A 53,676-nucleotide genomic window follows, 5' to 3' on the forward strand; every position below is an offset into this window, starting at 1 on the left:
GAGATGGTGATGCCGGGCGACAACGTGGAGCTTTTGATCGAGTTGATCACGCCGATCGCGATGGAGAAAGAGCTTCGTTTCGCGATTCGTGAGGGCGGCCGTACGGTGGGCGCCGGCGTGGTGACCGAGATTATTGAATAATCACATAAACGGGACTCTGTTCAAGAGGCTTACGTGCAGGGACAGAAGATTCGCATAAGACTGAAGTCTTTCGACCACGCGTTGATCGACCGGTCGACAGAGGACATAGTCAAGACGGCTATGGAGACGGGCGCACAGGTGGTTGGGCCGATTCCGCTGCCCACCAAGCGCAGTGTTTTCACGGTGAACCGCTCTCCGCATGTCGACAAGAAGAGCCGTGAGCAGTTCGAGCTCAAGACGCACAAGCGCCTGATCGAGATCTACAACAGCAAGCCTCAGACCATCGACGCGTTGACCAAGCTCGATCTGCCCGCCGGGGTGGACATCGAGATCAAGGTCTGACGCGCACGCGATGGACGGCAGGCTCGCGCGGGGGTCAATCGCCGCAGGCGGCGGACGCCGCCCCGTGTCGAGAGACAAACTGAGGACTTTATAATCCTCGAGAGGTAATGGATGCTTGGATTAATCGGAAAGAAAATGGGCATGACCCGGATATTCAGCCCCGAAGGGCTGGCTGTGCCGGTGACCGTGATCCAGGCCGGGCCCTGCAAGGTGACCCAGGTCAAGACCGGCGCCAAGGAAGGTTACGAGGCGATCCAGGTCGGCTTCGGAGCGCGTAAGGAGAAGAACCTTACTCGCGCGGTCAAGGGACATCTGGCCAAGGTGCCGGGATTCTTCCCGGTGCGGCTGGGCGAGTTCCGCCTGGACGACGCCGGAGAGTACACGGTGGGCCAGGACCTGGATGTGACGATTTTCGAGGCCGGCGAGATAGTGGACGTGATCGGTGTGATGAAGGGCCGCGGTTTTCAGGGCGTCATCCGGCGTCACGGACACAGCGGCGGCAGCGAGACCCACGGCAACACCGCACACCGCGTTCCGGGTTCGGTCGGCTCGTCCGCCGATCCGTCGCGCACCTGGAAGAACCTGAAGCTTCCGGGCCAGTACGGCAACACCCGTCAGACCCAGAAAAACCTTCAGGTGGTAAAAGTGGATGTCGAGCGTGGCATCCTGTTCATCAAGGGAGCGGTCCCGGGTCCGGCCAACGGCCTGGTGACAATCAGAAAGCAAAAGTAATGCAGGCTCCGCCGCGAAATGTGCCCGCGGCACTGAGCGTAACAGACTGAGGAAACCATGACGCAGGCAGGATTGTACAGGCAGAACGGAGAAAAAGCGGGTGAGGTGGGACTGCCCGAAAGCTATTTCGGGGCACAGATCAAAGAGGGTCCCGTCTACTATGCGGTGAACGCCCTGCTGACCAACCAGCGTCAGGGTGATGCATCGACCAAGACCCGCGGCCAGGTGAATTTCAGCACCAAGAAACCCTGGCGTCAGAAAGGCACCGGACGTGCGCGCGCCGGTATGCGCAGCAGCCCGGTGTGGCGTCACGGCGGCACGGTGTTCGGCCCTCACCCCAAGGAGTACGACGTGCGCGTGCCGAAGAAGGTGCGTCGCGCCGCCCTGGTCAGCGCTCTTAGCGCCAAGGCCCAGGAACAGGCCTCAGTGGTGGTGATCGAGAGCATCGAAATGGCCGCGCCCAAGACCCGCGAGGTGGCGGATTTCCTGAAGAAAGTGGACGCCTGCGGAAAGCGTGTGCTGTTCATGCTCGAGGCGGTAAACCCGATGTTCTGGAAATCGGCGCGTAACCTGGAACGGGTTGCGGTGAAGCCGTTCTCGGAGTGCAGCGCCTATGACGTCCTGCTGGCCGAGAAACTGGTGATAGAGCGAAGCGTACTCGATCAACTGGAGCAGAAGTGAAGATGGATGCATACCAGATAGTGCAGCGCCCGCTGCTGACAGAAAAGAGTGACCGTCTGCGCGAGGGCAGCCGGCAGTACTGCTTCCAGGTTGATCCGAGCGCCAACAAGCTCGAGATCAAACAGGCGGTGGAGGAACTGTTCAAGGTCAAGGTGGAAAAGGTGCGCGTCTACAACCTTGAAGGCAAGACCAAACGCATGGGCCGTCACGAGGGCCGTCGCGCCAACTGGAAGAAGGCGTTCGTGACACTCAAAGGCGAGGCAGTAATCGACCTGTTCGAAGGTGTATAAGGTTAAGGTTAAATCAAACCTGTGGACGTAAAATGGCTCTGAAGAAGCTCAAACCGGTTACGGCAGGCACTCGGTTCCGTCAGATCAGCGCTTTCGACCTGATCACCGAGACAAAACCCGAGCGCTCGCTGGTGGAAAACCTGCCCGAAAAGGGCGGGCGCAATCATCATGGTCACGTGACCATGCGCTATCGCGGCGGTGGCCACAAGCGCCAGTACCGCCGTATCGATTTCAAGCGCAACAAGCCGGGGATCAAGGCCCGCGTGGCCACGATCGAGTACGACCCGAACCGCTCGTCGTTCATCTGCCTGGTCAATTACGTTGACGGGGAGAAGCGCTACATCCTGCACTGCCAGGGTCTGAGCGTAGGCGACTGGGTCGAGTCCGGCCCCGGCGCCGACATCCGTCCGGGCAACGCCCTGGCGCTGGCCGACATCCCGCTGGGCACCATGGTGCACAACGTGGAGATGAAGCCGGGCAAGGGCGGGCAGATCGCGCGCAGCGCCGGAAGCGCTGTGCAGATCGCGGCCAAGGAGGGACGGTATGTCCACCTGAAGATGCCCTCGGGCGAGATGCGTCTGATCCCGCGTGAGTGCATGGCCACGGTGGGCGTGGTGGGTAACTCGGAGCACGAGGGCATCTCCTACGGCAAAGCCGGGGCCAAGCGCTGGATCGGTGTACGCCCGCACGTGCGCGGCGTGGCCAAGAACCCGGTCGACCACCCGATGGGCGGCGGCGAGGGTAAGAGTTCCGGCGGCCGCCACCCCTGCACTCCGTGGGGCAAGCCGACCAAGGGATACAAGACCCGTAAGAAGAAGAACCAGTCGGACAAATACATTATCAAGCGTAGAGGCTAACCCGTAACAGGGATGATGAGGCAGCATGTCCAGATCGATTAAAAAAGGTCCTTTTATCGAGGACTCCCTGCTCAAGAAAGTCCTGACGCTCAACAGCGCCGGGGAAAAGAAGGTGATCAAGACCTGGTCCCGTCGCTCGACCATCAGCCCGGAATTCGTCGGGCACACGGTGGCCGTGCACAACGGGAACAAGTTCATCCCGGTCTACGTCACCGAGAACATGGTCGGCCACAAGCTGGGCGAGTTCTCGCCGACCAGATTCTTCCGCGGCCACGGCGGCAAGCTGGCCGAGCGCAGTTCGGCTCGCAAGTAAGCCGCAGGCGGACGCAGGCGGAGTAAAACGGCAGCAACGAAGTTTCGGCCGCAGCGCGCCGTGAGTGATCACGCGCAGGCGGAAGGTTCCAACCCAATCTGTACGAGATGATGATGATTGCTCAAGCTAAAGCCAAGTATGTCCGTATTTCCTCGCGCAAGGTCCAGCTCGTGGTCGATCTGATCCGCGGGAAGAATATCGAGGAAGCGTTCACCATTCTCCGCTATACGAACAAGGCGGCCTCCCTGCCTGTGCGCAAGCTGGTCCAGTCGGCGTACTCCAACGCGGTCAACCAGCTCGGAAGCATGGACCTGGACACCAGGAGCATCGTCATCCGGGAGATTCGGGTGGACCAGGGACCGACAATGAAACGCTGGCTGCCGCGGGCGATGGGCCGCGCTACACCGATGTTGAAAAGGACGAGCCACATAAGCGTGGCCCTGGATGTCCCGGAGCCTGCACCCGCGCGTTGATTCGACTCGAATCGGGGCCAGTGAACACGGCGGCCGGAAAACTATAAGGCAATAAGGAGTCTCAAGTGGGTCAGAAGACACATCCCGTTGGATTCAGACTCGGCATAGTCAAGGGCTGGGAATCGGTCTGGTTTTCGGAACGCGATTTCTCGCGCCTGCTCAAGGAAGACGAGCTGATCCGTAAATACGTGCACAACCGGCTGTCCCACGCCGCGATCAGCAAAGTGGTCATCGAGCGCACGCCGCAGAAAATGACGGTGGTCATCCACACGGCGCGTCCCGGCGTGGTGATCGGCCGCAAGGGTCAGGAAGTGGACAAGCTGCGCGATGAGCTGGCGCACCTGTCGAAGGATGAGATCTTCATCAAGATCGAGGAGATCAAGAATCCCGAACTCGACAGCCAGCTCGTGTCGGACGGAGTCGCGTTCCAGCTCAGCCAGCGGGTGAGTTTCCGCCGGGCGATGAAGAAAGCGGTGACCTCGGCCATGCGGATGAACGCTCAGGGGATCAAGATCAAGTGCGGCGGCCGTCTGGGCGGCGCCGAGATCGCGCGCTCCGAGGGCTATCACGAGGGCCGGGTGCCGCTGCACACGCTGCGTGCCGATATCGATTACGCGACGAGCACGGCGCACACCACTTTCGGCACGATCGGGGTGAAAGTCTGGATCTGCAAGGGCGAAGTGATTCAGCCGCGGCGCAAGGGCGCCGAACGCAAGCCCGAAGCTGCGACGCGTTCCTGAGCCGTCACGGTACGGAAAGCGCCCTTTACGGAGCAACAGAAAAGTCAAAGCAATGCCGGTGAGAAGCGCCGGCCTGAATTCGAGGAGTAACAATGCTTGCCCCCAAGAGAATCAAGTACAGGAAACAGCAGCGCGGCCGGATGAACGGGGCCGCCTGGCGCGGCTCCTCGGTGAGCTTCGGCGAGTACGGGCTCCAGGCGCTTGAGCCGGCCTGGATCACGAACCGCCAGATCGAGGCGGCCCGTGTGGCGATGACCCGTCACATCAAAAGGGGCGGGAAAGTCTGGATCAGGATTTTCCCGGACAAGCCGATCACCAAGAAACCCGCCGAAACCCGCATGGGTAAGGGCAAAGGCGCCCCGGAGGGCTGGGTGGCCGTGGTCAAAAGCGGCCGGATCATGTTCGAGATCGGCGGAATCGAGAAAGAGCTAGCGCTGGAAGCCTTGCGCCTGGCCTCGCATAAGCTGCCCATCCGGACCAAGGTCATCTTCCGGGAGACTGTCACGGAGGAGGGGGCGGAAGAATGAAAGCCCACGAAATCAGGGAAATGAACGAGGACGAAATCCGTCAGCGCCTGAGCGACCTGAAAGAGGAATATTTCCGTCTCTCTTTCCGTCACTCGGTGCACAAGATCGACAACCCGCTGCAGCTTCAGCGCATGCGCCGGGATATCGCCCGCTGCCTGACAGTGCTCAAGCAGAAAGAGGCTGCCGCGGGCGAAGTCGCCGGGGCCTGAGACCTAACCGAACAAACAGCCGGTTGGCATTCTGGAGATTAAAATGGAAAGAAGCTTTCGTAAAACCCGTGTCGGCACTGTGGTCAGCGACAAGATGGAAAAGACGGTGATCGTCCGCATCCAGCGTCAGATCAAGCACCCGATCTACGGCAAGGCAATGTGGCGCTCCAAGAAGTTCCAGGCCCACGACGAGGACAATCGCTGCAAGATCGGCGACCAGGTCCGGATCATGGAGACGCGCCCGATCAGCAAGAACAAGTGCTGGCGTGTGATCGAGGTAATCTCCAGCGTGGTGGAATGATCTAAAGGCTTCCGGAGTGTACGGCCGGAACCGGGATAGCGATTCCTCAAACCGTGGACAGGTGAAAGAAAATGATACAGCAGGAGACAATTCTCAGGATAGCGGACAACTCGGGGGCCAAGAAAGCGCTCTGCATCCGGGTGCTGGGTGGAACCCGCCGCCGCTACGCCCGGCTGGGCGATATCATCATCGTCGCGGTCAAGGATGCTCTGCCCAACGGCAACATGCGCAAGGGCGACGTGGCCAAGGCGGTGGTTGTGCGCTGCGCCAAGGAAACCCGTCGCAAGGACGGCAGCTACATCCGGTTCGACGAGAACGCGGCCGTGATCATCGACGACAAGAAAGAGCCGCGGGCGACCCGTATTTTTGGCCCGGTGGCCCGTGAGCTGCGTGAGAAGCAGTTCATGAAGATCGTCTCACTTGCCCCGGAAGTGCTTTAATCACACGGATACGAAGGTGCCTCAAGATGCATATCGTGAAAAATGACAAGGTGATAGTGATCGCGGGCAACAGCCGGGGCCGCACGGGCGAAGTGCTCAAGGTGTTCCCCGACAAGGAGCGCGCGATAGTTAAGGGTCTCAACATGGTCAAGCGCCACCAGCGCCCGACCCAGAAGAACCCGCAGGGTGGGATCGTGGAGAAGGAAGCTCCGATCCACGTGAGCAACCTGATGCTGCTGGATGACAAGAGCGGCAAGGGTGTACGGATTCGCAGCAGCAAACTCAACGATGAGAAGGGCAGCAAGGTCAGGATCAGCGCAAAAAGCGGTGAGGTCATCCCGAAAAAAACCGGGGCCTGAAAATAAGCCGTCCGCTGCGGTCCGGATTCTCGCCGTCTAATAAGGAACAATTTTTAACCGGTAGGTACACAGGCGATGGCCAGACTCAAAGAGAAATACTACAAAGTGATACAGCCGAAACTGAAAGATGAGTTCGGCATCAAGAACATCCTCGATGTGCCGCGTCTCGAAAAGATCGTGATCAATTGCGGCATGGGCTCGGCGATCCAGAACCCCAAGGAACTGGAAACCGCCCAGCAGGAGCTGCGTCAGATCACCGGTCAGCACGCCGTGATCACTCGGGCCAAGAAATCGATTTCCAATTTCAAGCTGCGTGGCGGCATGAAAATCGGCTGCCGGGTCACCCTGCGCGGTGAACGGATGTGGGAATTCGTCGACCGGCTGATTTCGGTTGCCATCCCGCGCATCCGTGATTTCCGCGGTATTCCCAACAAGAGCTTCGACGGTCGGGGCAACTACACACTGGGCGTCAAGGAGCAGGTGATCTTCCCGGAAATCGATTTCGACAAGATCGAGAAGCTGCACGGAATGGATATCACTTTTGTGACGACTACGGAAAAGGACGACCGGGCTTTCGCTCTGCTGCGCGAGCTGGGAATGCCATTCCGCACCGCACAGCAACGGACCGCCTGAGGCGGCTGATACAGGAACCTCAGCCAGAAAAAGAGGGTGACGAAGTGGCCAGAAAAGCCTTGATCGAAAAATGCAACGGCAAGCCAAAATTCAAGGTGCGCCAGTACAACCGCTGCAAGCGCTGCGGCCGTCCACGGGCTTACTATCGTAAGTTCGGGCTGTGCCGTATCTGCCTGCGGCAGCTCGCCCTTCAGGGTAAAATCCCGGGCGTGCGCAAGGCGAGCTGGTGAGTTGGGCGCCATAAAACAACGAATATGATTGAGCCGGCCGCGGTGCAGCGATTACCGCGCCACCGGCGGAAGAAAACGAAAAATACATCGCAGAGAGAGCAAAGATGACGATGACTGACCCCATTTCCGATATGCTGACCCGCATCCGCAACGGGTACAAGGCTAAGCATATCCGGGTGGACGTTCCCTCGTCGAACCTGAAACGGGAGATCGCCCGAATCCTGATGCGGGAAAACATGATCCGCAACTGGCGCGAGGTTCCCGGCAACTACCAGGGCATTATCAGGATCTACCTGAAATATGGCCCCGGGGATGTGCCGGCGATGATCGGTTCGCGGCGGGTGAGCAAGCCGGGGCTGCGAATCTATCGCGCCTCCGAACAGCTCAAGCGTATCCGCAACGGCCTGGGATTGTCCATTATTTCCACCTCCAAGGGTGTGATCACCGACCGCGAGGCGCGCAAGCTTCACGTGGGCGGCGAGGTGCTGGCCGAGGTCTGGTAAGGCCCGGTGTGAGAGTTATTAATTCGATCTCAGGAATCTGAGGTAAATACGGGAGGACCTCGTGTCCCGCATAGGAAAACTTCCAATTGCTCTGCCCAAAGGGGTCAAAGTCAGCCACGACAAGGAACTGCTCGTGGTCGAGGGGCCCAAGGGCAAAAATGAAGAGCGCATTCACCGCAACATGATCCTCGACATCAGTGAGGATCAGATTTTGGTGCGGCGGCCGGATGACAGCAAGCTGAACTGCTCCCTGCACGGGCTGACCCGCACGCTGGTGTTCAACGCGATAACCGGCGTGACCACAGGGTTCACCAAGCGTCTGGCCATCGAAGGCGTGGGCTACAAGGCCACGTTGAGCACCAAGAACAAGGGCGCCCTGACCCTCGACCTGGGTTTCTCACACCAGATCGAGGTTGTGCCGCCCGCGGGCGTTTCGTTCGAGGTCCCGGCTCCGACCGCGATCGTGGTCAACGGGATCAACAAGCAGGTGGTCGGCGAAGTGGCGGCCAAGATTCGCGGCTACCGTCCGCCGGAGCCCTACAAGGGCAAGGGCGTACGTTATGAAGGTGAGCAGATCCTGCGCAAGGCCGGAAAGGCTGGCAGCAAGTAAGCGCGTAATCTGACCGTCGACCGGGGAGGGCGCAGCCCGCACCCCGGTCCGCGGAACTAAACTATCCTCAAGTGGTGCGGGAATAAAGCGATGAAGGCTTTCGACAGAGAAACAGCCCGACTGAAGAGACACACGCGGATCCGGAAAAACATCGCCGGATGCCCCGAGCGTCCCCGCCTGGTGGTGCACCGCTCGCTCAAGAACATCGAGGGCCAGATCATCGATGACAAGAGTGGGGTGACCCTTCTGGGCCTGTCCTCCCTGGCCAAGGAAATCGAGGCCGGCGGGAAGAAGAAGACCGAAATCAGCAAACTGGTCGGCCTGACCCTGGCGCGCAAAGCGCTGGAAAAGGGTATCACGCGGGTGGTTTTCGACCGCGGCGGCTACCTGTATCACGGCCGGATCAAGGCGTTTGCCGAGGGAGCCCGCGAGGGTGGCCTGGAGTTCTGACAGCGAAATAATATCTGTATCCTGAAATTCCTGGCAAGGAGTTGAGGAATTGGATTTCAACAAAGAAAAAAGTGAGCTGATCGAGAACGTCATCACGATCAACCGCTGCGCCAAAGTTGTAAAGGGCGGACGCCGTTTCAGCTTCAGCGCTCTGGTGGCGGTCGGTGATGGCAAGTCGAAGGTCGGCCTGGGTATGGGCAAGGCCAACGAGGTGAGCGACGCAATCCGCAAGGGTGTGGAGATCGCCAAGAAGAACATGGTGGAAGTGCCCGTGCTCCGCGGTACGGTACCGCACGAGGTTGTCGGCGAGTTCGGCGCCGGCCGTGTGTTGCTCAAGCCCGCCGCTCCCGGGGCCGGTGTGATTGCCGGCAGCAGCGTGCGAGCGGTGCTCGAGTGCGCCGGCATCCAGAACATCCTGTCCAAGTCGCTGGGTTCGAACAACCCGCATAACATGGCCAAGGCCACCCTGGCCGGGTTGAACAAGATGATGACCCTCGACAGTGTCGCCCGCCTGCGCGGCGTGACACGTGAGGAAATCGCCAAGGGAGACCGTGTCGTGGTGGAGGCGACCTGTGACTAAGAAACTGAAAATCACCCAGATAAAAAGCGGAATCGGCGCCCCGCCAAAGCAGCGCGCCACTCTGGAGGCGCTCAACCTGTCGCGTCACCAGACCAGCGTGGTCCACGGCGACACCCCGCAGATTCGTGGCATGGTGTTCAAGGTGCGCCACCTGGTCGAGGTCGAGGAAACTGACTGAGGCGGCCTTAAGCTGACAGCGGTCCTCAGAACAAGATAAAAACTCTCAGAATGGAACGGTCCGATGAAGTTGTCTGAATTGAAAAGACCCGAGGGGGCGAACAAAGAGCGCAAGCGTGTCGGACGCGGGCGCGGCACCGGTCATGGCAATACGGCCGGCAAAGGCCACAAGGGGCAGAAAGCCCGCAGCGGCGGCAAGGTGTCGTCGTGGTTCGAAGGCGGACAGATGCCCTTGCAGCGCCGCATCCCGAAACGCGGGTTCCACAACCCCTTCCGTACCGCCTATCAGGTCGTGAATCTGGCGGACATCAGCCGTCTGGGACAGCGGGAAAGTCTGACCCCGGATGATATGGTCGAACTGGGACTGATTGTCCGGAACAAGGGTCCGGTCAAGGTCCTGGCCAAGGGCGAACTGGCTTTCGCTGTCACCGTTTCCGCCAACGCTTTCAGCGCCAAAGCCCGTGAAGCGATTGAGGCTGCCGGCGGTAAGGTGGAGGTGCTTTAATGCCGGCACAGGGGCTGCAGAACATTTTCAATGTTCCCGAACTTAAAAGGAAGCTCGGTTTCACCCTGCTGATGGTGATCATCTACCGTATCGGCGGGCATCTCACCACTCCCGGAATCAATGTCGGCCGGTTGATGGAGTGGTTCGGGAGTCAGCAGAACACCCTGTTCGGCCTGATGGACATGTTTGCCGGCGGAGCGCTCCAGCGCGCCACGGTGTTTGCGTTGGGCATCATGCCCTATATCAGTTCCTCGATCATTTTCCAGCTCCTGCCCCCGGTGTTTCCGCATTTCGAGAAACTGATGAAGGAGGGCGAGGAGGGGCGCAAGAAGATCAACCAGTACACGCGCTACGGCACCGTGGTGCTCAGTTTCATCCAGGCGGTCGGTATCGCCACGTTCCTGCAGCAGCTTGGCGCGGTCAGCATGACCAACCTGTGGCTGTTCCGGGTGACCACGGTGGTGACCCTGACCACGGGTGCGGTGTTTGTGATGTGGCTGGGTGAGATGATCACCGAGCGGGGGATCGGCAACGGCATGAGCCTGCTGATCTTCTTCGGCATTGTGGACCGTTTCCCTGGCGCCATCTTCCAGTCGATCGAGATGCTGCGCAACGACGTGATCGGGATCATCCCGATGCTGCTGCTGATCGTGGTGATGGTCGCGGTGGTGGCGGGCGTGATTGTGATGACCCTGGGCGCGCGCAAGATTCCGATCCAGATTCCCAAGCGCATGGTCGGACGCAAGGTTATGGGCGGCCAGCAGACACACCTGCCGCTCCGTATCAACAGCGCGGGCGTGATGCCGATAATCTTCGCCCAGTCGATCATCGTGGTTCCGGCCACGCTGGGCCAGCTTCTGGCCCCGGGCAGTTTCCTGGAGGACATCGCCGCCTGGTTTCAGCCGCGCACGAACTCGTACGTGATCATGTACTCGCTGATGATCCTGTTCTTCACCTATTTCTACACCGCGGTGATTTTCAACCCGGTGGACTTGGCCGAGAATTTCAAGCGCCAGGGCGGCTTTATCCCCGGCATCCGTCCGGGCGCCAAGACCGCAGAATACATCGACCGGGTGCTGACCCGCATCACGCTGCCGGGCGCTGTTTTTCTGGCGTTCATCGCGGTGATGCCGATGTACCTTACGCGCTGGCTTAACGTGCCGTTCTATTTCGGCGGCACCAGCCTTCTGATCGTGGTCGGTGTGGCGCTGGACACCATCCAGCAGATGGAGAGTCATCTGCTGATCCGTCACTACGATGGCTTCATGAAGAAGGGCAAACTGCCCAGCCGTCGTTTAATGTGACCTTGGGGGTGCCGGCGGATGGTATTTCTGAAAACCCGCTTTGAGATCGAAAAGATACGTGAGGCGGGAAAGATAGTGGCCGAGGTGCTGGCCCGGGTGGAGAAAGAGATCCGGCCCGGAATCTCGACCCTGGAGCTGGATGAGCTGGCCGAAAGGATAATCCTGGCCCATCCGGACAGCCGGCCCGCTTTCAAGGGCTACGGCGGGTTCCCCGGCACGCTCTGCGTGTCGCTGAACAACGAGGTTGTGCACGGCATCCCCAAGCGGGACCGTATCCTGGCCGAGAGCGATGTGGTCAGCGTGGATGTGGGGGCGTTCCACCGCGGCTATTATGCCGACGCCGCCGCCACGTTCGTGGTCGGGCCGGCGGATGAGCGCCGCGCCAGGCTGATCGACAGCTGCCGTCGCGCTTTGGAGGCGGGGATCGCCCAGGCGGTGATGAACAACCGGGTGGGGGACATCGGGGCGGCGGTGCAGAAAGTGGTGGAGGCCGATAACTATTCGGTGGTGCGGGACCTGGTGGGGCATGGGATCGGCCAAAGCCTGCATGAGGACCCGCAGGTGCCCAACTACGGGCGGCCGAAAAGCGGCTATCCACTGAAAGAAGGGCTGGTGGTTGCCATCGAGCCGATGGTTAACGAGGGGACATACGATGTGCGGACCCTCAGTGACAACTGGACGGTTGTCACGGCCGACGGCAAGTTGAGCGCGCACATAGAGCACACGGTCGCCGTGGGGCCGAATGGCCCGGAGATACTTACCCGGGCCTGAGCGCAGCGCGCCGGCTCAACCCAAATGCAAGGATCGTTATGCCGAAGGAAGATGCAATCCAGGTGACCGGTACGGTGATCGAACCGCTGCCAAACGCGATGTTCCGGGTGGAGCTCGAAAACAAGCACGAGGTCCTGGCTCACATAAGCGGCAAGATGCGGATGAATTTCATCCGGATTCTTCCCGGCGACAAGGTGGCCCTGGAACTTAGCCCGTATGACCTGAGCCGCGGCCGGATTACTTATCGGTACAAATGATATAATTACCAGGACAGCGGAGTCGAGATGAAAGTACGAAGTTCAGTAAAAAAAATATGCGAATATTGCAAGATCATTCGCCGGCGGGGGGTGGTGCGCATAATCTGCAAGAACCCCAAGCACAAGCAACGTCAGGGCTGATAACCCCTAACGCCAAATCCAAGCTGGAGACAGTATATGGCTCGAATAGCAGGAGTGGACCTCCCGAGAACCAAGCGAGTTGAGATCGGCCTGACTTATATTTTCGGCATCGGGAGATCCTCGGCCCGTGATATCCTGGAGAAGGCCGGAATCAACCCCGATACGAAAGTGGCGGATCTGACCGACAACGAGGCGGCCCGTCTGCGCAGCGTCATCGAGCGCGACTACAAGGTCGAGGGTGCGCTTCGCACGGAAATCTCGATGAGCATCAAGCGGCTGATGGACATCGGCTGCTACCGCGGTCTGCGCCACCGTCGCAATTTGCCGGTGCGCGGGCAGCGCACGCACACGAACGCCCGCACCCACAAGGGTCCGCGCAAGGCGATCGCAGGCAAGAAGAAGGCCAAGGCCAAGAAATAACAAGCAGCCTGCGCCGCAGGGCGGATCTGGTGACATGCATCCGCGGTCGGCGCAATCTTCAAACTTACAGGAGTATCAATGGCCAGTCCGTCCAAGAAGGGATCGAAGGTTAAAAAGAAGGTCAAGAAGGTGGAGGCCGAAGGAGTGGCCCACATCAAGGCCAGCTTCAACAACACCATCGTTACCATCACGGATCTGAACGGTAACACGGTGAGTTGGGCCAGTGCGGGCAAGGTCGGCTTCAAGGGATCGAAAAAGAGCACCCCGTTCGCCGCTCAGACCGTGGCGGAAAATGCCGCGCGGGAAGTCATCAACCTGGGGATGAAGCGGGTGCACGTGAAAGTCCAGGGCCCTGGCAGCGGACGCGAGTCGGCGATCCAGGCGATCCAGGCGGCTGGACTCACTATCAAGTCGATCCGGGATTGCACTCCGATTCCGCACAATGGATGCCGGCCGCCCAAGCGCAGGCGTGTATAATATATCAGTGATTTTGGAGGAGTGTAAATGGCGCGTTATCTGGATGCCAATTGTAAACTCTGCCGTCGGGAAGGGACCAAGCTCTTCCTGAAAGGTGAGCGCTGCTTCACCGAAAAATGCGCGGTGGAGCGTCGTGCCTTTGCGCCGGGGCAGCACGGCCGCAATGCCGGCCGCCGTCGCAAAACCAGCGACTATAACATGCAGCTCAGGGAGAAGCAGAAAGTCAAGCGGATTTACGGTCTGCTGGAGAAGCAGTTCCGCAACTATTTCGTCAAGGCCTCGCGCAAGAGCGGCGTCACCGGCGAAAACCTGCTTCAGCTTCTCGAGACCCGTCTGGACAACGTGGTCTTCCGTCTGGGGCTGGCCCCCAGCCTGAAAAGCGCCCGTCAGCTCGTTCGCCACAGCCACATCCTGGTCAACGGCAAGCCGGTGGATATACCCAGCTATCAGGTTGTTCCGGGTGAGGAAATTTCGGTGCGGGAGAAAAGCCGCCAGTTGGGCCTGATCCTCTCGACCATCGAGCGTCGCGGCAAGCAGGAACTGGTCAACTGGCTGAGCGTGGACTACAAGTCACAGACCGGCCGCATGCTGGAGCTGCCGGGCCGGGCCGACATACCGATCGCCGCGCAGGAACAGTTGATCGTCGAGTTGTACTCGAAGTAAGCGCAGAGTGCGCCGGGGCCGACAGCCAGGCACGCGCAGTGCATCGCAAGCGGCCCGGCCGGGAGGCTGTCGCCTGAACGCCGGGACTGCCGCGGGCAGCCGCCGAGAGCGTGGCGGAACCACAAGGGCCGAACGCTGCGCAGCAGCAAAGAGGTACTGTTTACCCGGGATTAATTTCCCCCTTAGGCTTGATAATTCAAGCGGGAGATATACGGGTCATGAATCTAAAGAATCTGGTTTTGCCGTCCAGAATAGAAAAGAACACCCGGAATTATTCTGAAACCTTCGGCGAGTTCAGTGTATACCCGCTGGAACGCGGTTTCGGGATCACCCTGGGCAACGCGCTGCGGCGTGTGCTGGTCTCCTCGCTCGAGGGCGCGGCGATCTGGGGTGTGCGGGTGGAGAGCGTGCTGCACGAGCTGTCCAGCATCCCCGGAATCGTCGAGGACATGCCGGAGATAATCATCAACCTCAAGCGCGTAGTGCTCAAGCGCCGGGATGAGGAAGCGGTCGAGGGAGTCTGCAAGCTCGAGGTCAACGATGCGGACGAGGTCACAGCCGCGAAAATACAAACCCCTCCGGGCTTCGAGGTGGTGAACAAGGACCTGTACCTGTTCAGCCTGAAGGAAAAGAAAACCGTGCGCATGGAGTTGATGATCAAGTGCGGCCGCGGCTATCATCCCTCCAACACGCACGAGGTGCCGGGCGATGATCCGCAGTTCATTCCCATCGACTCGCTGTTTTCTCCGGTGGTCAAGGTCTCGTTCGACGTTGAGGAGCAGCGCGTGGGCCAGCGCACCGATTATGACAAGCTGGTCGTGCGGGTTAACACCAACGGCTCGATCACCCCGGAGCGGGCGATGATCAACGCCGCCGAGCTGCTGATCAAGCACTTCGAGTTCCTCAAGACGTTCAGCGAGCCGGAGGAGGCCAAGCCGACCGCCACCGACCTGCGCAAGAACCGTCTGAAGGAGCTATTCAACCGCAGTGTCGAGGAACTGGAGCTGTCGGTGCGCAGTAGCAACTGCCTCAAGGCCAGCAACATCAAGACCTTGGGCGAGCTGGTGCAGAAGACCGAGAGCGAGATGATCAAGTTCCGCAACTTCGGGCGCAAGTCGCTCAACGAGATTTCTGAAATCCTCTCCCGTCACGGGATGCATTTCGGGATGAAGCTGGAGCGCAACGAAAAAGGCGAATGGGAACTCCTCGACGATGACGGTGAGGAGATCAGGACCGAGCCGGTGGAGTGAGGCCGGCCCCATACTGGCGCGAAACGTTACGGAGCTGTCCGGACAGTGACCGGCGAGCTTCACAGAATGGTTTAAAGCGATTAAGGGAACACTCATGAGACACATGAAAAAAGGCAATGCCCTGAACAGGTCGCAGAGCCATCGCCGGTGGATGCTCAGCAACATGGTGACCAGCCTGTTCCAGCACGAGCGCATCGAGACTACCGTGGCCAAGGCCAAGGAAGCTCGCCCGCTGGCTGAGAAACTGATCACCTTCGCCAAGCGCGGCGACCTGCATGCCCGTCGTCTGGTGCTGCGCATAGTCCGGGACAAGGCGGTTGTGGAAAAGCTGTTCAGCACCCTGGGCGAGCGCTACCGCAACCGTCCGGGCGGCTACACCCGTATCCTGCGCCTGCGCAACCGTCTGGGCGACAACGCCACGATGGTGATTTTCGAGCTGGTCAAGGAAGAGTCCCGCAAGGGCGGCAGCGGACGTCGCCGTCGCGGGCGGAAAAAGAAGGAAACCCCGGCCGCAGCGGAGCAGAAAGCCGCCGAGGCCGTGTCGGCCCAGACCGCCGCGGAAGTGGCGCAAGCCGCTCCGGAAACGGCTGCGGAACCCAAGGCCGAGGAAAAGCCGGCTGAATAACCTGGCCGGATGAGGTTCGATAAAAAGGTAAGGGATTGACGGGTCCGCCCGCGATGCCTTACCTTTTTTTATGCCCTGGAGCCAACCCTGAGCCACTGGATGGAGTGATGCGTTTCAAAAACCTGCTGATACTGCTCGTGCTGGCTGCCCTGCTCTGCGGCCAGGCCGCGGCGGCGCGCAAGGCGACTATCCGCATGCGGCCTGCCGAGGGCCGGGGCAAAGTGGATGAGAGGTCCGGTTTCAGGCGGGGGACAGGGCGCGCGCTCTGGGTGGTGCGCACCAGTCTGCTCAGCCGAGAGAGCCTGGACCGCCTGGTGGAGCAGGCCGCCGGGGCGGGATTCAACACCCTTTTCGTCCAGGTCTGCGGGCGCGGTGACGCCTATTTCCCGTCGCGGGTGTTTCCCCCGGCCGAGGACTACGCCCAGCGCGTGGCCGGGGCCTATGACCCCTTGGACTACCTGCTCCGCAAGGCCCACGCCCGTGGGATCGAGGTGCACGCCTGGGTCAACACCCTGCTGGTCTGGTCAGCGCCACAGCGGCCGGGCTCGACCGCTCACGTGGTCAACGCCCACCCGGAATGGATCATGGTCAACGCCGAGGGCGAGCGTATGAGCGACTACCCGTTCGAGCGCTACGCCAGGCTGCGGATCGAGGGCGCTTTCCGCAGCCTGGCCGAGCCGGAGTCGGCGCGCGAGCTGGAGAAATTCCTCCTCGACCTGGTCAGCCGCTACCCGGTGGACGGCCTGCATTTGGACTATCTCCGCTACCCCTCAGACGCCGTGGATTACAGCCCGGCCGCGCGCCGTCAGTTCGCCGCCCGGAGCGGGGTCGACCCGCTGGCGCTGCTCACCCAGCGCGAGCAGCTCGAACAGCGCCTGGGCCAGACCGCAGTGGACAGCCTGTCCCGGCGCTGGCTGGAGTTCAAGGCCGGGCTGGTGACAGGTTTCGTGGAGAGCCTGCGCGGCCACCTGCGGCAGGTGCGTCCCGAGCTGCGGCTTTCGGCCGCGGTCAAGCCGGACATCGACTCGGCTTACCGCACTTTCGCCCAGGACTGGCCGGGCTGGGTGCGCAGCGGGAGTGTTGATTTCGTGGTTCCGATGGCCTATAGCAAGAAACCGGAGCAGGTCTACACCCAGATCGAGGCCGCCTGCCGCGCGGTGGGGCGCGAGCATGTCTGGGCCGGGATACGGGCCTGGGATGTGCCGGTCGCCTCGGTACTGGAGAGGGCGCGCCGGATCGAGCCGCTGGGCGCGGGCGGGATCAGCTTTTTCTCGTACAACGGCATGGAGAACAACGCGCAGTTTTTCCGTAGCGTGCGCTCCTGGGCGCTCGGGCGCTGAGTGGCCGGTGCGGACAAAAGAAAACGGCGTCCGGGGAAAGACGATGCTGTTTTGAGTTTAGGGGCACGGCAGTCCGTGCCCCTTGTTGATCCAATCTTTCTGCAGAACCCCTCATTCCTGCTCCGGAGCCTTCTGCCCCCGCTCCTCGCGCTTCACCTCGTCCCAGACCTTGTCCAGTTCCTCCAGGGGCAGCGCACCCAGCTTTAGGCCGCGCTGACGGAGCTTTTTTTCCAGGGCCTTGAACCGGCGGACAAACTTGGCGTTGGTACGCTCCAGTGCCAGCTTGGGGTGCACCTCCAGCAGGCGGGCCAGGTTGACCACGCTGAACAGCAGGTCGCCGATCTCCTCCTCCATTCCATCCCTCTGCCCCGCGGCTACGGCCTGACGCAGCTCGCCCACCTCCTCCTCCACCTTGTCGAACACCTCCAGCGGCCCGGACCAGTCGAAACGGTACTTGCTCACCCGTCCCTGGATACGGTAGCTCTTGAGCAGCGGGGGCAGGCTCCTGGGCAGGCCGTCCAGCACGGACTTGCCCGGATTGGATTCTCCGTTGGTTTTCGCCGCTTCTTCTTTCTCCCCCTGCTTGATCTGCTCCCAGGCGAAAAGCTGGTCCTCGCGGCTGGCGAAACGCGCCCCGGCGAACACGTGCGGGTGACGGCGCACCATCTTGTCGCGGATCAAGGCCACCACCTCGGGCAGGCCGAAGCGGCCGGCCGCCTCGGCCAGGCAGACCTGGAAACACAGGTGCATCAGCACGTCCCCCAGCTCCTCGCACAGGTGCACGGGATCATCGCTCTCTATCGCCTCCAGCAACTCGTAGACCTCCTCCAGCAGGTAGGGCTTGAGCGAGCGCGCGGTCTGCTCGCGGTCCCAGGGGCAGCCTTGCGGCGAGCGCAGGTAGGCCACCAGCTCCTTGAGTTCCTCCACCGTGCGTATCCCGGCGAAATCTTTGCGTTCGTTCTCCACAGTGTCTCCTCTCGCGGCGTGTCTGTGCACTGCCTCAAAGATAACCCCGGCGCGGTGAAAGGCAAGCCCGCCACGGCGCTCACGACCTGAAGGGAGGGCGCGCCGCTGGTAAGGCTTGCTCTGGACGGTCCTGACAAGTATATTATCAGCTTGATATTTCTGGCTGTTCCGGTACGTCCGGCGGCGTGGGCACGGGCAATCAGTCAAAGCGAAACGATATATGGCCGACAGCAAAGACCTCCCAGAAAAGGTGAACAAACCCGGCGAAGTGGTGCAGGCGCGTACGGATGAGGATGACGACGATCCTTTCGAAAAGGATGAGGACGATCTGAACCGCAGGAGCGAGATGCCGTTCCTGGACCACCTGGAGGAACTGCGCCGGCGCATCCTCTGGTGCCTGGCCTTCATCTTCGTCGGCATCATCCTGGGCTTCTGGATCAACAGCAAGTACGACTTGCTCGCGGTCATCGTCAAGCCCGTGGTGCCGTACCTCAAGAACGGCAAGCTGATGATCATCAAGCCCACCGAGGGTTTCATGATCGCAATGAAGCTGTCGTTCTTCTTTGGGATGCTGTTCGCCTCGCCGGCGATGATCTACCATTTCTGGGCTTTCATCGCCCCGGCGTTGCTCAAGAAAGAGCGACGGGTGGTGTTCCCGCTGCTGTTCCTTTCGTTGTTCATGTTCGTGCTGGGCGCGGTGATGGCGTTCTATGTCACATTGCCGCTGGGTATGGCGTTCTTCTCGAAATTCCAGTTCGCCTCGACCGAGTTCATGCTCACCGCCAGCTCCTACCTGGATATCGCCACCCAGTTGGTGCTACTGACCGGGGTTGTGTTCGAGTTGCCGGTGGTGATAATGATCCTGGCCCGCCTGGGGCTGGTCACTCCCGAATTTCTGCGCACCAAGCGCCGCCACGCGATCCTTGTCATTTTCATCATCGCCATGGTAGTCACGCCGCCGGACCCGGGCAGCATGATCCTGGTGGCCGTGCCGATGTGCCTTCTGTACGAGATCAGTGTCTGGATCGCGGTGGTGGTTGCGCGCAAGAAGAAAGAAGCCGACTCAGAGTAATCCGAACGGAGTCGCACCAGGTGATAAAATTATCCGCGCTGCCCCCCTTGTGTCTCGCCGTCCTGTTGCTCGCGGTCATCGCCGCCCAGGCCGCGCCGCAACGGGGGGCGATGCTGCGCGGGGCCCAGGCCTCCGGTGAGCGTCCGCGCGCCGGCCGGGCCGTGCGGGACAGCAGCGCCGCAGCGCACAAGGATTCTCTCGCCTCCAAAGCCGACCTGCCCGAGCCGGACTCCCTGATGCAGGCCCTGTCCGTCCTGGGCGGCCCCCACAGCGAAAAGATACAGTACACCGGTGAAGAGATCACTTTCCTGGTCCGCCGCGGCGTGATGCTGCTGCGCGGCGCGGCCGAGGTGGCCCAGTCCGGCCAGAAAGTGCGCGCCGACTCCCTGATCGCCTACAACCGCCGCACAGGCGAGATATTTGTCAGCGGCAGCCCCTCGCTCGATGACGGGACCGAGAGCATCGAGGGGACCGAGATGCGCTACAACGTGGAGCGCGACCGCGGCATGATCTCGGGCGGCCACACCACTTTCGGCGACTGGATCCTGGACAGCCGCCGCCTGAGCAAAGTCGGCCCGGACAGCATCTACGGCGCGGACAACAGCTTCACTACCTGCGACCTCGATTCACTCGGGGTGCACTACCATTTCGAGAGCCCACGGATCAAGGTGCTCCGCGACAAGCGGGTCTTCGCCGCCCCGGTGGTGCTCAAGGTGGGACGGGTGCCGGTGTTCGCCCTGCCCTTCGTGTTCTTCCCGATCACCCGCGGCAACCGGGTCAGCGGCATCCTCCAGCCGCGCATCGGCGTGAACAGCGTGATGCGCAGCTCCGGCACCGGCCGCACGATCGGCAACCTGGGTTATTTCTGGGCCCCCAACGACTGTGTCGACCTGATGGGCGCCCTGGATATCCGCACCTCCAGCCAGACCACCCTACGCGGGCGCACCCGCTACAACAAACGCTACGAGTATGACGGCGATTTCGACTTGCGCCGGATCTGGGACAAGACCAACGGCTCCACCGACTACAGCATTTTCGGCCGCCACAACCAGAACCTGGGCGAAAAGGGCCGCCTCAACGCCGAGATCAATTTCACCAGCAGCCGGAACCTCCTGAGCCGCACCGCGTTCGACATCCAGGATGTCCTGCGCCAGAGCCTCAAGAGCCGGGCCACGTTCTCCTGGCGGCCCTCCTGGGGCTATTTCAGCTCCACCCTCGACCACCAGAAAATGCTGCAGCAGGGCAGCTCAACCTCCACGCTGCCCTCGCTCTCGCTCAGTTTCAACAAGCGCAGCCTGTTCCCGGAACGCAGCCGCAACCTTCCGCGCCGCGCCGGGCTGCTCAACCCCGGCTGGCTGTACAACATGACCTGGGGCGCCTCCACCGGCTACAGCAACACACGCAGCCAGAGCGAGAGCAGCGCGGACCGGGATGTCCACCGGGCCAACGGCAGCGTGGACCTGGACACACCGCAGACCCTCTACGGCTGGCTCAAGCTCAATCCACGCCTGCGCTACTCAGCCCAGACCACCCACGACAACCAGGCCGTCGAAAGCGGGTTCGACACCGAGCAGAGCGTGAACCTGTCCACCTCGCTCTCGACCCAATTGTACGGCATATTCGACGGTCCGCGCGTGGGGCCGGTGTTCCGCTGGCGCCACAGCGTGATGCCGCGCCTGACCTACACCTACCAGCCCGACCTCACCGGCGACCGTCCGGCCAGCCGGGTCAACCGCCTGGATTTCACGGTCTCCAACGACATTGACTACAAGTACAAGGTGGCCGAGAACCAGGACAAGGGCCAGGCCGGGGCCGGGCCGGGGGCCGGGACCGGCGCGGGCCTGGGGGGGCAGCCGGGACAGGAGCCGGGGGTGAAAAACGGCAAGCTGTTCTCTCTGCGCAACAGCCTGGGCTACGATTTCATCCGCGCCGCGCGACGCGACACCCTGGGCTGGGGCGACCTGAACACCTCACTCACCAGCAGCCCGGCCAGTTTCCTGAACATCCAGCTCATGATGAACCACCAGCTGGTCGAGCCGGGGCTGAGCGAGCACCTGAAGCCGTTCATGAACAGCCTGAGCACCACGCTCACCCTGCGCGGCACCTACAAGGCCGAGGAGGGCGGCAGCACGGCGGAGATGGAGGAGGAGGCCTACCAGGAGAGCCAGCGCTACCCCGACTACCAGGGCAGCGCTTTCGACATGACCCGCCAGCAGCGCTACGAGAACCGGCGCGACATGTCCTACGCCCGCAGCATGCCCTGGAGTGTCAACCTGAGCCACAACCTTAACCGTGTGCGCAGCGGGCAGAACAACAACCAGAGCCTGCGCTGGTCGCTCACGTTCAACCCCACCCGTGACTGGCACCTGGTCTATTCCAGCAGCTACAATTTCGCGCGCAGCGGGCTGCAGGGGCAGACTTTCATCCTCAGCCGCGACCTGCACTGCTGGCAGGCCAACCTGAGCCTGATCACCCTGCCCGGCGGGCGGTTCGAGTTCACGTTCAGCACCTTCGTCAAGGCCAACCCCGCGATCCGCATGCCGGATATCCGGCGAGCCAGCAACTGAGCCGGGCGGTGACTGTCTGCATTTCATATGATATCTTTGTGATCGCAGGCCGAGTTTTCGCCTGGAAGGATGGAATTGCCACCGCGCTGATCAAGGAGAAATACTTATGAAACCACCCGGAATGGCAGCCTCCATTGTTTTTTTTGTCATCCTCTGCTCGAGCTGGACACAATTGCCAGCCCAATCCAAGCCCCGGCTCAGCGCTCTGTATCCGGTCGAGACCTTACAGCGCGTGTTGCTTCCCTGCAGCCAATGGCACCCGTACCCGAAAGCCCGGGAACGGGAATTCTGGGAGTCTCTGCCCGCCGGCTTCCGTACAGACCTGATCGCCCGGGGCGAGAAAGCCGCCGCCAAGGAATGGCCTCAACTGCTGGCTACGGAGTATATCGCCTTCGCCGACTTAATCTCCTCGGATTATAAAAGGAAGAACAGGGAGCGCAGGAACATGCTCCGCGACCTTGTCCTGGCCGAGTGCGCCGAGGGCCGGGGCCGGTTCCTGAAAAAGATAGCAGACGGGATTTGGCTGATCTGCGAGGAATCGGGCTGGAGCGATGCCCCCAGCCCGCACATGCGGACCCCCGGCTATGAGCTGCCCGACAAGTCGAAACCCGAACTCGACCTAACCTCCGGCGAGACGGTCAACCTGCTGGCCTGCACCTCCTACCTTTTGGCTGAGGAACTGGACACTGTCTCGATCAACCTCAGGAAACGAATCCTGCTGGAGGCGCGCGAGCGGGTGCTCGACCCCTGCCTGCAGCGGGATGACATGTGGTGGATGGGTTTCCAGCCCGCGCACACGATGAACAACTGGAACCCCTGGTGCAATTCCAACTGGCTGACCGCGGTCCTGCTCCTGGAGACCGATCCCGGGCGGCGGGTGGCCTCGGTCCACAAGATACTCCGCAGCCTGGACCAGTTCATCGGCTATTACTCGACCGACGGGGCGTGCGACGAGGGCCCGCATTACTGGGGGTTCTCGGGTGCGACGCTGTTCAACTGCCTGGACCTGCTTAACAGCGCCAGCCGTGGGGCCATCGATGTTTTCCAGGACGGGATGATAAAGAATATCGGGAAATACATCTACCGGGTGCATATCGACAGCCTGTACTTTTTCAACTACGCCGACGCCCCGCTGTTCACCGACTTCGATGAGCAGGGCGACGATATGATGTTCCGCTACGGCAAGAAAATCGGCGATCCGAATCTCGTCGCGCTGGGCGCATACCTGGCGGGTATCCGCATGGCGAACGGTCCCTCGGTGGCGGGCAACATGGCCCAGCGTCTGGCGGCCCTGCAGGACCTGAACGAGCTGTACGCCGCGCGCCGCAGCACTCCGCCGTTTGTGCGGGATGTCTGGCTGGAAGGGACCATGGAAATGGTCGCCCGCTCCAAAGGCGGCAGCCCCGAGGGTTTCTATCTCGCCGCCCGGGGTGGCTATAACGACTGGAGCCATTCGCACAACGATGTCGGCAACTTCATCGTCTATTACAACGGCAAGCCGGTCTTCATCGATGTCGGCAGCGCCACGACCAACATCAAGACATACGGAGAGGAACGCTACACGCTCTGGAACCTGCAGTCGGCTTATCACAACCTGCCCACCGTGAACGGTGTCATGCAGTACGAGGACCACAGCCAGTTTGTTCCCGGACATTCGAGGAACGAGAAGGGCTATTGGGCCAAGGACCCGCACTACAGTGCGACCGGTTCCTACGCCCGGTTCGGCTGTGATATCAGCGCGGCCTACCCGCCCTCGGCAAAGCTTAAGTCCTGGCGACGGACTGTCAGCCTGGACCGGAAGAAACAGATCACTGTCACCGATGATTACGAGCTCGCTGAAAAAACGGGAGAGGTGTTCCTCAGCCTGATGACTCCCTGCCGGGTGGAGCTGGAAAAAGACGGCCTGATAAGCCTGGAGGTGTGGGACGCCGGGGAGGCGGGAAAGAGCGCTGCGCTCAAGTTGCGCTATGACCCGAAACAGCTTTCGGCCAAAGTTGAGGAGATCGATCTGGATGATCCCCGGCTGGAGGGTTTCTGGAAACAGGGCTTGAGGCGGATTGTGCTGAAAGTCCCGGCGGATTCGCCGCTGCGCAACAGCCTGGGTGTCCGCATTACCCGCTGACCGGCGGGATGAACAAGAAAGGGGCGCGACAGGCAGTGCGCCGCACCCCTGTACTCGTCACAACGTCAGAATACACAAGGGGCGGGTCTCAGACCCGCCCCTTGCCATAACCGGAATGATGAATCCAATCCTCAGACGTTCTCGGCGATTGCCTCTTCCAGCACGGCCAGGCCCTCGCGCAGGGCGCCCTCCTCGATCACCAGCGGCGGGTTGATCTTCACCGTGGCGCTGCCCATGCCCACCGGGGAGAACATAAGAAGGCCTTTCTCCACGCAGGAGTTGATGATGTTCCAGGCCAGGTCGCCGTCCGGCTCGATGCCGCCCTTTTTGACCATGTGCAGCCCGGCCACCATGCCCTTGCCCTGCACCGAGCCGATCACCGCCGGGAACTTCTTCTGGATGGCCTTGAGGCCCTCGTGCAGGATACGGCCCATCGCGGCGCCGTGCTCCACGATCTTCTCCTCGAGGATGGCCTTGATGTTGGCCACCGCCGCGGCGGCGCAGACCGGGTTGCCGGTGTGGGTGCTGGTCATCTCGTTCGGGCCGTACAGGTCCATCACTTCCTTGCGGCCGACCACGGCCGAGATCGGCAGGCTGCTCGAGATGCCCTTGCCGAAACAGGCCAGGTCGGGCAGGATGCCGTAGTTCTCCCAGCCGAACATGGTGCCGCAGCGGCCGAACCCGGCCTGGACCTCATCGCAGCAGAACAGGGCGCCGTTGGCGTCACACCACTTACGCAGCGCCTGCACGTACTCGGGCGGCGCGAAACTGGCGCCGCCGCCCTGGTAGGTCTCCATCAGCACGCCAGCCACCATGTCAGGCGTAATACCCTTGGCGGCCAATGATTTCTCGAACAGTCCGAAGCTGGTGTCGGGCGTGCGGAACCCATCCGGGAACGGCACCTGGACAATGTTCGGGTCCAGGTTGACAATCCATTCCTTCAGTGCCGGGCTGCCGCCCAGCATCTGCGCGCCCAGGGTGCGGCCGTGGAAATCCCGCTCGAACGAGACCACGGTGATCTTGTGCTTGCCGTACTTTTTCAGGCCGTAGGTGCGCATCAGCTTGAACGCGCATTCCACGGTCTCGCTGCCGGTGGTCAGGATGAAAGCCTTGTCCATCGAGGGCGGGGTGACATCCACCAGGAGCTGGGCCAGCTCGGCGCGCGGGTCGTTGGGGAAACAGTAGCTGGTGAGCAGCCCCCCCTTGACCTGGTCCAGGATGGCCTTGTTGATCTTGGGATGGTTGTGCCCGGCGTTGGTGATCAGCACGCCGCTCGACCAGTCGATCCACTGGTTGCCCCACTTGTCCCAGACCGTGGCTCCCTGTGCGTGGCTCCAGAGCACCAGCGGCTGGCCGCTCATCGAGAGCGGCTCGTTGCGGCGCAGGCTCTCGATAATGGGCAGGGACTCGGGCACCGGGATGGCGGTCTTGATCTTGCGGTTTGGCGTGTCGACCGGCTTTACGGTCCTGGGTGTGGTGCTGAATGTCTTGGCCAACATGTCCTCCTTGTACTTGTACTTGTAGTTTGTCTTTCGTTATGTTTCGATTGTCAGCGAAAGGCAGCGGAAGTAAAAAAGCTAACAGAAACGGCCTGAAATGTCAATGTATGGAGACTCGGCCAGCTGGATTCAGGCGCGGTTTTTTCGACTGTCGGCGAGGGTGTTGTGCGGCTTGATTTCAGGGCACAAATGTGTTATAAATCTCAACTTGACAGTCGGCTTGAATTCCTGCCGTCGCCCGGCTTTTCCCAAGGCGGGGGCGACCGTGAAACCGATAGATAAATTCTAAACATGAGGTCCGCATGCGTGTCCTGATAACCGGTGGAGCGGGCTTTATCGGCAGCCATCTGGCGGAGCATTTTTCGGTCTCCGGCGCCGAGGTTCGGGTGCTGGACAACCTGCGCACCGGCTACCTGCGCAACCTTGACGGGCTGACTTGCGATTTCCGCCGCGGCTCGGTCACCGAGGCTGCGGAGCTGGCCGCGGCCATGGACGGGGTGGAGCTGGTATTCCACCTGGCGGCGATGGTCAGCGTGCCGGAGAGCGTGGAGCACCCGGACGAGTGCGTGCGGATCAACACCCTGGGGACGCTGAACGTGCTGGCCGCGGCGAAAAAGGCCGGGGTGCGCAAGGTGGTGCTGGCCAGCAGCGCGGCGGTCTACGGCGACAACCCGCAAGTGCCCAAGCGCGAGGACATGCTGCCCGAGCCCAAGAGCCCCTACGCGGTGACCAAGCTGGACGGGGAATACTACCTGCGGATGTACCGTGACGCCTGGGCCCTGGACACGGTGAGCCTGCGCTTCTTCAACGTGTTCGGGCCGCGCCAGGACCCCTCCAGCCACTACGCGGCCGCAGTGCCAATTTTCATCCACCGCGCCCTGCGGCATCAGGACATCGTGATCTTCGGCGACGGGGCCCAGGTGCGGGATTTCGTCTACGTGAAAGACCTGGTCCGGGCGATCCTGATGGGCGTGGAGCGGGGGCGGGATGTCTACAATGTCGGGCGCGGGGAGTACATCACCATCCTGGAGCTGGCCCGGCGGATCGTCCAGATCACCGGCTCGCGCTCGAAGATCGTATTCGCCGCCGAGCGGCCCGGGGACATCCGCGCCAGTTACGCCGACATCTCCCGTCTGTGCGCTCTGGGCTATAACCCCTCGGCGGACCTCGAAACCGGGCTGGCCGCCACTATCCAGTATTTCAGCGCGTTGATGGAGTGAGTCCGGGTGACGGTTGGAAGAAATTGACAAAAAGGTTGCAATTCTGCGTTTGAATCCGTTTATTATTGTACCGGTATAATGTTAGAGCTGGTTGAAGCATCCCCGGCCGGGCCCTGTCCACCAGGAGTGAGGGATGAGCGGCGCAAACCCGGAGCGGTTGAGGATATCCTCACACAAGGTGTTTTTCGTGTCCCTGGCCGCAGTCTGCCTGGCCGTGGCCGCCTGCGGTCGCACATATCCGGATTCCAGTCCGGAGGGGTCAGTCCGGCCGGTGCAGACCGCCCTGCTGCCCTCGCGCGGCTTGCCCTCGGGCTGGTCCGCCGGCGATTCGGTCCAGGAATATGACGGCGCGGGGCTGTCCGACCTGCTGGACGGTGGGGCGGAGCTGTACCGGGAGTTCGGTTTCGTGCGCTCCCTGACCCGCGAGTACATCGGGCCGGAGGGCGCCCTGGTGATCGCCGGGGTGTACGAGATGACCGACCCGGCCGCGGCTTTCGGCCTGTTCACGGTCTCGCGGCGGGAGGATTACCAGAGGGTGGATTACGGCCTGGCCGGAGCGGAGAGCGACTATCGGCTCGTGTTCTGCAAGGGGTCTTATTTCGTGGACATGCAGTCGATGGGGCCGGGGCCGGAGAGCCAGGCCGCGGTGCGCGCCCTGGGCCGCAGCGTGGAGAGCGCGCTCCCCGGGACAACCGGGAGCCTGCCCGCGGCCCTGTCGTTGCTGCCGTCCCGGGACCGTCTACCGGACAGCGAGACCCTGGTGCGCGGGGTCCTGGGACTGAACACCTGCCATTACCTGAGCGACAGTAACCTCTACGGCCTGAGCGCCGCGCTGCCGGCGGTGCTGGCGCAGTACGTGAGCGGCGACGACCCCCGCTCGGTATGGCTGCTGGCGGTAAGCTACCCGGACCCGGCCGCCGCGTCCGGCGCGTTGGAGCGTGTGAGCGCTTTCTACAGTCAGCGCGCCGCAGCCGACCCGTCCGGACACCTGGCGCCCGAGGGCGCCGTAGCCCTGACCTACACCTCGGACCAGGGCGAGGACCGCATCCTGTTGAGCGGTGATAAGCTTTACAACCTGTTCGACGCACCGGCCGGGGCCTCGGCGGCCATGCTGAAACAATTGCTGGCGGAGTGATCCGCGCGGCCTTTCGGCGAAGAGAGACGGAGTTGCTTTGCTCTTTGATGAAAATGTATCAGAGCGGTTGAAGATTTCGTTTAGAGAGCGTGGAGGGAGATAAAGATGGAGATCGGACGCAAGGAATTTCTGAAAGTGCTCGGGGCCGGCGCTCTGGCGGCCGGACTGGCCGGCTGCGGCGGTGGCGCGAAGACTGAAGGTGCTGGAAACGGAGCCTCTGGCGAGGCGGCCACGCAGCGTCGCCGCGAACCGGTCAAGACCGGCGGCCCGGTGCTGAGCGTAGCCACCGGGGCCGACCCCGAGGCGATCACCCGCCGGGCGATCCAGGAACTGGGCGGCATGGGCCTGTTCATCTCGCGCGGCGACAAGGTGATGATAAAGCCCAATATCGGCTGGGACCGCGTGCCCGAGCAGGCCGCCACGACCAACCCGACCGTGGTGGCCACCCTGGTGGCGCTCTGCCTGGAGGCGGGCGCGGCCAAGGTCTACGTGCTGGACAACACGATCAACGACCCGCGGCGCTGCTACGTGCGCAGCGGGATCAAGGAGGCGGCCGAGAAAGCCGGCGCCGAATGCCCGTTCGTCGAGGATTTCAATTTCAAGAAAGCCGAGGTGGGCGGTGAGCTGATCAAGCAGTGGCCGGTCTACCAGCCGGCCCTGGAGGTGGACAAGATCATCAACGCCCCCATCGCCAAGCATCACAGCCTGAGCCGTCTGACCGTGGGCATGAAGAATTTCTACGGCCTGATGGGCGGGCGGCGCAACCAGTTGCACCAGGATGTGCACCTGAGCATCGCCGAGATGACCCGTTTCTTCGCCCCCACCCTGACCGTGGTCGACGCCGTGCGCATCCTCACCGGCAACGGCCCCTCGGGCGGGAGCCTGACCGATGTTAAGAAGACCGACACCGTGATCGCCTCGCTCGACCCGGTGGCTGCGGACAGCCGTGCGGCCGGACTGTTCGGGATCGACCCGGTCGAGATACGCTACCTGACACTGGGCCAGCAGATGGGCCTCGGCTCGATCAGCCCCGACGCCTCACTGGTCCGGGAGGTGAGCCTCTGATGCGCACTGCACGACGGATCAGCCAGAGCGCGTTCTTCATCCTGTTCCTTTTCCTGCTGGTCATGACCGAGTACAAGGGCGTCGACACCATCGCCTACCCGGTCAAGGTGTTTTTCGATTTCGACCCGCTGGTGGCGGCCTCCACGTTCCTGGCCCAGCACGCCGTTCCGCGCATGCTGCTCTGGAGCCTCGTGGTGGTGGGCCTCACGGTGAGCCTGGGCCGCTTTTTCTGCGGCTGGGTCTGTCCGATGGGCACGCTCAACCACATCCTGAGCCACAACAAGCGCAAGCCCAAGGACAAGATCGCCCGCAACCGCTACGACAAGCGCCAGAGCTGGAAATACGTGGCCGTGGTCTTTTTCCTGGCCGGCTCGCTGCTGGGCCTTCAGATCGTGGGGTTCCTCGACCCGTTCTCGGTGCTCATCCGCTCGTTCGGCCTGGCGGTCAACCCGGTGTTCAACTGGCTGGTGCGCGCGGCGTTCTACCCGCTGTTCGCCCTCGACCTGCCCTGGCTCAACGCGATAATCGAGCCGGTGTTCAATTTCCTGCGCCGCTGGGTGCTCTCGTTCGAGCAGCCCTATTTCTACCAGGGGCTTTTCATCGGCCTGGTTTTCACCGGCATCGCGGTGCTCAACCAGGTGCGGCGTCGTTTCTGGTGCCGCTACCTCTGCCCGCTGGGCGCGCTGCTGGGCCTTCTGAGCCGTTTCAATTTCCTGAAGCTCCGGGTTAACAAAGAGACCTGCACCAACTGCAACCTGTGCAGCCGCAACTGCGAGGGCGCCTGCGAGCCGCAGTCGAGCGAAAGCTGGCTGCGCACCGAGTGCCTCTACTGCTGGAACTGCATCGAGTCCTGCCCCAGCCATTCGCTCTCGTTCGGCTTCGGTCTGCCCGGCAAGGCCGAGCGTGGCGTGGATTACGGCAAGCGCCACGTGGTGGCCGCAATGGGCGCGGCGGTGGGAGCGGTGGCCCTGGCCCGGATCGACCCGCGTAAGATGCCGCCGTTCGCCTCGGGCGAGGATGTCAAGGAGTCGAAGAAATTCAACCCCGCGCTCATCCGTCCGCCCGGAGCGGTGGACGAGTCCGAGTTCCTGCACCGCTGCATCAAGTGCGGCGAGTGCATGAAAGTCTGCATCAAGAACGCGATCCAGCCCACCCTGATGGAGGCCGGGCTGGAGGGGTTCTGGACGCCCTACCTGAAAATGCAGCAGGGCTACTGCGAGTACAATTGCACGCTCTGCGGCCAGGTCTGCCCGACCCAGGCGATCCGGAAACTGACCGTGGAGCAGAAACACCAGACCAAGATCGGGCTGGCGTTCTTCGACAGGAACCGCTGCATCCCGTACAGCCAGGGGCACAATTGTATAGTTTGCGAGGAGGTCTGCCCCACGCCCAAGAAAGCGATCTGGTTCGAGGAGGTCGAGGTGCTCGACAGCTCGGGCCAGAACAAGATCAAGGTCAAGCAGCCGCATATCGACCCGCACCTGTGCGTGGGCTGCGGCATGTGCGAGAATGTCTGTCCGTTGGTGGACAAGCCCGGCGTCTACGTGACCGCCATCGGCGAGAGCCGCTCGCCCAACAACCAGATGCTGCTGGATGTCTACGGCTCGGGATTGACCTGAGACGGGGCGGGTGTTAAAATCATTGGGTAACGCGAAGCGGGGGCGGAAGATACTTTTTGCCCCCGCTTGCTTTCCACTGCCGCTGTCCCGGACCCGCCGGCCGCGTTCGGCCCGTCCGGGACAGGGTGTGTCCGGCCGGGCTTTGTGCTGCCCGGCGTTGAGCCTGTCGTTCGACCGGACCCTGCGCCGATGCGTACTCTGCTGAAATGCGTTGTTGTCCTGGGCCTGTGCGCCGCTGCCCCAGTCCGCGCCGCTGCTGCTGTCACCACGCCGGACAGCCTGCCCGCTCCTGCGGCGGTGGTGCAGCGCGACAGCCTGGCGGTGAAGCTCAATTCCTTTCTGCGGCTGGGTTTCAGCCGCCTGGAGCAGGATGACCAGCAACTGGCGCGCCAGGCGTTCGACCGGGCGCTCGAGCTGGCCCCGGGCGATGCGAAGGCCTGGATCGGGGTGGGGCGCTGCTACCTGGAGCGCGAGGACAAGCGGGCGCGCCTGATCCGGATCGTGGAGCGCTGGTTCAACATGGACGATGTCTCGCGGGCCATCGACTGTTTCGGCAAGGCCGTGGAGCTGGCCCCGGGCAGCGCCGAGACCCATTACTGGCTGGGCTCGGCCTACATGCGGCGCTACGGGCGCGCTGACCTGGAAACCGCCCTGGTCCAGCTCCAGACAGCCTCCGACCTGGGTGGCATGAACCGCGACCTGGGGCTCAAGCTGGCCTCCCTGAACAAGGCCCTGGGCAACCTCGACTCCGCCGAGCGGGTGCTCTCCGAGGTGATCGAGAGCGAGAAGGGCCGTCTCGACCCGCTGGCCGGCCTGGAGCTGGCCAAGATCAGCCTGCGGCGCCACAACTACGACAAGGCGATCCGTCTCTACTGGCGCGGGGTGCAGGCGATCACCACCCGGGCCGAGTTCAAGGCCTACTGGGACGATGTGGTGATGCTGGCGGATGAGGACGAGCGCGAGCAGTTCGACCAGACCGCTCCCACCCAGGCCGAGCAGTTCTTCCGCGATTTCTGGTTCCGCCGCGACCACGACCTCGACCTGTCGCCCGGCATGCGCCTGCTGCGCCACTACTACCGCCTGGCCGTGGCCGACAGCCTGTACCACGTTCCGTTCGCCCAGCGCAATCCCTCGCTCGGCCCCCTGGCCGCCACCTACCCGGAGGTGGATGTGCCCTACGATGACCGTGGCCTGGTCTACATCCGCCACGGCCGACCGGACCGCACCTTGACCCAGATCGGCGATGGCTTCCTGCCCAACGAGACCTGGATCTACTACCGTCATGACGCTCCCGACCTGATGCTGCATTTCGCCGGGCTGAACGGCAACACGGAATACCAGCTCGTCACCGCCCTGTCCTCGGTGGTGGGGCGGCCGAGCGATTTCATCGCCGACATCGACGGGAATGTCTACCCGCGGGATGACGAGGAGGCCACCCGCCTGAACTGGGTCCGCGAGCTGTACGCCTCGCGCGAGGAGGTGGGCGACGGGCTGTATTTCCGCCTGCTCAACCATCCCGGCGACCCGTTCGCCCTGATGGAGGAGGAGGCGACCAACGCCCTGGCCATCCGCCGCGCCCTGAACAGCGAGAGCGTGGAGGCGCCCTACTCGCATCCGCTGCGCTCCTTCTACGACCTGGTCGGTTTCCGCGGCCTCTCGGGCAAGCAGGGCGACCTGGAGTTCTACCTGGGCGTGCCGGGACAGGATATCAGCTTCTCGCGCCAGCGGGACGCCTACTACTACGACATCGCTTTCGAGCTGATGCTCTACGACAGCCGCTGGCGCCAGGTGGGGCGGATCGAGAAAGCCGAGCAGCACCGGAGCGCGATCAACCCCCACGACCTGGTGGACCGGCTGGTGCTCGACCTGGGCCGCCTCGACATTCCGGCCGGGGATTACCGCTATTTCATCAGGATACAGAACGGCGAGTCGGTGGGGCTGTTCAACGGCGAGCTTCGGATGGACTCGTTCGACGGGGATTCGCTGCAGTCGAGCCAGATACTGACCGCGCAGAATATCTTTGCCTCGCCGGTCGATTCGAGTAAATTCAAGCGGTACGGCCTGGAAATATATCCGAACCCCTCCCGGGTGTTTCACCCGACAGACAAGATGTTCGCCTACCAGGAGATATACAACCTGACCCCGGCGGCGGACGGCAGTTGCCGCTACCGGATCACCTACGTGGTCAGCACGCTCAGGCGCGACCGCAACGTGTTCGGGGCTGTGCTCGACACTTTCAAGTCCCTGGCCGGCCGTGGCCCGGGGCAGGAAAAGGTGGTCCTGTCGGCCGAGAAGACCCGCCGTCCGTCGGGACAGGACCTGGTGCAGGAGGAAGTGGCGATCGACATCTCGGACAATCCGGATGGACTGTACGAGCTGTCGGTGCGGGTGGAGGACCTGAACCTGGCTGGACGGATGACCCAGCGCAACACCCGTTTCGTGGTCAAGCGCTGAGCCGGCCCGCGGCCGACATTCTCCGGCGTTTTTGGCCCGAACGCGCCGCACGTTCCAGTGTATTATCCCTTAGTGAACTGGCCGAGTCTTGTTGCGCCGACTTTCCGCGTGCGGAGAATAATATGTCCCAAGGATCGAGAACAAGCCTGCTGTTGATGATCATTCTGGCCGTCCTGGGCCTGGGCCGCGCCGCCGCCCAGGAGGTCAATCCTTTCGAGAACGACGTGCCGTTCAGCCTGCGGATGGCGTTTTTCCGCGGTCCGGCCGACAGCACCCGCTGCCTGATCACCGTGGCTGTGGAGAACCAGAACCTGCTGTTTTTCCGCCAGAAAGACCATTTCGAAGCCGCCTACGAGGCGTTCCTGAGCATGCGCGACACCGAGTCGGGCCACATGCTCCGCGGCTTGTGGGACAAGGACCTGCGGGTGCCCAGCTACGATGAGACCACCCTGGAGGCTAATTTCGACCCCCTGCAGACCGAGATGAACGTGTTGCCCGGCAAGTACGAGGGCTTTGCCGAGGTGAAGGATCTGAACGCCCACACCTACGGCAACGGACGGGTCTCGGTCAATGTCCCGAACCTGTCGGAAAAGCTGCCCAAACTGAGCACGCCGTTCTTTTACGAGCCCGGGATGCGGGCCGATTCGGTGGTCGATTCGCACCTGGAAATCTCGACCCTGCGGGGCGCTTCCTTGCAATATGCCTCGGGCCAGCCTATATTCCTGCTGGTCGAGGTTTATGCCGATTCCACCCGCCCGCCCGAGGGCTGGAAACTGACCGCCGAGGTGGTCAAGGCCCTGATGGTCTTCCCGCGGGTGGAGGTGTCCCTGGCCGATGGCGAGCTGACCCAGCGCAAGCTGATCCGCCTGCCCTCGCAGACCCTCGGCCTGGGCAGCTACGAAGTGGATGTCTACCTGCGGGACGCCAAAAACCAGTCGCTGGCTCGCGCCACCAGTTTCACGTTCCGCATAGTCAAATCGGCGAGTTGGGTCAGCGAGAACTATTCGCAGGAGATACGCTACCTCAAGTACCTGGCCAGCGAGACCGAGCTCAAGGAGCTGATGGCCGTGCCCGAGGCCCAGCGACAGGCCGCGCTGGATGCGTTCTGGCAGAAGATGGACCCCGTGCCGGCCACGGCGGTCAACGAGCTGAAAGTCCAGTATTTCGAGCGGATCGATTACGCCAACCGTCATTTCAGCACCGATCAGCGCGAGGGCTGGGAGACCAACATGGGCGAGGTCTATATCCTGCTCGGCCCGCCCACCGAGATCTACGGCAGCCGCCTGAACCAGATCTGGGTCTACGAGGTGGAGAACCTGGTGCTCTATTTCTTCAATCAGAACCTGCGCAACCGAGAGGAATTCGACCGTTATGTCCGCGAGCGCCGCTGGTGGAGCAACTGAGCGACATCGACAGGATAATCATTCGGCCACTCATTATCATGGAGCGATCAGACAATGATTCATTCACGTCCGGGACGCTATCTGGTTTTCGGGCTTTTGCTTGCCGCCGCGGCTCTGTTCGCCGCCGGTTGCGGCGGGGCGAAGGAAAATAAGGAAGAGGCCCCGGCCGCCGCGGGTGCTGCCGGCTCGGGTGCGGCGCTGGCGGTGCTGCCGGCTGACGGGGCGGCGGAGGGCTGGACCCGCAGCGGCGAGCCCCGCGTGTTCAACGCCGACAGCCTCTGGGTGTACATCGACGGTGGAGCGGAGGGATATTTAATCTATAATTTCCAGGAGGTCGCCACCGCCGACTACCAGGGCCCGGACGGCCTGCAGGCCGTGGTGGATGTCTACCGCATGGCGAATGAACTGTGCGGCTTCGGCATCTACTCCTCCGAGCGCCCCTACGAGGCCCAGTACAACCAGATCGGCTGCCAGGGCTATTTCACCCGCAACGCCCTCAATTTCTGGCAGGGACCCTACTACGTGAAAGTCACCTCGTTCAAGGAGGGCAACGAGGTGGAGCCGGCCCTGCGCAAGCTGGCCGAGGCCGCCCGGGCCGCCATTCCGGCCAAGGCCGAGATTCCGCCCGAGCTGGATGTGTTCCCGGCCGACAACCTGATCCCCAACACCGTGCGCTACCTGGCCCGCGATGTCCTGGGACAGAGCGACCTGAAAAACGGGTTCACAGCCGAGTACAAGGACGGCGACACCGAGTACAAGCTGTTTTTCATTCTGCACGAAACGGTCGAGGAAGCCCAGAAGAGCTACGAGTCGTACAAGACCTTCATGACCAAGTACGCCAAGGACCTGGAGGACCACAGCGACGAGGAAGTGCCGTGGTTCTCGGCCAAGGACCCCTACTACGAGAAAGTGCTGGTCATGCAGGCCGGCAAGACCATGCTCGGCGCGCTGGGTCTTCAGGATGCCGAGCGGGTGAACGACTATCTGGGGCGCATGCAGCAGAAGCTGGCGGCTCTGGGACGGATCTGACCGGGAGCCAGGATGGAAGAAGAGTATCTGGCCAAGTACGCACCGCAGCCCGAAAAACCGGTCCGTAAACGGCGGTCGTTTTTCGGTGACAGCCCCACCGTACGCTATGGCCTGATTGTCGTGAGCATGACGATGCTTTTCCTGCATTTTTATAAGTCCATGTACGAGGGAAAGCACCTGCGCGGCCCGATCGACGATTTCTTCAGGAAAAAATATTCCAACATGACTGTCCTGTACCCCTCCGGGGGCGAGCGGGCCGCGGACAGCCTGGTGGAGGCTTACGCCCGCAAGGTGGCCGCGGGCCTGGAGAAGAAGTTCTCGACCCGAATCCCGGTCCAGGCCGACCGTGAGGCCAACGACCGCACGCGCAAGCGCAAATCCCTGCTGCTCTACGGTCCGGTGGAGGACAACCGCCTGTTGCGCCACATCCAGGATGACCTGCCGATCCGTTTCCGCGACGGCCGGGTCTGCCGGGGTGACGGGTCAGTGATCGACCGCAGCGACTGGCGGTTGGTGTTTGTCGCTCCCAACCCCTACAACAACACCCAGTACGTGCTGGTCTACACCGCAGCCTCGCCCGAGTTGCTCGTGGGGATAAACTACGTGGGCAACCCGAATTACGTGCCCCACGACTCCACGGACTACGTTCTCGCGGCTGGCGACAGTGTCCTGGCCTCCGGCTTTTTCGACAAGGACAGCACCCGCGGCGCCTGGAGCCTTCCCCACGACGCCCTGGCCACGGTCGGGCGCTGAGGCCCGGGACCGTTGCAGGCAGTCTGTCACCCTCACTCCCTCACCCGGACGGCCCCGATGAAAATGGTCCGCCAGCCGCTTGCCAGCGCCGTGCTGCTCGCGCTGCTCATCGCGGGCTGCGGCGGCAGCGGCAAAGGCCCGGCCGAGGCGGGCGTGTTCCGTTTCCGCATCCCCGGCGACCCGGTTTCCCTCGACCCCATCCACAGCGTGGACCTGGTTTCCCAGACCGTGGTCAACAACCTGTTCGACCCGCTGGTCCGTCTGGATGCAGTCAGCGGCGAGGTGGCGCCCTGCCTGGCACGGAGCTGGGAGCCGCTGGACTCGGCCGGCCTGGCCTACCGTTTCCATCTGCGGACAGATATGCTTTTCCACAATGGACGCGCGGTTAGCGCCCAGGACGTGCGCTACTCGTTCGAGCGTCTGTTAGCTCCGCGCTCGGCCAGCGAGCGACCCTGGGTCCTCACCCCGTTGCTGGGTGCGGAGCGTTTCCGCGCCGGGGCCGCGGACCGGGTCGAGGGAATAGTCCCCGAGGATGACAGCACGCTGGTGCTGCGCCTGGAGCGCCCCTGGGCGCCGTTTCTGGCCCAGCTCACCATGGCCGGGGCGAGTATTGTGCCGCGCGAGGAGGTGGAGCGCCTGGGCGAGGAGCATTTCGGCCAGACCCCCGTGGGCAGCGGGCCGTTCCGTTTCGTGGGCTGGCAGCACGACTCCTGGGTGCGTCTGGAGAGGAACGAGCGCTACGCGCGCGGCGTGCCGGGTATCCGCAGCCTCGAGTTCCCGGTGGCGCCCAGCGTGGCCGTGGCCCTGGAGAAATTCGCCGCCGGCGAGCTGGACCTCCTGGAGCAGATCCCGCCCGGACAGGTGGAGCTGGCCCGGCGGCGGTTCGACGGGCAATTGCATATCTGGCCGGGGCTGTCGGTGCGCTACATCGGGTTCAACCTGTCCCGCGCCCCTTTCCGCGGCAACCGCACCCTGCGGCTGGCTTTCAATTATGCGGTCAACAAGCGGGCGATCACCGAGGTGCTGAGCGAGGGCGTGGACCAAATCTCCACCGGGCCCCTGCCGCCCGGGCTGCCGGGCTGGGACCCGCAGGCCGCGGGCTACCCGTTCAGTCTGGAGCGGGCGCGCGAGTTGCTGGCCGAGGCCGGCTATCCCGGCGGTTGCGGCCTTCCCGAGCTGACCCTGCTCTACAACAACGACCCGCAGGACCGCCGAGTCTGCGAGTTTGTCCAGGCCTGCCTGGCCGAGCTCGGAGTGAATGTGCGGCTCAAAAGCCTGGAGTGGGCCGCTTTCCTGGCCGCGATCCGCGCCGGGGAGAGTGACCTGTTCCGCGGCAGCTGGATCGGGGATTTCCCGGACGCGCACAATTTCCTGTTCACCCTGTTCCACAGCTCCAACTGGGGCGACGCCGGCAACTACACCCGCTACGCCGACTCCGGCGTGGACAGCCTTCTCACGCTCGCCCTGCGGGTCACCGATCCGGCGCAGCGGGCCGGGCTGTACCGTGAGGCCGAGCGTCGTATCGTGGCGGATGTCCCCTGGATCTTCACCTACCATCCCGGTCAGGTGGCCCTGGTGGGCCCGCGCTGGAGCGGGCTGACCTACCCGCTGGTCGGTATCTGGGCCGCCGAGCTGTGGCGTCTGCAGCCCGTGGCCCCGGCTGCGGAAGGAGGTGCGGCGCAATGATCCGTTTCCTGCTGCGTCGTCTGGTCAGCCTCGTTCCGGTGGTCCTGGGCCTGGCCAGCCTGGTGTTTGTCCTGATGTACTTGGTGCCCGGCGACCCGGCGCGCCTGATGGCGGGCCAGCACGCGGATGAGCAGACCCTGTCCGTCCTGCGCCACAACCTGGGCCTCGACCGTCCGCTGCACGTGCGCTACGGCATGTTCCTGTCCGGACTGGCCCGCGGCGACCTGGGCTATAGCTACCGTCAGCGGCGCCCCGTGACCACCGTGCTCGCCGAGCGGTTCCCGGCCACGCTGCGCCTGGCCCTGGCCGCGCTGGCCATTGCCCTGGTCTGCGGAGTGGGCGCCGGGATGCTGGCCGCGGTGCATCACGGCCGGGCGGCGGATTTCGTGGTGATGCTGCTCAGCCTGGGGGGCATCTCCACGCCCGTGTTCTGGCTGGGGATGATGCTGATCGTGCTGTTCGCCGGGGTGCTGGGCTGGCTGCCGGTGGGCGGGTACGGGGACGGTTCGCTGCGCTATCTTATCCTGCCCGCGCTCAGCCTGAGCGCGATCAGCACCGGCTATTTCGCCCGGATCACCCGGGCCGCCCTGCTGGAGGTGCTGAGATCGGACCATGTCCTGGCCGCGCGGGCGCGGGGACTGAGCGAGGCCCGCATCCTCTGGAGTCACTCCCTGCGCGGAGCGGCGGTGCCGCTGGTCACGGTGATCGGGACCAACCTGGCCTCGCTGCTGGGTGGGGCCGTGGCCACGGAGACAGTGTTCGCCTGGCCGGGGGTCGGTCGGGCGATCTATGATGCCATCCTGGTCCGCGACCTGCCGGTGGTGGAGGGCGGGGTGATCCTGCTGGCGTTCCTGTTTGTCGGCTCCAACCTGCTGATCGACCTGCTGTACGCCTGGATCGACCCCCGTATCCGTCTGGATGGGGGCGGACCGCGGGAGGCCACCGGATGACGATGCAGACAAAAAGCCCCTGGAGCCTGCGTTTCGGCGTTCTGGTGGTGCTACTGCTGGTGGTTTCGGCCCTGGGCGCGGGAGTACTCGCCCCCTACAATCCCTACCGGGTGGATATCGAGCACGTGATGGCCGCCCCCAGCCTGGCCCATCCGTTCGGCACGGACTACCTGGGGCGGGACGTGCTGAGCCGGGTGCTGTACGGGGGAAGGATTTCACTGGCCATCGGGCTGCTGGCCGTGGCGGTATCGGGCGTTCTGGGCACGCTGATCGGGGCGCTGGCCGGCTACTGCGGCGGCTGGCTGGATGAGGTGCTGATGCGCCTGACCGACATCGTGCTGGCTTTTCCAACGGCCCTGTTCGCCCTGGCCGTAATGGCGATTTTCGAGAACCCGACCGTGACCACCATTTTCCTCGTGCTGGGGCTGGTCGGCTGGGGCTCCATCGCGCGCCTGGTGCGCTCCGAGGTGCTCTCGATCAAGGCGCGCGACTACGTGCTGGCCGCCCGGGCGGTGGGGGTGAGCCCGGCCGGGATCCTTCTGCGCCATATCCTGCCCAACACCGTGGGCACGCTGAGCGTGGCTCTCACCCTGGGCGTGGCCTCCAATATCCTGACCGAGGCCTGGCTCAGCTTTCTGGGCCTGGGCGCACAGCCGCCCCTGCCCAGCTGGGGCGCGATGATCACCGAGGGCCAGTTCTACCTGACCAGCCGTCCCTGGGTCTGTATCTTCCCCGGCCTGGCGATCCTGATCACCGTGCTGGGGTTCAACATGGCGGGCGACGGCCTGCGTGACCGGCTCGACCCGCGTCTGGGACGCAAGTTGTGAGGTCTGAAATCGTTGTAGGGGTGGCCCCCTGTACCCGCCCGAAACCACGGCAGGCACAGGGGCCTGCCGCTACAAATTTTGGCTGCGCGTGCCTGGCATGATCACGGAAAGCCTGCGGCCGTTTAGGGCAGCCTCAGAGCAGGAACCCGGCCACCCGTCCCAGGTCTCTCAGGTTGAAGCGGCGGCGCTTGCCGCCCAGGTGGCTGGTGGTTTCCTGCTCCTCCACCAGCGGCGTGTGGATTTCGGGCGCTTCCGGGTGTTCGGCGGCTGTGGGCTGCGGAGCGAGCGGGTTCGCGCCCGGCCGGCCGGCGGGACCTCCGGCGGCGGGCCGTATGAAGAAAAATCCGTTGCGGGCCATATCATCCTCCCTGATGATATCGGTGGCTGAAAGCGGCATCCTTGGCCGCGGCTGTGGCGCCGCCGCAGGTTGCGTAATCGGCGGACGTATGTATATTATCGGTAAAAGAGGCTGCAACTTGAAGATAAACCGTCAAGGGGGCACGAGATGTTCCATGCGGTACCGCTGATCGACAAGCTGATTGCTATCTACAGCTACCTGCTGCTGGCCCGGGTGGCGCTGTCCTGGTTCCGGGTCAACTACTCCAACCCCTGGGTGCGCCTTCTGCTGCGCATCACCGACCCGTTCCTGGAGCCGTTCCGCGCGCTGATCCCGCCGATGGGCGGGATCGATTTCTCGCCGATAGTTGCGTTCCTGGTGCTGAACCTGATCCGCTCGCTGCTGGTCCGTTTCCTGCTGGGGATGTAGGCTTAACTTGCGGTAAGGACTGTGCAACAGCTGTATGAATCCTTGGGATGATGCTGGCATAATGAACGTATTTAACCCGTTCGATAGGCTTGTTCAAGCAGTCCTTTTATTTCCATTCTAATGGTTTGTGGATATTTGTCCCTGGGATTGGATCGGGTAATTGTGCGGCCCGAAGTGCTCCCATCCGTACAGTTCTCATGTTCAATCCAAGAAGCTGAAGAGGCCGTGAAGTCGGTTTTCCTCTAAAGGCATGAGGGTTCAACAAGATAACTTCCTTGCCAAGTTCTTTGGTCACAATTCTTAATGCTTCTGTCAAGTCAGAATCGTTGGTCATGACCAATGCCGTTTCATATAGATTCCGGCATCCATCGAAAACCAGATGCGTGGCAAGATTGACGTCTGAACCTTTTTCCTCTTTGTTGATAATCCAGATTGCATTCGGTGTGGGAGAATTTTTATCTGTCGAGTATTGGCATTTTGCGATTGGTCTTGTCAGTGGGTCGGTTCTATAATTACCCAGAATTATTTGAAGTCTTTGTTTCCCTATTGATTCCATTGCTTTCCAATGGCATTGCTGACGGGTTGATTTGGATGAATCCCAATGTGAATCAACCAGAGCAGTAAAATATTTAACTTTTATAATATCATAACCCTGCAGGAGCAATTCGCTTAGCTTGACATAATCAATCCATTTGTAGCTTCTTGTAGAATCCCTTTTGTGAAACACTCCATAGTAAAAATTGAATCCATCGATATAAACATATGTCGACTTTGCCATTTTACCCCCATAAATAAAGCAGGGGGTGCCTTTCGACACCCCCGCAGCGTATCGCCTGAGGCGATACGAAGGGTCGACAAACTCTCTATAACATTATCGGTAATTAATCAGAGATAGTCAAGATATTTTATCACTCGTAGACCAGGGCCTTGATCGGGTCCTGGCGCGAGGCCCAGAACGCGGGGTAGAGCGCGCCCAGGGCGCCGACCAGCACTCCCAGCAGCACGCTGTTGATCAGAAGGCTGCTGGAGATTTCCACGGTGATGAGCTGGAATTTCCACTGGATGGCGTGACGGCTGAGCACGGCCAGGCTGATCCCGGCCAGGCTGCCCAGGGCAGAAAGCAGCAGCGCCTCGCTCATGATGGTCATCAGGATGTAGCCCCGCGAGGCCCCCAGCGACTTGAGGATGCCGATCTCGCGGGTGCGCTCCACCACGGTGGTGTACATCGAGAGCAGGATCACCAGAGCGCTTATCACCAGGGCCGTGTAGTTGATCGCACGGATGAACTGGTTCAGCGCCTCGATGTACTTGCCCATCGAGGCGGCGATGTTCGACATGAACTGCGTCTCCACACCCTTGATGTTCCGGGTGATGCTGCCGGAGACTTTCTCCACCAACTCGGGCGAGCGTGCGGTCACGAAGAACAGGCTGACCCTGTCGGGCTGGCTGGTCAGCTCGGCCAGGGTGGCGTAGGGCAGGAAAATGCGGGTGCCCACCCCCGGCTGCACGATCCCCACGATGTGGAACTGACGGCCCAGCAGCTCCAGGCTGTCGCCCACGGCCAAGCTCTCCAGGGCCGCGATGCGGCTGTCAATGAACATCTCATCCGGGCCGGACAGCATCCGCCCCTCCAGGAACACCAGCTGCCCGCCCAGGTCGCTGAATTTCTGCGGCTCGATCCCGAAAATGTTGTACGGGGCGCTGCCGATGGTGGCTTTCCAGATCAGCACCGGGCTCACGGTCTTGACCCCGTCGATGGCCTCGAGCTGCTCGCCCAGCTTGTAGGGCAGAACGCCGGAGCCGAACAGCAGCGGGTTGCTCCCGGTGCGGATCACCGTGATGTCGGCGCCGATGCCGCGGATGCGCTCGGTGAACTCGTTCAGCACGCCGTTGACCAGGCCCCAGAGCACGATGAAAAGACTGATGCCCACGGCCAGGGCCAGCACGCTGATCGAGCTGCGCATTTTGCGCTGCATCAGGTTGGAAAACGCCAGACGGAACATGGATCGGGACCTGTGTTTCGAGGCAAAAAAGTGGCGCCCCAGCGCCGGAATGAATGAAAAAAATAATCTATCTCCCAACGCTTCGCGTGTCAATGATTAAGCCTCGGCGAGCGGCCCGCACAGCCGATAAGGGCAAGATTTGTTTGACTTTAGATAGCCCGGATGTTAGCTTGAAACGTAAAGTTGAACGCTCCGGCGGCCATGATTTCCATTCATTTTCGCTCAAGGCGGGAGGCAAGTTAAGTGGGTGAGGACCTGCTCGGCCTTAAGAAGAACTGGACCGAGGCCCTGGACAGGCTCCAGGCTCCCCTGAGCGGGGAGCTGCTGGATGTCAGGCGCCGGATGGAGCAGATCCTGCGCTCCGATTTCGAACCGGTCAACCGGACGATCAACCATCTGTTCAGCCGCGCGGGCAAGATGATCCGCCCCACGCTCCTGCTTCTGGCCGCCGACCGTCGCCGCGGCGACTACAGCTCACTGGTTTCGCTGGCCGCCGCGGTGGAGATAATCCACACCGCCTCGCTGGTGCACGACGATTCGATCGACAGCTCCACCCACCGACACGGGGTGGAGACGCTCAACTCCAAGTGGAACCACAAGACCAGCGTCATCATCGGCGATTACCTCCTGGCCCAGGCCTTCGGGGTGCTGGCCGGTCTGGCCTCGCCGGACGTGATCGGCGAGATGAGCGCGGCCTGCCGCTGCCTGGCCCTGGGCGAGATGCGCCAGATGGCCCTGGAGGGCAACCTGGTCGCCACGGAGCAGGACTATTACGATTTCATCCTCGAGAAGACCGCCAGCCTTTTCAGCGCCAGTTGCGCGGTGGCCGCGGTCCTGGGAGATGGACGCGACCTGACCGCGCTGCGGCGCTTCGGCGCACTGTTCGGCACGATTTTCCAGATCACCGATGACCTGCTGGACTATTCCGGCTACGCCGGCGAAACCGGCAAGCCCACCGGCCTGGATATACGAGAGAAAAAAATGACCCTGCCGCTGATCCACGCCTGCACGGTTATGGACCCGGCCGACCGCACCGAGCTGACCCGGATTTTCGCCTCCGACGGGATGCTGAGCGAGGCAGAGGCCGAACGGGTGGCCGAGCTGGTGATCGACAACGGCGGGATCGATTACGCTATCGAGCGGGTGGTGGAACTGGCCGGTGAGGCGTCCCGCGTTACCGAGGATTTTTCGGACCCGGCGCGGGCCTCGAAGCTCAAAGAACTGGTGGAACTGATAGTTGAACGTGACCGGTAAATTCAAGGCCCGCCTGATCGCAGTCCTGCTGCTGGTTGTGCTGATCGCCGGCATACGCTACCTGGCCTCGGGCAACGCCGAGGCGTCATTGTCCGGCGAGCGGACTTTCTCGTTCGACAGCTTCACGATGGGTACGCTGCTGTCGGTGAAAGTGCGCTCGACCGATAAAGACCAGGCGCGCCGTCTTGCGGATGTGGCGCGGGAGGAAGTGGCGCGGCTGCACCGTGTATTCGACCCAAAAGACCCGGACAGCGAGCTGAGCCGTCTAAACGGCGCCCGCGGCAGCGCGGAGCCGGTAGCGTTGAGCGAGGACATGGCCGCCGTGCTCGCTGCAGCTATGCGCGTGCACACAGTGAGCGGCGGGGCGTTCGAGCCGGCGCTGGGGGATGTCAGCCGTCTCTGGGGATTCAGCGAGGAGCGCCGCCGTGACCATCCGCCCGACTCGGCCGAGATAAGCACGCTCCTGGGGGCCTCCTGCCTGAGCCGGGAGATAAAGATATCTCCGGACGGCAGAAGCGTGAGCCTGGGCGCCTGCACCGGGCGGCTCGACCTGGGGGCGATTGTCAAGGGCTACGCCGCGGACCGCGCGGTCCAGGTGCTGCGCCGGGCCGGGGCGCGCAACGCCCTGATCGACCTGGGCGGCGAAATCGGCGTGCTGGGCGTGGGCTCGGACGGTGTCTCGTGGCGGGTGGGAGTGCAGCACCCGCGCAAGCGGGACTGCCACCTCGGGGCGCTGAGCCTTCACGAGGGCCTTTCCGTGGCCACCTCGGGCGATTACGAGCGCTTTTTTATCGACAGCGGCGTACGCTATCACCATATTTTGGACCCGCTCACCGGCTGGCCCTCCCGCAGCGGGGTGGTCAGTGTGACCGTGGTCACCGAGTACGGCCTGGAGGCGGACGCCATGTCGACGTCCGCGTTCATCCTGGGGCCGGAGAAAGGCTTCGCCCTGCTGGAATCCGAGAAGTGCGAGGGCCTGATGATCTATGTCGGGGACAGCCGCACCGAGGACGGGAAGCTCCTCTGGAAGGCCACCAGCGGGTTCTCGCGCTACCTTCCGCAGCCTGACCTCGAGGGCCTGCCGCTGCCCTGAGCCGGGCGCGGACTGGGAGGCGTTGATGGGGCGAGAAACGTTCAGACTGCCGCCGCTGTTCACTTTGATCGACCTGCTGCTGGTGTTGATAGTGGTGGTTTTTTCCGCCGGTTTCTACCATCACGGCAGCCAGGGGGCGGGTAAAGGGCCTCTGACCGCGGTGGTGCAGTTCGAGGACCGCGAGTTGGCGAGGTTGAGCCTGGAGCGCGACACCACGGTTACGGTGAACGGCGTGCTGGGGACGATAAAAGTGGTGGTGGCTGACGGGGCGGTGAAGTTCGAGGATTCCCATTGCCCGGCGCGGGTTTGCGAGAAGACCGGCTGGATAAGGCGCGCCGGGGCCGCGATTGTCTGCGCGCCCAATCATGTGCTCTGTCGCCTGGAGCGCTCCGACGGCGCCCTGGAGCCGGCAGATGGAAAGGGCAAGCCCGGACTGGACGCCCTTGTCAGATAGGAGACCCGTGGTGACAGAAAGCCTCGCCGCCGCGGCGGTCTACTACGACCCGGCCCGCGACATTCCCGAAGTGCGCCGCCGCACCGAGGCCTTGAGCCTGGTGGCCATGGCCACGGTGTTCGAGTTGGTGCTATTCGTGCTGGACGCCCTGATCCCCAAGCCGGTGCCCTGGATAAAGCTGGGCCTGGCAAACATAGTCACCCTGAGCCTGCTGGTCTCGGTGGGCTGGCGCTGCGCCCTGGCGGTGCATGTGCTGCGGATCATTATCGGTGCGGTGTTCCGCGGCGGGCTGTTCACGCCGTTCTTTCTGCTCAGTTTCGGCGGCGGCATGGTCTCGTTCCTGGTGATGCTGCCGCTGGCGCTCTGGCTGATGCCCTGGATGGGATTTGTCGGGGTGAGTCTGGCCGGGGCGCTGGCACACAATTTCACCCAGTTGCTGCTGGTCGGGGCGGCGCTTTCCGACCAGGCGGTGATCGGCCTGCTCTGGCCGCTGGTGGTGGTTTTCTCTTTGGTGTTCGGTTGTTTTACCGGCATAAGCTCATACTATCTCTGCCGCCGGATCCCCCTGCTGGCCACGGGAGTGTTGCTCGCCCGGCCGGAGGCCGCGGAGCGGGGCGGGCGGAGCTGAAAAGGTTCTTCCGGCTCAAGGCCAGGAGGCTCAATTGCAACGTCAGCGCAAACAATTCTCAGTCTACTGCATCATCCTGATCATCGGCATGCTGCTGGGCGGCTACCTGGGAGAGTTCCTCTCCACGATCATGCCGGACGGCGTGGCGAAGGATTTCTTCCTGACCTCGGTGGTGGGCAAGTTCGGGCCGTTCTCGATCGATCTGCTGCTCATCGCGCTGACCCTGGGGCCGCTGGTGGTGAAAATCAACCTGGTGAGCGTCCTGGGACTTTTCATCGCGTTCTACCTGTTCCGCTCCTTCATCTGAGCCGGGCACGCCGAAGCCGGGATCGTGAAAAAAACAGGGGTGCGGTTTTCGAGCCGCACCCCTGTCCGTTTATACGTATCCTGAAGCCGGCCGCCAGTCTCAGCTCCCGAAGCGCGTGATCGCCACCCGGTTGCGCCCGCCTTTCTTGCACTCGTACATCAACTCGTCCGCCCGGCGCATCAGGCTGTCGCGGTCGACATCCGGTTTGTCTCCCGGCTCGGCCAGCACTCCGCCGATAGAGATTGTCACGCGCAGCGAGTCACCGCTGGAGGTGACGATGTCGTCCTCCACGTGCTGGCGCATCTTCTCGGCTACCTGGGCCAGCTTTTCCTGGCTCACGTTCAGGATCAGGGCGATGAACTCCTCGCCGCCCCAGCGACCCAGAATGTCGGAGGCGCGGATGATCGAGGACATGTTGCGCGACACGCTCCAGAGGACCTTGTCCCCGGCGTCGTGCCCGAAGCGGTCGTTGATGTTCTTGAAATGGTCGATGTCGATGAACAGCAGGCCGAAACGCAGGCCGTAGCGCCGCAGCTCGTCGGTCTTGGCGTCGATGATCTTCTCGATGTAGCGGCGGTTGGCCAGGCCGGTCAGCGGGTCGAGCATGGCCAGGGTCTTGAGCTTTTCGATCACCTGCTGGGTGGCGATACGCGCCGAGTTGTCGCGGAAGATCTGCACCGCGCCGATGACGCGCGATTCCGGTCCCAGGATCGGGCTGACCCGTGCGGCCACCGGGATACGGCGGCCGTTGCGGTTGGTGATGAAGCAGTCGAACTCGCGCGGCTTCCCGTCCACCAGGGTCTGCTCCACCAGGCAGGCGCTCAGGCACTGCCCCTCGCCCTCGCCGCCCTCGGCATTGTCGTGCATCCGCACCTGGATGGTCGAGACCTTGCCCAGGGCTTCCTCTTCCGAGTAGCCGGTCATGGCCTCGGCGGCCTTGTTCCAGAAAATAATCTTCCGGTTCAGGTCGACGCAATAGATGGCGTCATACAGGTTGTCGAGCAGATTCTTGTAATAGAGCGCGTCCATCCACACCATCCCCGTTGTGTCGACCGTTCACTGGATCAGGTTGAGATCGGAACGCTTCTTTTGTATGTCGGCCTGGTGCTTGGCCGTGGTGGAATCGGACTCGATCTTGCGCAGGTCCTCTATCTTGGTCCCGCTGTAGAGTTCGCCGCTGAACAGGGTGTACAGGCCCTGCATCCTCTGGCCCATGAGTTGCTGGGTCAGGCGCGCCTTGGCCTGGTCGAACCCGGACATATCGGCCTCGGTGCGGCTGTTCACCTGCAGCAGGTAGAAATTGTTGCCCGCCTCGACCAGGTCGCTCTTGACCCCCACCGGCAGGCCGAACGCAGTGCCGATGAAAGCGTTGCTGCGGCCCACCCCGGCCAGGCCGGACAGGCGGGTGAACTCGGGGGAGCTGGTCAGGTTCAGGCCCTTGGCCTGGGCGAAATCGGCCAGGCTGGAGAACTGTGCGTAGTCGGACATCAATGCGCGGATTTTCTTTTCTGCCAGGGGCTTTTTCTTGTCCAGGCCAAGCTGGCGGCGGATGGCGTCAGCGGCCTCCTCCAGCGGCACTGTGCCGCTCTGGATACGCTGGTTCACCTTGATCAGGGCCACGCACTCCTGGTTCTCGGACAGCACCGAGATCGGGTAGCTGACCGCGCCCTCGCTGGCGCCGTAGACATAGTCCATCAGGTCGCGTCCGGCCTGGATGCCTGGAATCTGCCCCCCGATGACGAAGCTGCCGCTTTCCTTGACCTGCAGGGCGCTGTCCGCGACCACGGCCTCGAAACTGCGGCCCTCCTGGCGCATCAGGCCACGCAGTGTGCGGGCGCGGGCGCGCACGGCGTTGAGCTGCTCAGCCGAGGGCTCAATGTTCAGGGCGATACGGCGGGCGCGCAAGCGCTTGACCCCGTCGAACACCTTCATACTATCCACGCGCAGGATCATCATGCCCTTGGAGACCACGATGGGAGCGCTCACCTCGCCGGGCTTCATGTTGAAAGCCTGGCCGGCCATCAGGGTGTCCTGGTAATCACCCTTGGCGAACCAGCCCAGGTCGCCGCCGCTCGAGGCGAACGGGTCCTGCGAGTAATGCACGGCCAGGCTGTCCCAGGACTCGCCGCTCTTGTACCGCGCCAACACCGCTTCCAGGGTGTCACGCGCGGCCGCGCTGTCCTTGCTGCCCGGCAGTAAGGGCAGCAGAGCGAAAGTGACCGCGGCGATATCCGGGCGCTTGAAACTGTCGGGGTGATCGTCGTAGTACTTCTTAATCTCGTCGTCGCCGATCTGGACTTCCGAGTCCGCGATGAGCGAATCGGAGACGAAACGCACGTAATCGACCTGGGCCTTCTCGTCAGCGGCCTTGTAGTTGAGCTTGAGCTCATCGTCGGTCATCTTGTACAGCGAGGCGACTTCAAGGAAGAGCTTCAAATTGGGGATCTTGTTCCGGGCGTCGGTCTCCAGCTCGCTCACCAGCTGGGCCATGCGCGGATCGGCCAGTATCTGGAGGTACTTGTCGTAGTCGAAGCGGCCGTCGGTCTGGAGCGCCGGCTCGCGCATCAGCTCGGGCAGTGGGTTGGTCCGGATGTATTCGACCACTTCTCCGTCGTTCACCTTGATCCCGCGTTTATCGAGGACCTTGCCCAGGATTATGTCGTTGACTATGTCCGACCAGACCTGGTCGCTGAGCTGATCCATCTCCCAGGAGGACAGTCCGCCCGAGGAGCGCTGGCTGCTGGCCATCTCGACCGCCCGGCGCAGACGGTCGTTGTAGGCCTGGCGGTCGATTTTTTCCTTGCCCACGAACCCGGCGTACTTAACTCCACGGTAGTCCTTGCGGTTCTGCTGCACCAGATAGTCGTCCAACCCGGTCAGGGTAAAGGCCATCCAGCCGACAAAGAAGAAAATGAGGACGAAGAAGATGATCTTCATGTTGTTGCGGAATGTCTGCATCATGGCTGGTAGACCCTTGCTGGTTGATGAAGTATCAAAGTGCAATCCCCTGTCGTCCGACCTGCAACCGTCAGGTTGAAACGGTTTCCGGGACTCGGCCCGGCAAAGCACGGTGTGGCGCGGCAGAAGGATGTCTCGGATTGACCGGATTAACTAAACCTCTCAATATAAGACTGATAAACAAAAAGGCAAGCACAAACTTATTCTGGAGAGGGTTTTCTGTACAAAGTTCAGATTTGATTAAAGCATTGACAGACAAGATTGTGGTGGCTATTATGTATAGTTAATGCGCGAAACAGGCCCTTTTTTTATGCGCAGAACGGCTCTTTCGAAAGACGGGCCGACTGTCTGTACCGCCCCCTGACACGGGAGGTGTCATGGCCCTTGAACAGGAAATCCGGGAACTCGAAAAGCGTTTCGCCGAGGCGCCTGAATCCAGATTGTTCCTGCCGTTGGCCGATGCCCTGAGCCGTGCGGGCGAGCTGGAGCGGGCGGTGGAAATCTGCAGCCGCGGGCTGGAAAGTTTCCCGGATTTCACCAGCGCCCGCGTGCTGCTGGGCCAGTGCCTGGCCCGGATGGACCGAGGCGCCGAGGCTGCGGAAATCCTGGAGTCGGTACTGAAGGACGATACCGGCAACCTGGAGGCCCTGCGCACTCTCGGCGAGATCGCCGTGGAGCAGGGCGATGCCGGGCGGGCCCGTGAGCTGTACGGACGGGCGCTCGAGGCGGAGCCGACCGATGAGGCCCTGGCCGCGGCCCTGGAGCGGCTGGAAAGCCGGGACGAGGCCGACGGCTCTTCAGCCGGGGAGGCCGAGGAGGCGTCTTTCAGCGGGGCGGGCGAGGTGTTCATCACCCACACCCTGGGCGACCTGTACCGTCTGCAGGGGCACTACCAGCAGGCCTTCGAGGTCTACAGCCGACTGCTCGAAAGCTGCCCGGACGACAGTACACTGGCCGTGAAGCTGGAGGATGTGGCCGCGCAACTTAACCGACGGGCGGCGGCCGCAGCTAAGAAACCGGCCCCGCTGCCGGAGCCGCGGATACAGGAACTGCTGGAGCCGGTGGTCGCGGCCGCGGGGCGGACAGAGGAAGAACCCGTAGCGGAGGCCGAGCCGATCGAGGCGCCGGCCCTGGCCTCGGATGAGGGCGGCGGTGAGCTGAGCGTGGACCTGCGTATAGACCGCATTTTCAGCAGCGTGCTGCATGGGATGGAGGTCCCGCCGGTCCGGCAATCCGAGCGAAACGGCGCTGGCTCCTTTGTCAACATGTTCGAGCGCTGGATCAAGGGGCTCAAGCTCCTGGAGGCCGAATGAAAAGCATGGCTGTGATCAACGGCCCCAATCTGAACCTTCTGGGCAGCCGCGAGCCGGGGATTTACGGCCGGGCCTCGCTGGCCGAGATCGAGCATGCGTTGCGCGAACGGTTCGCTGGGCGCTGCGAGCTCGGTTTCTTCCAGTCCAACTCCGAGGGCGAGCTGGTGGACTACATCCAGTCCCTGGCCGGACGGGTCCACGGCGTGGTGATCAACGCCGGGGCCTACACCCACACCAGCGTGGCGCTGCGCGACGCCCTGGCGGCGGTGGACCTGCCGTTTGTGGAGGTGCACCTGTCCAACGTGTTCGCGCGCGAGAGTTTCCGGCACGTCTCCTACCTGTCGGACAAGGCGGTGGCAGTGCTGAGCGGTTTCGGGGCCAAGGGCTATGAGCTGGCCCTGGAGGGCCTGCTGGACCGTCTGGACGGCTGAGGCTGCCCACGGGGCGGTGACAACAGCAGTGTGATCGGAATCCGGCGCTTTCTCCGCCGCCACGCGCGGCGCAAGGGGGCGCCGGATGCGGGTTTGGAGCGACAGTACAACAGAAAATCTTTAAGGAGGCTTTCTTGGCCAGTACGGCGGATTTCAGGGGTGGCATGGTCCTCAACATCGACGGGGACCTGTATGCGATCGTGGAGTTCCAGCATGTGAAGCCCGGCAAGGGTGGGGCTTTTGTCAGGACGAAACTTAAGAAGGTCAAGACCGGCCAGGTGATCGAACGCACTTACCGCGCCGGCGAACGTTTCACCGAGGTGCGCCTGGAGCGCCGCCCGTTGCAGTACCTGTACAGTGACGGGCACCTGTACCATTTCATGGACAACAGCTCCTACGAGCAGTTCCCGGTGTCCGCCGATGTGCTGGGCGACCAGGTGAAATACCTCAAGGAGAACCTCGAAGTCAGCGGTCTGTTCCAGGAGACCGGCGAAATTCTGGAAATCGAGTTGCCGTTCTTCGTCGACCTGAAGATCGTGGAAACTGATCCCGGTCTGCGCGGCGACACGGCCAGCGGCGGGGGCAAACCCGCGCGCCTGGAATCCGGCGCCGTGGTCAACGTGCCACTGTTCCTGAATATCGGCGATGTCATCAAGGTCGACCGCCGGACCAACATGTACCTGGAGCGTGCCTGAGTCCCGCAGAGAGCCCGCACTCAGCGGATCGATCACAATGAACCCAGAGGGGACGAACCCAATGGATGTCAGATATCTCAAGAAACTGATCCAGTTGGTCGAAACGAGCGGGATCAGTGAGCTGGAGATCGAGGACGGCGGAACGAAAGTGCGGATCGGCAAGGGACAGGTGGCCGGAGTCCCGTACCAGGCCGTCCTGCCGGCGGCCCAGCCGGTTTATCCGGCCGCGGCGCAGCTGGTCGCAGTCGAGAAAGCCGCCGAGCTGAAAGAGGAAAAGAACCTGCTGGAGGTGCGTTCTCCGATGGTCGGCACGTTCTACCGTTCCCCGCGCCCGGGCGCAAACACCTATGTGAACGTGGGCGACCGGGTGGAGGTGGGCCAGACCCTCTGCATCCTCGAAGCGATGAAGATTATGAACGAGCTGGAGAGCGAGGTGGCCGGGGTCGTTCGTGAAATCTGCGTGGAAAACGGCCAGCCCGTCGAGTTCGGCCAGCGCCTGTTCCTGGTCGATCCGGCGGGGAGATGAGCCGATGTTCAAAAAGGTCCTGATCGCCAACCGCGGCGAGATCGCCCTGCGGATCATCCGCGCCTGCAAGGAGCTGGAGATCCAGACCGTGGCGGTCTACAGCGAGGCCGACCGCGACAGCCTGCACGTGCGCTTTGCTGATGAGGAGGTCTGCATCGGGCGCAACCGCGCCTCGGACAGCTACCTTAACATGCGCAGCATCCTGGCCGCGGCCGAGATCACCAACGCGGACGCGATCCATCCGGGCTACGGTTTTCTGGCCGAGAACGCCGAGTTCGCGGAAATCTGCCTGCGCAGCCAGTTCGCCTTCATCGGCCCCACACCGGACAACATCCGCCAGATGGGGGATAAGGCCACCGCCCGCTCGATCATGATCCGCAACAAGGTGCCGGTGGTCCCGGGCAGCCAGAGCGTGCTGCGCGACGAGAAAGAGGCTCTGCGCGAGGCCCGCTCCATCGGCTACCCGGTGATCCTCAAGGCCACGGCCGGCGGCGGCGGCAAGGGCATGCGCGTGGTGCGCTCCGAAAGCGAGCTGGTCAACAGCTTCGAGATCGCCCAGGCCGAGGCCAAGAGCGCGTTCGGCAACCCCGACATGTACGTGGAGAAATACCTCGAACACCCGCGCCATGTCGAAATCCAGATCATGGCCGACCAGCACGGCAACGTGGTGCACCTGGGCGAGCGCGACTGCTCGATCCAGCGCCGCCATCAGAAGCTGATCGAGGAGTCGCCCTGTCCGGTGATGACCCCCGATCTGCGCGAGAAAATGGGCCACACCGCGGTCCTGGCCGCCCAGTCCATCGGCTATGTGGGCGCCGGCACGGTGGAGTTCCTGCTGGACCGGGAGCGCAATTTCTATTTCATGGAGATGAACACCCGCATCCAGGTGGAGCACCCGGTGACCGAGATGGTGACCGGACTGGACCTGGTCAAGGAGCAGATTGCGGTGGCCGCCGGGGCGAAGCTCTCTTTCCGGGAGAAAGACATCCGTCTGCAGGGCCACGCCATCGAGTGCCGGATCAACGCCGAGGACCCCAGCCGCAATTTCATGCCGTTCCCCGGCCAGATCACCACTTACCACCCGCCGGGCGGCCCCGGCGTGCGGGTGGACACCCATATCTACCAGTCCTACACCGTGCCGCCGTATTACGACTCACTGCTGGCCAAGCTGATCGTGCACGGCCGCACCCGCGAGGAGGCGATCCAGAGGCTGCGCCGCTCGCTGGGCGAGTTCATCATCATCGGCGTGCCCACCACGATCCCCTTCCACCAGGAGATCGTCCGGGACAAGCGTTTTCTGTCCGGCGATTTCGACGTGCAGTTCCTGGAGCACCGGGCGTTGAAACAGGACGAAGACCACGCTTGAGAGGTCTGGATTCGGGCGGAGAGTGAAAGTCTATAGAAGCTTTTCAAACCTGTGCGGTCCTGTTCCGGCCGCACGGGTTTTTTTGTCCCGTGATCCGGCACAGCCCTATGTGGGCTGGGCAGCTTAATCCTTGAGTGAAGATGAGTTTCGTTTTGCGGCTTGACAAATACTTTC

At 62.6% G+C, this 53,676-nt stretch carries 63 protein-coding genes and 1 pseudogene; 57 read left to right on the plus strand and 7 right to left on the minus strand.

Features of this window, described 5'->3' with window-relative positions; translation table 11 throughout:
* The 32 genes and pseudogenes from tuf to LLH00_18100 all read left to right on the plus strand — a co-directional run.
* Positions 1-141, plus strand: a 141-nt coding sequence (gene tuf / locus LLH00_17945; GenBank protein MCE5273164.1) for an elongation factor Tu, incomplete at its 5' end; no start/stop codon positions are given.
* A gap of 33 nt (positions 142-174) precedes the next feature.
* Positions 175-483 (plus strand): 30S ribosomal protein S10, encoded by a 309-nt coding sequence (gene rpsJ, locus LLH00_17950; GenBank protein ID MCE5273165.1) that lies wholly within the window; start codon positions 175-177, stop codon positions 481-483.
* Between the two features lie 111 nt (positions 484-594).
* Positions 595-1,215, plus strand: a complete 621-nt coding sequence (rplC, locus tag LLH00_17955; GenBank protein ID MCE5273166.1) for a 50S ribosomal protein L3 — start codon at positions 595-597, stop codon at positions 1,213-1,215.
* Positions 1,216-1,272: 57 nt separating this feature from the next.
* On the plus strand, positions 1,273-1,896 hold the full coding sequence (gene rplD, locus LLH00_17960) for a 50S ribosomal protein L4 (protein MCE5273167.1): 624 nt from the start codon (positions 1,273-1,275) through the stop codon (positions 1,894-1,896).
* A 2-nt stretch (positions 1,897-1,898) separates the two neighbouring features.
* Positions 1,899-2,186 carry a 50S ribosomal protein L23 gene (rplW, locus tag LLH00_17965; GenBank protein ID MCE5273168.1) on the plus strand — a complete coding sequence of 96 codons (288 nt, stop codon included), beginning with the start codon at positions 1,899-1,901 and terminating at the stop codon, positions 2,184-2,186.
* 32 nt (positions 2,187-2,218) lie between these two features.
* Positions 2,219-3,043 (plus strand): 50S ribosomal protein L2, encoded by an 825-nt coding sequence (rplB, locus tag LLH00_17970; GenBank protein MCE5273169.1) that lies wholly within the window; start codon positions 2,219-2,221, stop codon positions 3,041-3,043.
* A 25-nt stretch (positions 3,044-3,068) separates the two neighbouring features.
* Positions 3,069-3,356, plus strand: a complete 288-nt coding sequence (gene rpsS / locus LLH00_17975) for a 30S ribosomal protein S19 (GenBank protein MCE5273170.1) — start codon at positions 3,069-3,071, stop codon at positions 3,354-3,356.
* Between the two features lie 113 nt (positions 3,357-3,469).
* The gene (gene rplV, locus LLH00_17980; protein MCE5273171.1) at positions 3,470-3,829 is read left to right on the plus strand and encodes a 50S ribosomal protein L22; all 360 of its coding nucleotides are present in this window, start codon (positions 3,470-3,472) and stop codon (positions 3,827-3,829) included.
* 65 nt (positions 3,830-3,894) lie between these two features.
* Positions 3,895-4,512: pseudogene (gene rpsC / locus LLH00_17985) on the plus strand (30S ribosomal protein S3).
* Between the two features lie 149 nt (positions 4,513-4,661).
* Positions 4,662-5,096 (plus strand): 50S ribosomal protein L16, encoded by a 435-nt coding sequence (gene rplP / locus LLH00_17990; GenBank protein MCE5273172.1) that lies wholly within the window; start codon positions 4,662-4,664, stop codon positions 5,094-5,096.
* Complete coding sequence (rpmC, locus tag LLH00_17995) at positions 5,093-5,305, plus strand: 50S ribosomal protein L29 (protein MCE5273173.1); 213 nt, start codon at positions 5,093-5,095, stop codon at positions 5,303-5,305. Before rplP ends, rpmC begins: the two co-directional genes overlap by 4 nt.
* A gap of 43 nt (positions 5,306-5,348) precedes the next feature.
* Entirely contained in the window at positions 5,349-5,606 is a 258-nt protein-coding gene (rpsQ, locus tag LLH00_18000; protein ID MCE5273174.1) for a 30S ribosomal protein S17, read from the plus strand.
* 71 nt (positions 5,607-5,677) lie between these two features.
* Positions 5,678-6,046 carry a 50S ribosomal protein L14 gene (gene rplN / locus LLH00_18005; GenBank protein MCE5273175.1) on the plus strand — a complete coding sequence of 123 codons (369 nt, stop codon included), beginning with the start codon at positions 5,678-5,680 and terminating at the stop codon, positions 6,044-6,046.
* Between the two features lie 26 nt (positions 6,047-6,072).
* The gene (gene rplX / locus LLH00_18010) at positions 6,073-6,405 is read left to right on the plus strand and encodes a 50S ribosomal protein L24 (GenBank protein MCE5273176.1); all 333 of its coding nucleotides are present in this window, start codon (positions 6,073-6,075) and stop codon (positions 6,403-6,405) included.
* Positions 6,406-6,480: 75 nt separating this feature from the next.
* Positions 6,481-7,038 carry a 50S ribosomal protein L5 gene (gene rplE / locus LLH00_18015; protein MCE5273177.1) on the plus strand — a complete coding sequence of 186 codons (558 nt, stop codon included), beginning with the start codon at positions 6,481-6,483 and terminating at the stop codon, positions 7,036-7,038.
* A 44-nt stretch (positions 7,039-7,082) separates the two neighbouring features.
* Positions 7,083-7,268 (plus strand): type Z 30S ribosomal protein S14, encoded by a 186-nt coding sequence (locus tag LLH00_18020; GenBank protein MCE5273178.1) that lies wholly within the window; start codon positions 7,083-7,085, stop codon positions 7,266-7,268.
* A 104-nt stretch (positions 7,269-7,372) separates the two neighbouring features.
* The gene (gene rpsH / locus LLH00_18025; protein MCE5273179.1) at positions 7,373-7,771 is read left to right on the plus strand and encodes a 30S ribosomal protein S8; all 399 of its coding nucleotides are present in this window, start codon (positions 7,373-7,375) and stop codon (positions 7,769-7,771) included.
* Positions 7,772-7,832: 61 nt separating this feature from the next.
* The gene (gene rplF, locus LLH00_18030) at positions 7,833-8,381 is read left to right on the plus strand and encodes a 50S ribosomal protein L6 (protein ID MCE5273180.1); all 549 of its coding nucleotides are present in this window, start codon (positions 7,833-7,835) and stop codon (positions 8,379-8,381) included.
* 90 nt (positions 8,382-8,471) lie between these two features.
* Positions 8,472-8,831 carry a 50S ribosomal protein L18 gene (gene rplR / locus LLH00_18035; protein MCE5273181.1) on the plus strand — a complete coding sequence of 120 codons (360 nt, stop codon included), beginning with the start codon at positions 8,472-8,474 and terminating at the stop codon, positions 8,829-8,831.
* Between the two features lie 49 nt (positions 8,832-8,880).
* Entirely contained in the window at positions 8,881-9,411 is a 531-nt protein-coding gene (rpsE, locus tag LLH00_18040; GenBank protein ID MCE5273182.1) for a 30S ribosomal protein S5, read from the plus strand.
* Positions 9,404-9,589: a 50S ribosomal protein L30 gene (gene rpmD / locus LLH00_18045; protein ID MCE5273183.1), complete on the plus strand. Its 186-nt coding sequence runs from the start codon at positions 9,404-9,406 to the stop codon at positions 9,587-9,589. Before rpsE ends, rpmD begins: the two co-directional genes overlap by 8 nt.
* A 63-nt stretch (positions 9,590-9,652) precedes the next feature.
* Positions 9,653-10,093, plus strand: a complete 441-nt coding sequence (gene rplO / locus LLH00_18050) for a 50S ribosomal protein L15 (GenBank protein ID MCE5273184.1) — start codon at positions 9,653-9,655, stop codon at positions 10,091-10,093.
* A complete protein-coding gene (gene secY / locus LLH00_18055) occupies positions 10,093-11,397 on the plus strand; it encodes a preprotein translocase subunit SecY (GenBank protein MCE5273185.1) in 1,305 nt (434 codons plus the stop codon). The genes rplO and secY overlap by 1 nt, the downstream gene beginning before the upstream one ends.
* An 18-nt stretch (positions 11,398-11,415) precedes the next feature.
* Complete coding sequence (gene map / locus LLH00_18060; GenBank protein MCE5273186.1) at positions 11,416-12,168, plus strand: type I methionyl aminopeptidase; 753 nt, start codon at positions 11,416-11,418, stop codon at positions 12,166-12,168.
* 38 nt (positions 12,169-12,206) lie between these two features.
* Entirely contained in the window at positions 12,207-12,425 is a 219-nt protein-coding gene (gene infA, locus LLH00_18065) for a translation initiation factor IF-1 (protein MCE5273187.1), read from the plus strand.
* A 27-nt stretch (positions 12,426-12,452) separates the two neighbouring features.
* Entirely contained in the window at positions 12,453-12,566 is a 114-nt protein-coding gene (gene rpmJ / locus LLH00_18070) for a 50S ribosomal protein L36 (protein ID MCE5273188.1), read from the plus strand.
* A 36-nt stretch (positions 12,567-12,602) separates the two neighbouring features.
* A complete protein-coding gene (gene rpsM, locus LLH00_18075; protein ID MCE5273189.1) occupies positions 12,603-12,986 on the plus strand; it encodes a 30S ribosomal protein S13 in 384 nt (127 codons plus the stop codon).
* 78 nt (positions 12,987-13,064) lie between these two features.
* On the plus strand, positions 13,065-13,463 hold the full coding sequence (gene rpsK, locus LLH00_18080; protein ID MCE5273190.1) for a 30S ribosomal protein S11: 399 nt from the start codon (positions 13,065-13,067) through the stop codon (positions 13,461-13,463).
* A gap of 27 nt (positions 13,464-13,490) precedes the next feature.
* Positions 13,491-14,126, plus strand: coding sequence for a 30S ribosomal protein S4 (rpsD, locus tag LLH00_18085; protein MCE5273191.1), 636 nt, complete (start codon positions 13,491-13,493; stop codon positions 14,124-14,126).
* Positions 14,127-14,344: 218 nt separating this feature from the next.
* A complete protein-coding gene (locus tag LLH00_18090; GenBank protein MCE5273192.1) occupies positions 14,345-15,376 on the plus strand; it encodes a DNA-directed RNA polymerase subunit alpha in 1,032 nt (343 codons plus the stop codon).
* Between the two features lie 94 nt (positions 15,377-15,470).
* Positions 15,471-16,001, plus strand: coding sequence for a 50S ribosomal protein L17 (rplQ, locus tag LLH00_18095; GenBank protein MCE5273193.1), 531 nt, complete (start codon positions 15,471-15,473; stop codon positions 15,999-16,001).
* A 107-nt stretch (positions 16,002-16,108) separates the two neighbouring features.
* On the plus strand, positions 16,109-17,341 hold the full coding sequence (locus tag LLH00_18100) for a family 10 glycosylhydrolase (GenBank protein MCE5273194.1): 1,233 nt from the start codon (positions 16,109-16,111) through the stop codon (positions 17,339-17,341).
* A 111-nt stretch (positions 17,342-17,452) separates the two neighbouring features.
* On the opposite strand, the gene mazG is transcribed toward LLH00_18100, so the two are convergent.
* Positions 17,453-18,307, minus strand: coding sequence for a nucleoside triphosphate pyrophosphohydrolase (gene mazG, locus LLH00_18105; GenBank protein MCE5273195.1), 855 nt, complete (start codon positions 18,305-18,307; stop codon positions 17,453-17,455).
* A gap of 220 nt (positions 18,308-18,527) precedes the next feature.
* Between mazG and tatC the strand changes: the two genes are divergently transcribed.
* The 3 genes from tatC (at position 18,528) to LLH00_18120 (ending at position 24,068) form a co-directional block, all read left to right on the plus strand.
* Positions 18,528-19,379, plus strand: a complete 852-nt coding sequence (tatC, locus tag LLH00_18110; GenBank protein MCE5273196.1) for a twin-arginine translocase subunit TatC — start codon at positions 18,528-18,530, stop codon at positions 19,377-19,379.
* Positions 19,380-19,399: 20 nt separating this feature from the next.
* Complete coding sequence (locus tag LLH00_18115) at positions 19,400-21,946, plus strand: hypothetical protein (GenBank protein ID MCE5273197.1); 2,547 nt, start codon at positions 19,400-19,402, stop codon at positions 21,944-21,946.
* Positions 21,947-22,391: 445 nt separating this feature from the next.
* Positions 22,392-24,068, plus strand: a complete 1,677-nt coding sequence (locus LLH00_18120) for a heparinase II/III-family protein (GenBank protein MCE5273198.1) — start codon at positions 22,392-22,394, stop codon at positions 24,066-24,068.
* Between the two features lie 131 nt (positions 24,069-24,199).
* Here the strand turns inward: LLH00_18120 and LLH00_18125 are convergent, their stop codons facing one another.
* The gene (locus LLH00_18125; protein ID MCE5273199.1) at positions 24,200-25,564 is read right to left on the minus strand and encodes an aspartate aminotransferase family protein; all 1,365 of its coding nucleotides are present in this window, start codon (positions 25,562-25,564) and stop codon (positions 24,200-24,202) included.
* Positions 25,565-25,869: 305 nt separating this feature from the next.
* Between LLH00_18125 and LLH00_18130 the strand changes: the two genes are divergently transcribed.
* The 11 genes from LLH00_18130 (at position 25,870) to LLH00_18180 (ending at position 39,708) form a co-directional block, all read left to right on the plus strand.
* A complete protein-coding gene (locus LLH00_18130; GenBank protein MCE5273200.1) occupies positions 25,870-26,787 on the plus strand; it encodes an NAD-dependent epimerase/dehydratase family protein in 918 nt (305 codons plus the stop codon).
* A 133-nt stretch (positions 26,788-26,920) separates the two neighbouring features.
* Positions 26,921-27,922: a hypothetical protein gene (locus LLH00_18135; protein MCE5273201.1), complete on the plus strand. Its 1,002-nt coding sequence runs from the start codon at positions 26,921-26,923 to the stop codon at positions 27,920-27,922.
* 105 nt (positions 27,923-28,027) lie between these two features.
* Positions 28,028-28,987 (plus strand): DUF362 domain-containing protein, encoded by a 960-nt coding sequence (locus LLH00_18140; protein MCE5273202.1) that lies wholly within the window; start codon positions 28,028-28,030, stop codon positions 28,985-28,987.
* A complete protein-coding gene (locus LLH00_18145) occupies positions 28,987-30,606 on the plus strand; it encodes a 4Fe-4S binding protein (protein ID MCE5273203.1) in 1,620 nt (539 codons plus the stop codon). Before LLH00_18140 ends, LLH00_18145 begins: the two co-directional genes overlap by 1 nt.
* A 189-nt stretch (positions 30,607-30,795) precedes the next feature.
* A complete protein-coding gene (locus LLH00_18150) occupies positions 30,796-33,060 on the plus strand; it encodes a tetratricopeptide repeat protein (protein ID MCE5273204.1) in 2,265 nt (754 codons plus the stop codon).
* A gap of 122 nt (positions 33,061-33,182) precedes the next feature.
* Positions 33,183-34,463 carry a GWxTD domain-containing protein gene (locus LLH00_18155; protein MCE5273205.1) on the plus strand — a complete coding sequence of 427 codons (1,281 nt, stop codon included), beginning with the start codon at positions 33,183-33,185 and terminating at the stop codon, positions 34,461-34,463.
* 54 nt (positions 34,464-34,517) lie between these two features.
* Complete coding sequence (locus tag LLH00_18160; protein ID MCE5273206.1) at positions 34,518-35,492, plus strand: hypothetical protein; 975 nt, start codon at positions 34,518-34,520, stop codon at positions 35,490-35,492.
* Positions 35,493-35,504: 12 nt separating this feature from the next.
* Positions 35,505-36,245 (plus strand): hypothetical protein, encoded by a 741-nt coding sequence (locus tag LLH00_18165; GenBank protein MCE5273207.1) that lies wholly within the window; start codon positions 35,505-35,507, stop codon positions 36,243-36,245.
* Positions 36,246-36,302: 57 nt separating this feature from the next.
* Entirely contained in the window at positions 36,303-37,931 is a 1,629-nt protein-coding gene (locus LLH00_18170) for an ABC transporter substrate-binding protein (protein ID MCE5273208.1), read from the plus strand.
* Positions 37,928-38,881: an ABC transporter permease gene (locus tag LLH00_18175; protein MCE5273209.1), complete on the plus strand. Its 954-nt coding sequence runs from the start codon at positions 37,928-37,930 to the stop codon at positions 38,879-38,881. The genes LLH00_18170 and LLH00_18175 overlap by 4 nt, the downstream gene beginning before the upstream one ends.
* Entirely contained in the window at positions 38,878-39,708 is an 831-nt protein-coding gene (locus LLH00_18180) for an ABC transporter permease (protein ID MCE5273210.1), read from the plus strand. Before LLH00_18175 ends, LLH00_18180 begins: the two co-directional genes overlap by 4 nt.
* Positions 39,709-39,841: 133 nt before the next feature.
* Here LLH00_18180 and LLH00_18185 read toward each other — a convergent pair whose 3' ends face one another.
* Positions 39,842-40,066, minus strand: a complete 225-nt coding sequence (locus tag LLH00_18185; GenBank protein MCE5273211.1) for a hypothetical protein — start codon at positions 40,064-40,066, stop codon at positions 39,842-39,844.
* A gap of 147 nt (positions 40,067-40,213) precedes the next feature.
* Between LLH00_18185 and LLH00_18190 the strand changes: the two genes are divergently transcribed.
* Positions 40,214-40,474: a YggT family protein gene (locus LLH00_18190; protein ID MCE5273212.1), complete on the plus strand. Its 261-nt coding sequence runs from the start codon at positions 40,214-40,216 to the stop codon at positions 40,472-40,474.
* 106 nt (positions 40,475-40,580) lie between these two features.
* Here the strand turns inward: LLH00_18190 and LLH00_18195 are convergent, their stop codons facing one another.
* Together LLH00_18195 and LLH00_18200 are read right to left on the minus strand one after the other, a co-directional pair.
* Positions 40,581-41,252 (minus strand): NYN domain-containing protein, encoded by a 672-nt coding sequence (locus LLH00_18195; protein ID MCE5273213.1) that lies wholly within the window; start codon positions 41,250-41,252, stop codon positions 40,581-40,583.
* Positions 41,253-41,382: 130 nt separating this feature from the next.
* A complete protein-coding gene (locus LLH00_18200; GenBank protein ID MCE5273214.1) occupies positions 41,383-42,477 on the minus strand; it encodes an ABC transporter permease in 1,095 nt (364 codons plus the stop codon).
* A 243-nt stretch (positions 42,478-42,720) separates the two neighbouring features.
* Between LLH00_18200 and LLH00_18205 the strand changes: the two genes are divergently transcribed.
* The 5 genes from LLH00_18205 to LLH00_18225 are packed head-to-tail and all read left to right on the plus strand — an operon-like array spanning position 42,721 to position 46,213.
* A complete protein-coding gene (locus LLH00_18205) occupies positions 42,721-43,731 on the plus strand; it encodes a polyprenyl synthetase family protein (protein ID MCE5273215.1) in 1,011 nt (336 codons plus the stop codon).
* Entirely contained in the window at positions 43,721-44,824 is a 1,104-nt protein-coding gene (locus tag LLH00_18210; GenBank protein MCE5273216.1) for an FAD:protein FMN transferase, read from the plus strand. Before LLH00_18205 ends, LLH00_18210 begins: the two co-directional genes overlap by 11 nt.
* Positions 44,825-44,849: 25 nt before the next feature.
* Positions 44,850-45,278, plus strand: a complete 429-nt coding sequence (locus LLH00_18215; GenBank protein ID MCE5273217.1) for a NusG domain II-containing protein — start codon at positions 44,850-44,852, stop codon at positions 45,276-45,278.
* A gap of 10 nt (positions 45,279-45,288) precedes the next feature.
* A complete protein-coding gene (locus LLH00_18220; GenBank protein MCE5273218.1) occupies positions 45,289-45,906 on the plus strand; it encodes a Gx transporter family protein in 618 nt (205 codons plus the stop codon).
* Positions 45,907-45,940: 34 nt separating this feature from the next.
* Entirely contained in the window at positions 45,941-46,213 is a 273-nt protein-coding gene (locus tag LLH00_18225; GenBank protein MCE5273219.1) for a DUF4321 domain-containing protein, read from the plus strand.
* A 99-nt stretch (positions 46,214-46,312) separates the two neighbouring features.
* Here the strand turns inward: LLH00_18225 and LLH00_18230 are convergent, their stop codons facing one another.
* Both LLH00_18230 and LLH00_18235 read right to left on the minus strand, forming a co-directional pair.
* On the minus strand, positions 46,313-47,242 hold the full coding sequence (locus LLH00_18230) for a diguanylate cyclase (protein ID MCE5273220.1): 930 nt from the start codon (positions 47,240-47,242) through the stop codon (positions 46,313-46,315).
* A 27-nt stretch (positions 47,243-47,269) separates the two neighbouring features.
* Positions 47,270-49,174, minus strand: a complete 1,905-nt coding sequence (locus LLH00_18235) for a peptidyl-prolyl cis-trans isomerase (GenBank protein MCE5273221.1) — start codon at positions 49,172-49,174, stop codon at positions 47,270-47,272.
* A 374-nt stretch (positions 49,175-49,548) separates the two neighbouring features.
* Here LLH00_18235 and LLH00_18240 point away from each other — a divergent pair, with 374 nt between their 5' ends.
* The 5 genes from LLH00_18240 to accC all read left to right on the plus strand — a co-directional run bounded on the left by LLH00_18240 (position 49,549) and on the right by accC (position 53,502).
* Entirely contained in the window at positions 49,549-50,484 is a 936-nt protein-coding gene (locus tag LLH00_18240; GenBank protein MCE5273222.1) for a tetratricopeptide repeat protein, read from the plus strand.
* A gap of 5 nt (positions 50,485-50,489) precedes the next feature.
* Complete coding sequence (gene aroQ, locus LLH00_18245; protein ID MCE5273223.1) at positions 50,490-50,915, plus strand: type II 3-dehydroquinate dehydratase; 426 nt, start codon at positions 50,490-50,492, stop codon at positions 50,913-50,915.
* Between the two features lie 134 nt (positions 50,916-51,049).
* Positions 51,050-51,610, plus strand: coding sequence for an elongation factor P (gene efp / locus LLH00_18250; protein ID MCE5273224.1), 561 nt, complete (start codon positions 51,050-51,052; stop codon positions 51,608-51,610).
* Positions 51,611-51,671: 61 nt separating this feature from the next.
* Positions 51,672-52,136, plus strand: coding sequence for an acetyl-CoA carboxylase biotin carboxyl carrier protein (gene accB, locus LLH00_18255; GenBank protein MCE5273225.1), 465 nt, complete (start codon positions 51,672-51,674; stop codon positions 52,134-52,136).
* A 4-nt stretch (positions 52,137-52,140) separates the two neighbouring features.
* A complete protein-coding gene (gene accC / locus LLH00_18260) occupies positions 52,141-53,502 on the plus strand; it encodes an acetyl-CoA carboxylase biotin carboxylase subunit (protein ID MCE5273226.1) in 1,362 nt (453 codons plus the stop codon).
* The last annotated feature ends 174 nt before the right edge of the window (positions 53,503-53,676 follow it).

The sequence above is a fragment of the bacterium genome, assembly GCA_021372515.1.
GTDB lineage: Bacteria > Gemmatimonadota > Glassbacteria > GWA2-58-10 > GWA2-58-10 > JAJFUG01.

Excerpts from the sequence above, each read along its gene's own strand:
- rplC (MCE5273166.1), top strand. The coding sequence starts at position 595 with ATGCTTGGATTAATCGGAAAGAAAATGGGCATGACCCGGATATTCAGC.
- rplD (MCE5273167.1), top strand. The coding sequence starts at position 1,273 with ATGACGCAGGCAGGATTGTACAGGCAGAACGGAGAAAAAGCGGGTGAG.
- rplW (MCE5273168.1), top strand. The coding sequence starts at position 1,899 with ATGGATGCATACCAGATAGTGCAGCGCCCGCTGCTGACAGAAAAGAGT.
- rplB (MCE5273169.1), top strand. The coding sequence starts at position 2,219 with ATGGCTCTGAAGAAGCTCAAACCGGTTACGGCAGGCACTCGGTTCCGT.
- rpsS (MCE5273170.1), top strand. The coding sequence starts at position 3,069 with ATGTCCAGATCGATTAAAAAAGGTCCTTTTATCGAGGACTCCCTGCTC.
- rplV (MCE5273171.1), top strand. The coding sequence starts at position 3,470 with ATGATTGCTCAAGCTAAAGCCAAGTATGTCCGTATTTCCTCGCGCAAG.
- rplP (MCE5273172.1), top strand. The coding sequence starts at position 4,662 with ATGCTTGCCCCCAAGAGAATCAAGTACAGGAAACAGCAGCGCGGCCGG.
- rpmC (MCE5273173.1), top strand. The coding sequence starts at position 5,093 with ATGAAAGCCCACGAAATCAGGGAAATGAACGAGGACGAAATCCGTCAG.
- rpsQ (MCE5273174.1), top strand. The coding sequence starts at position 5,349 with ATGGAAAGAAGCTTTCGTAAAACCCGTGTCGGCACTGTGGTCAGCGAC.
- rplN (MCE5273175.1), top strand. The coding sequence starts at position 5,678 with ATGATACAGCAGGAGACAATTCTCAGGATAGCGGACAACTCGGGGGCC.
- rplX (MCE5273176.1), top strand. The coding sequence starts at position 6,073 with ATGCATATCGTGAAAAATGACAAGGTGATAGTGATCGCGGGCAACAGC.
- rplE (MCE5273177.1), top strand. The coding sequence starts at position 6,481 with ATGGCCAGACTCAAAGAGAAATACTACAAAGTGATACAGCCGAAACTG.
- rpsH (MCE5273179.1), top strand. The coding sequence starts at position 7,373 with ATGACGATGACTGACCCCATTTCCGATATGCTGACCCGCATCCGCAAC.
- rplR (MCE5273181.1), top strand. The coding sequence starts at position 8,472 with ATGAAGGCTTTCGACAGAGAAACAGCCCGACTGAAGAGACACACGCGG.
- rplO (MCE5273184.1), top strand. The coding sequence starts at position 9,653 with ATGAAGTTGTCTGAATTGAAAAGACCCGAGGGGGCGAACAAAGAGCGC.
- secY (MCE5273185.1), top strand. The coding sequence starts at position 10,093 with ATGCCGGCACAGGGGCTGCAGAACATTTTCAATGTTCCCGAACTTAAA.
- map (MCE5273186.1), top strand. The coding sequence starts at position 11,416 with ATGGTATTTCTGAAAACCCGCTTTGAGATCGAAAAGATACGTGAGGCG.
- infA (MCE5273187.1), top strand. The coding sequence starts at position 12,207 with ATGCCGAAGGAAGATGCAATCCAGGTGACCGGTACGGTGATCGAACCG.
- rpmJ (MCE5273188.1), top strand. The coding sequence starts at position 12,453 with ATGAAAGTACGAAGTTCAGTAAAAAAAATATGCGAATATTGCAAGATC.
- rpsM (MCE5273189.1), top strand. The coding sequence starts at position 12,603 with ATGGCTCGAATAGCAGGAGTGGACCTCCCGAGAACCAAGCGAGTTGAG.
- rpsK (MCE5273190.1), top strand. The coding sequence starts at position 13,065 with ATGGCCAGTCCGTCCAAGAAGGGATCGAAGGTTAAAAAGAAGGTCAAG.
- rpsD (MCE5273191.1), top strand. The coding sequence starts at position 13,491 with ATGGCGCGTTATCTGGATGCCAATTGTAAACTCTGCCGTCGGGAAGGG.
- LLH00_18090 (MCE5273192.1), top strand. The coding sequence starts at position 14,345 with ATGAATCTAAAGAATCTGGTTTTGCCGTCCAGAATAGAAAAGAACACC.
- rplQ (MCE5273193.1), top strand. The coding sequence starts at position 15,471 with ATGAGACACATGAAAAAAGGCAATGCCCTGAACAGGTCGCAGAGCCAT.
- LLH00_18100 (MCE5273194.1), top strand. The coding sequence starts at position 16,109 with ATGCGTTTCAAAAACCTGCTGATACTGCTCGTGCTGGCTGCCCTGCTC.
- tatC (MCE5273196.1), top strand. The coding sequence starts at position 18,528 with ATGGCCGACAGCAAAGACCTCCCAGAAAAGGTGAACAAACCCGGCGAA.
- LLH00_18120 (MCE5273198.1), top strand. The coding sequence starts at position 22,392 with ATGCTCCGCGACCTTGTCCTGGCCGAGTGCGCCGAGGGCCGGGGCCGG.
- LLH00_18130 (MCE5273200.1), top strand. The coding sequence starts at position 25,870 with ATGCGTGTCCTGATAACCGGTGGAGCGGGCTTTATCGGCAGCCATCTG.
- LLH00_18135 (MCE5273201.1), top strand. The coding sequence starts at position 26,921 with ATGAGCGGCGCAAACCCGGAGCGGTTGAGGATATCCTCACACAAGGTG.
- LLH00_18140 (MCE5273202.1), top strand. The coding sequence starts at position 28,028 with ATGGAGATCGGACGCAAGGAATTTCTGAAAGTGCTCGGGGCCGGCGCT.
- LLH00_18145 (MCE5273203.1), top strand. The coding sequence starts at position 28,987 with ATGCGCACTGCACGACGGATCAGCCAGAGCGCGTTCTTCATCCTGTTC.
- LLH00_18150 (MCE5273204.1), top strand. The coding sequence starts at position 30,796 with ATGCGTACTCTGCTGAAATGCGTTGTTGTCCTGGGCCTGTGCGCCGCT.
- LLH00_18155 (MCE5273205.1), top strand. The coding sequence starts at position 33,183 with ATGTCCCAAGGATCGAGAACAAGCCTGCTGTTGATGATCATTCTGGCC.
- LLH00_18160 (MCE5273206.1), top strand. The coding sequence starts at position 34,518 with ATGATTCATTCACGTCCGGGACGCTATCTGGTTTTCGGGCTTTTGCTT.
- LLH00_18165 (MCE5273207.1), top strand. The coding sequence starts at position 35,505 with ATGGAAGAAGAGTATCTGGCCAAGTACGCACCGCAGCCCGAAAAACCG.
- LLH00_18170 (MCE5273208.1), top strand. The coding sequence starts at position 36,303 with ATGAAAATGGTCCGCCAGCCGCTTGCCAGCGCCGTGCTGCTCGCGCTG.
- LLH00_18175 (MCE5273209.1), top strand. The coding sequence starts at position 37,928 with ATGATCCGTTTCCTGCTGCGTCGTCTGGTCAGCCTCGTTCCGGTGGTC.
- LLH00_18180 (MCE5273210.1), top strand. The coding sequence starts at position 38,878 with ATGACGATGCAGACAAAAAGCCCCTGGAGCCTGCGTTTCGGCGTTCTG.
- LLH00_18185 (MCE5273211.1), bottom strand. The coding sequence starts at position 40,066 with ATGGCCCGCAACGGATTTTTCTTCATACGGCCCGCCGCCGGAGGTCCC.
- LLH00_18190 (MCE5273212.1), top strand. The coding sequence starts at position 40,214 with ATGTTCCATGCGGTACCGCTGATCGACAAGCTGATTGCTATCTACAGC.
- LLH00_18195 (MCE5273213.1), bottom strand. The coding sequence starts at position 41,252 with ATGGCAAAGTCGACATATGTTTATATCGATGGATTCAATTTTTACTAT.
- LLH00_18200 (MCE5273214.1), bottom strand. The coding sequence starts at position 42,477 with ATGTTCCGTCTGGCGTTTTCCAACCTGATGCAGCGCAAAATGCGCAGC.
- LLH00_18215 (MCE5273217.1), top strand. The coding sequence starts at position 44,850 with ATGGGGCGAGAAACGTTCAGACTGCCGCCGCTGTTCACTTTGATCGAC.
- LLH00_18230 (MCE5273220.1), bottom strand. The coding sequence starts at position 47,242 with ATGGACGCGCTCTATTACAAGAATCTGCTCGACAACCTGTATGACGCC.
- LLH00_18235 (MCE5273221.1), bottom strand. The coding sequence starts at position 49,174 with ATGATGCAGACATTCCGCAACAACATGAAGATCATCTTCTTCGTCCTC.
- LLH00_18240 (MCE5273222.1), top strand. The coding sequence starts at position 49,549 with ATGGCCCTTGAACAGGAAATCCGGGAACTCGAAAAGCGTTTCGCCGAG.
- aroQ (MCE5273223.1), top strand. The coding sequence starts at position 50,490 with ATGGCTGTGATCAACGGCCCCAATCTGAACCTTCTGGGCAGCCGCGAG.
- accB (MCE5273225.1), top strand. The coding sequence starts at position 51,672 with ATGGATGTCAGATATCTCAAGAAACTGATCCAGTTGGTCGAAACGAGC.
- accC (MCE5273226.1), top strand. The coding sequence starts at position 52,141 with ATGTTCAAAAAGGTCCTGATCGCCAACCGCGGCGAGATCGCCCTGCGG.